Raw genomic sequence first — 44,862 nt, forward strand, 5'->3', positions numbered from 1 at the left:
TCTTGGCGCCAGATGACACTGCTCGCGGTGACATCCATTCTGGATAGTCCACCCGGCTCATCAAGATTGCGCTTAGTGCAAACAACGCGGCGTCAATCCAGATAGTCCACGCGATACCCACGGTTGCAATTAAAGCGCCTGCCGCGGCTAGCCCCGCCAGTTCAGCCAATCGAGTCGCTGAAGAGGTCATCGCGTTACCAGAAAGCAACATGGACTGAGGCAATAACCTGGGAACGCTGGACACCTCGGCAGGTGACGTGAAACATTCCAGCAAGGAGTTTAGAACCGTGAATACAAATAAATGCCACACCTCAAGTTGCCCCAGGGCGAATAAAAGTGCTGTGAGTCCAACCATCACTCCGCGTCCGGTATTCGTCATGACGATGACTTTTTTCGGAGATAATCGATCCACCAATGCCCCAGCGAATAGCCCAAACACAATATTCGGTAAAAAGTTAACGGCTAGAAGTGTGCCCATCAGTACCTTGGAGCCGGTTAAAATATACACCATCCAGCTATACGCAATCGAATCGATGGAATCCCCAAAGCGGGACACCATCTTACTCAACATAAATTGCATATATGGCCTGATTCGAATTAATTCTCCCAAACCTTGTTTCCCCGCCACAGCACCCTCGTTCATCACTGTTCCACTCCTTAACGTTAAAATATTTTTCATGTTAATATTATTTTAACGAAGTTTATGCAAAAATCAATACAAACGTGAAAATATTTTTAACGTCATTCCTTAAGGATGTTTTTAACGTTGAATATCTAAACAAATATTAAGCTTAACTCTCCATCCCGAATGGCCCTTGCATAACCACACAAAAAAAGACTCTCATCGTCATCGATGGAGTCCTGTATCATGCCTGATTTTAAAATTTCCAGCCTAAAGGTTAAAGTCCGGAGGTCATTGCACTACAGCTGTAGCAGTTGTTTAAATCGGACTACGATCCACCAGCACCCGCTGACGCTTGCGCGCAGATTCCAAACAGGCATCAATCACACGCATGTTCAAAATGGTGTTGTCCGGACCGAATGGCAACGCCTCTCCCTCAAGAGCTGCCATTGCAAATGTTTCGACCTGAAGCACATAGGAGTTGGATACCGAAACTCGTTCCTCCCGGCTGACGGAATCCGTATGAATGATGATCTGAGGCGGAATATCACTATTCTCCCAGCCGAACACTTTAGGCAGCTCAATACGTCCTTCCGTTCCGAGAATCTCCATCTCAGCCCGTCCTGACGCCCACATGCCGCAATCAAAGGTCAGAGCCACTGCGTTCGGAAACTCAATCAGCCCTGAAGCCATCATATCCACACCATCATGTTCCTCTGAGAATAAGGCATGAACCGTAACGGCTTCCGGCTCTTGTCTCAGATACATCCGAGCAGCAGAAATGGGATATACACCGAGGTCAAAAATAGAACCCCCACCCATGTGTTTTTTGAATCTCACATTGTCTTTGTCATCTGCGGTATTACATGTAAAATTACCATGAATCGCTCTGACCGTGCCGATCTCGCCACTCTCGATAATCTCCTGCACTCGTCTGTGCTTCGGATGATATCGATACATAATAGCTTCTGAGAACAATACCCCGTGACGTTCACATGCCTCAATCATCTCTATCGATTCCTTTGCATTCAGCGCGGCAGGTTTTTCACAAAGCACATGTTTTCCTGCCTCGGCAGCTTTAATCGTCCACTCTCGATGCAAATGGTTTGGCAACGGGATATAGACGGCCTGGATATCCGGATCAGCAATAAGTTCCTCATAACTGCCATAGGATCTGACAATGTCCATCTCTTCAGCCAGAGCTTCAGCCTTTTCCTTGGAACGGCTGGCAATCGCCAGTACTTCTCCCCGTTCGGACTGCTGAATTGCAGGAATAATAGCATTTTTGGCAATCGTTGAAGTACCCAGTACACCCCACTGCAGAGGTCTGTTCATGCTCATCTTCCTTTCGTACCGTAATTATCCGCTTCTGCCTTGTGCAAAATGCCAAGACAACGATCCAGATCGGCTTTCACCTGTTTCTTGTACAACTCTGCTTTGGCCGCCCCATCATCAGTGAAGTGATAAAGAACAATTTCCTGGAAATCAACTTTGGGGTCGTTTCCCTTTAATTTTTTGGTTCGATAAAAGATGCCCTGTTGCACCAGCTCATGTAATGCCCGATATACTTCACTTTGGGGTGGTACATATCCGTAATCTTTGAATTCCTGCTTCATCGCTTCCAGCATCTCGTAACCATAACCTCTATGTTGCTCCACCATCGTGATCAGATAAACTTTGATAAATGCCCGTTGTGCAATCATAAAAGCCATGCGCTTTCCCTCCTGTCAGAACTTGTCTATCTCTCATTATAAAACATATGTTCTGATCCTGCCATCTTGATCCTGATTCCACTCTTGTAACGTGTTGTTATGGTGAGTAAGCAGGATCAAGAGATTGGATATTGGAGGGCTGATGTAAGAAAGCACAGCTTTTATTATTGTGAATTTTTCATATGATGAAATAATCATTTTTGGACCGGAACAGGTGTTTTATTGGCTTGGGTGTGTTTCGGTACAACGCCTACGATCCATTTTCCCCATCTAAAACGCGAGATCACCCAAGTCAGCACACAAGATGCGGTCAGTGCTACAATCCAAGTGACAATCGTGCGTATCGCAGGATTCCAGCCCCACGCCACGTACAACCATTCGTCTGGAATGTAACTGTAACGCAGTACCAGCATGTGCATCAAATATCCTCCATACGACATACCGCCAATCCATCCTAGCCAGTAAAGAAAACGATGGTGATGAAGCTTACTGGCTAATTGGTACATGACCATGATGGAAGCAATCAGGAACAAAATCATATCCGGCCTGATCAGGCTGACGGTATAAAAACGGATTTGAATTCCTTCGGGTTTCTGAAACTCCAGCATTAATAGATACATAAACCGTAGACCCAAGATTATAAACACCAACCAGTAGACCCAGCGCAACCGATTAATCCATTCTTTCCAGCGCTGTACCGAAAGTCCTGCCGCAGCACCAAGTACAAAATAAAAAAAGAAATAGATGAAATTACGGTCTGCATAGGTTGTAAAAGCATCTGTCAGCACGGGGATTTGCATTCGCTCCATCCATCCGGCAATATTCCTTAATTGATCGGATAGAACCAGAAATAAGACGCCTGAACCCAGCAGTGCGAGCATTCGCCCCTTGGCTTGGTAACGATGAACCACGTACCGAATACCACGCAAAAATAACGGGAAAAACACGTAAAACTGAATGAGCATAATGATGTACCAGAAATGTGAAGCCGTCTTACCCGTCACGAGCTTCAGAGCGAGGTCCGGAATGTCCTGCCAGCCGAATGTTGCCCAGTTACGCGGGGCAAGTATAAAATAAATAAGAGACCAGACCACATAAGGCAAGATGACATCCATGACTCTTTTTCGCATAAACTGGCCGTAATGGAGCTTATCACCTGTGTTGTAGAACAGCACCATCCCGGTTATAAATATAAAAAGTGGCACAGCAAACTTCGCTAACATCAGTAGCAAGGCCAGCACGACGCCGTCCTGAAGTCCAGCCTGCGGAACCAACGAATAATGAGCAATTGAATGCTGTAGTACAACCGCTGCAAAGGCCAGGCCTCGTAATGTTTCGATTTCAGTAATTCGTTCTTTGCGAGGCAAATCACTCAACCTACCTTTCTTAATTCTTGCAATATCAAATAAAAAACGATAACCATCCATTGGAGGTATGTAAAACGAATGTCTGACAAATCATCCAGAATCCCTGAATCCAAAACGGTTCAACAACACTTGGCTAACGAACGTACATTTCTCGCCTGGGTGCGCACAGGCATTGCAATGGCCGGGATCGGCTTCCTTGCCGCCGGTTTCGGTTTTCATTCAACCACCTATGACCGCATTGCCCATCTTGCTGCCATCATCACGGGAATCACTTCTCTCTTTGGCGGCATTGCCGTCATTGGTTGTTCAGCCATTGCTTACCACCGTAAACGCACACAGATTAATGAGCAGACCTTCCAAGCCACTACCGGACTTATCACCTTTCTCAGTCTCCTGTTGCTTGTGATTGGCCTCGCGCTTGCGGTGTTGCTGTATGTATTGTTATTCCCTGCCTGACATAGCCGAATCCCCTATGAGGACAAAAACCGCTCTCCTCAGCGGAGACCGGCTTCAGTCTGTTTTATCGTTCACATGCATCATTGCTATTTCAAGTCTCTAACCCGAATGAGCCCGCATGTGTTCTGTGGCGTTCAGTCTTTACAAAAAGGTGTTGTTGCCGAAACGAGCAGCTTTGGTCTGCGCTTCCATCCGGCGTTCTTCCATATCAAGATCTGGACGGGCATCAGCAGTATTCACATCTTCACCATGCACAGGATCGATGTTGGAATGAGTCTGACGGTTAAGGTTAAACACATCGTATACCGCGCTATCCCGATCCGATGAGTCTACGAGCAACAAAATTTTACCATGCTGCACATACTCCTCATATTGTCTCGCATCCTCTTCTGGAATACCCAGTCCTACAAGTCCGCCAACCAATCCTCCGGCTCCTGCACCTACAGCTGCACCTGTAAATGCTGCGGCAATAGGTCCTGCAGCCAGAATCGGGCCGATCCCCGGAATAGCCAGTGCACCAATGCCAGCAAGCAAACCTGCTACACCTCCAAGCACACCACCTGTGGCTGCACCTGCTGCTACACCCTCTGGCGCTTTTGTGCCTGTCTCTTCCCGAATAGCCTTCAGCTCATCTCTGTCCTGCGTTACGACAGATATCTCATCCGATGTAAATCCTTCGGCTTTCAAACTTTCAATAGCATCGGATGCCTCACGCTCTGTATTAAACACACCTACGATTTTCTTCTTCATAGTGAATACCTCCTCATGGATTTGAGTGGTTCGCTATGTTATTACCCGTCATTCTCTCTTTCAAACGTCTCTGGGCTAATGATCATATGCATAAATACTAATTTGAGCCAAAAGACCGAATACCTTTGGAGACAAAAAATGACGAGATCATCCATAGAAAAAAACTGAAACAGCGATACTGCGTGGATGTTTCCGCTCAAAATGAAATTTGCGTCTGGTGCATATGCTTCGCGACGAGAGAAGCATACAAGACAAAGCGAAAATACAGCGTTCCTTAGGGTTATTCTGTCATCAGACTGTAGGTATAGACATGTTCAGTTTGACTTCTGTAGATTATGAACAACCTGATTATCAGGTTGTTCGCGGTTTCGCACGATTCGTTGCGATCGCTTCAAGCGGATTATCCGGCCAGTAATGTTTCGGATATCGCCCTTTTAAATCTTTCTTCACTTCAAAATAGGTCTCACGCCAGAAATTAGCCAAATCTCTTGTAACCTGCACAGGACGTTGCGCCGGAGATAATAGATGTAGCGTGACCGGAACGCGACCGCCCCCGATGTGAGGGGTCTCTTGCTGTCCAAACATCTCTTGTAATCGAACAGCCAGGATTGGATCTTCCGGATTGCTGTAATCCACAGGAATCCGAGAACCACTCGGAACCTGAATGTGGGTAGGCGCCTCTTCATCTAGCTGTTGCCGCTGCGCCCAGCTAAGTCCGCCTAAAAGTACATCATGCATGGACAGTTTCTTCAGATCAGCGGCCGAGCGCATTCCTGCCAGATAAGGTGCAAGCTGTTCCTGCAACTCATCCGTCAGATGATTCTCGATCAGATCAGGCCAGTCTGGCATGTGCAGATGCAGAAAACGCATGCGCTCCGCAAGTTGGCGCGATGTTTTACTCCACGGCAGGATGTCCAACCCTTCCAGTCGTATCCCTGACAATAGTGCTTCCAGCACCTGATCTTCCGGTGGCTGTGCAATCATGCTTTCCTTGATCATTATTGCTCCGATGCGCTGCCGCTTATGTGCCCGCACACTTCTAGTCGTGCGATCCCAAGCCACCAGCACCTCCTCGTGCAATAGATGCTGCGCGGCACGCAGCATCGCCTGCTCCTGCACTGGCGCAGCCAGCAGGATACGCGCATCTGCGCCCTGGTCGTCGGCCTCGGCTGCGACCAGATAGGCGGAACGGCTCAGCGACTCTGCCCCCGCGAGCCGTACCCCTCGGCCGCTGCTCAGCAGATAGCGGCCATCCTCGCGGCGTTGCCCGATCCGGTCCGGATACGCAAAGGACAGCAGCAACCCGCAGCTGTCCTCATCCGGCCGCACCGGATCGGCCGCCGCGTTGCCGAGCGCCGAGCATAGCTGGCGGCTCTCCTGCAACATGCGCCGCACGGCAGCACCGTCTGCGCCAGCCGCCGCCGCTGGCGGCCCCCCGCTGCTGCCTGCGGCCAGCAGCGCTTCTACGCGCGGGCGCAAGTCCGTGCCCGCGCCGCCAGCACTTGCGCTGCTGCTGCGGAGGCCTGCCGGCTCCTGCAGCAGCGCCGCCAGCGTGCTGGCGTAGCTGGCCAGCCCAAGCTCCGCCGCGCGGAGCAACATGCTGGCCAGCCGCGGATGAACGCCAAGCGTGTTCATCCGCCGCCCAAAGGGCGTGAGGCGGCCTGCGTCGTCCAGGCCGCCCAGCTGGCGCAGCAGCGCCTGTGCCTGAGCGTAAGCCGCATCAGGCGGGGTGTCCAGCCAGCTAAGCTCAGCTGGGGACTGGACACCCCACGCGGCAAGCTCCAGCGCCAGCGGCGCAAGATCCGCGGAGGTGATCTCCGGGCGTGTTGCTTCAGGCAACGCGCCATGAGCCTCCTCGCTCCATAGCCGGTAACACACCCCCGGGGCAATACGCCCCGCACGTCCTCGTCGCTGGTCGGCGGACGCCTTGGAGACCGGCTGTGTGACAAGCCGGCTCATACCCGTCCTTGGCGAGAAAGCCGACGCCCGGCTGAGTCCTGCATCCACGACCACTTTTACACCCGGAAGAGTCAGACTCGACTCCGCAATGGAAGTGGATAGCACAACCTTGCGCCAGCCACCCGCCGCAGGCCGGATTGCTTCATCCTGCTTCTCGGCAGACATACTGCCATACAGCGTATGTACAAGGACCTGCGGAGGAAGAGATGCTTGCAACAGTTCCCTTTCCGTACGATGAATCTCTCTCGCTCCGGGAAGAAAAACCAAAACGTCCCCTTGTTCTTCACTCAATGCCCGAATAATGGTACGAGCCGTCCAGCTCTCGATTTCAACTGCGGCAGGTTTCCCGGCATATTTCGTTTCCACCGGAAACGTACGGCCTTTACAATGCACAACTTGTGTATCTTCGCCCAGCATACGACAGACCGGTTCTGGGTCAAGCGTTGCCGACATGACCAGCAGCTTCAGATCCGGCCGCAACATGGCCCGCGATTCCAGCGCCAAAGCCAGTCCCAGATCCCCGTGCAGGTGCCTTTCATGAAACTCGTCAAAAATGATCATTGCCGTATCTTCAAGTCCCTGATCCTGCTGTAGCATACGTGTTAATACACCCTCAGTGACCACTTCGATTCGTGTAGCCGGGCTTACCCGGGTATCCATTCGTACGCGGTATCCGACCGTTTGTCCTGCCTTTTCACCCAGCGTTGCTGCCATTCTCGACGCGGCTGAACGAGCAGCGAGTCTCCGCGGCTCCAGCATAATGATTTTTTTGCCATCCAGCCAAGGCTGTTCAAGCATCGCCAGCGGCACAACCGTTGTTTTTCCGGCGCCCGGTTCAGCAATCAAAACACCTGTATCCTGGTCACGGAACAGCTGCTGTACCTGCGGAATAATCGCTTGTATTGGTAAATCAGTGTACATATCATCGCTCCTAATGCATATCTTACCGTTTCGATATCATTCTATAAGCTCACTATTCGAATGTTAGCATTATAACAAAAAAAGCCGTCCCGAAGGAACGACTATATGACATCCATAACTTATGGATATTACCCAAACTCATTCAATTATCTAACATTCAGCTTGTGGGCTAATCATCTACGAATAACGGTTACTGTCTTATCCGGTTACGTCCCCATCGTTTACCCGATCAGCTCAGCAGAGACTCCGCACCATCGATCACAATCTCGGCTCCAGTAATATGTTTGGATGCGCCCGAAGCGAGGAAGCTAACCAGATCCGCAACGTGCTCTGGCTGCCCTGGTCCATCCGCGAGTGGCTGCTGTCCTTCCGGGAATTCCATCGGGATGATAATGTCCTGAAGGTCATCTGTTTTGATCGTACTTTGATCAATATTGGTAGCAATCGCACCTGGACAGATTACGTTGACTCTGATCTTGAATTTCGCCAGCTCCAAAGCCGCCATCTTGGCAAAAGCAACCTGTCCTGCCTTTGACGTACTGTACGCCGACATACCGAAGCTGGAGAAACGCTGATTCCCATTGATCGAGCTCGTAATAATAATGCTACCGCCGCCGCGTTTTTTCAGATGTGGGAGAGCATATTTTACAGTAAAAAATGTACCGTTCAAGTTCGTCGTAATAATCTGTTGCCAGTCCTGTACCTGAATTTCCTCGATTGGAGCAGACACCCCGTTAATGCCCGCATTAGCAAAAACGATATCCAGTCCTCCAAACAATTCCACCGTTTCCAGTACAGCCTTTTCAACCCGTGCCGGATCGGAAATGTCCACATCGAATGCTCGTGCAGCCCCTTCATGGTTCGCATTAATCTCCGCTTCTGTCTTTGAAATCCGATCATTCACCAGATCGAACAACGCTACATGCGCCCCTTCATTCGCCAGCTTGAGTGCCGTGGCCTTGCCGATTCCCGAGCCAGCTCCTGTAATGATAGCCACCTTACCTTGAAATGGTGATCTGCTGCTGTGTTGTGTCATAGCCCAACCACTCCTTCGTCTTGGAAATTATGTAAAGATTTAATCTGATTTTATTTTCAATCAATTCTTCACAAGATTACCCAAAACCAGCAGCTTTTAAATCAACACTCGTAACTTTTTTCATTTTCAGGCAGTTACATACACTGACGATCTGCACCAGCCACACGCAGATCTATCTCAGAAAACGATCCTCGTTACAGGGCGTGTTCACCACTCCAGTTCGATGAAAGCGGCATCATCCTCAAGTCCGCCGGTATGGGCGGCATCCAGCAACACTTGAATATGTTCATCCGGGATGTATGTACCAATGGCATCGAGATCATTCAGTCCGTCTGTATACAGTTGAAGGCGAAATGATTCACTTCCTGAACCTTTCATTTCGAAAACATGGGGTCTCCCCCCTATGGAGCCTTCTCGTGTAGACCAACGCTCATTGGTCTTGCAATGTGTTTGGAATTGTTCCGACTGCTCCTGTCCATTACGCCAGAGCCGGATTCTGGAATCTCCTTGCCATGCCAACCATACTCGGCTCTTCCGTCTTCCAGATGTGAGTTCAATGCGTCCGCATACATACATGGCCTGACTTCCTTGGCTTCGCTTTTCCATCAATACCTCCCGTAGCAGAAGAGGCGAGGTATCCAAGGGCTGTAGTTGTTCTAACTGTTCAGATGCGGAACCCGTCAGACTTTGCAGAAACTGTTCGACCCCTTCAGCGGTTAATGATGACGTCGTTTCCAGCCATTCCAGTAGCGCACTACCGAGAAAACGCGCAGCAAAATCACCCAGATAACTCATGCCAACTCCATCACACAATACAAAATGACAGACATTACCTTGCATGCGAATCGCAACAAAGTCTTGCCCTGCGTCACCCTGGTTCACGGTTTCGGCTGCACGTCCATATCCGTATCTGCATTTCAGCTTGCCTTGGTAACGAGTTAACGGCTGTTCCCCAGTCTGAATGCTTACATAGCGAAAATTATCCTGTTGCTGCTTCGCATGTCCCCCTCGATCACTGGCAGACAATGTTGCCATACGCATTGCTCGCATGATTCCCCTCCTATCTTACAGGTGTTGCAGCAGACATCTGGAATCCAATGGATACCAGTTCTGCACAAGTACCAGGCAACATCATGAGTGCGCCTGGTGCTAGCAAATAATCTGCCTCCACCAACATTTCGCGATAGCTTTCAGGCAGCACGGATGACATATTACGCAACTTCTCCCCATGCTCGTCTTGCAGGTTTGTCTCTGGTGAGATCCCCTTCCAGCGTCTAGGCTCTGCAATCGGAGCTTCCAGCAGATGATCACTTATAAATATATTTTCAACCAAAACATTGCCATCCGGCACACTCATGCCCATAATGCGCTTGGCGATCGGCTCCGGGTCTTCTCCAGTCGCAACACCATCGGTCATATGACATACGAGTGGCGCAGGGCAGTCCTGCATGTTAGGTATTTCTGCTTGCAAAATTTTCTCTGCCTGCAAAAATGCTTTTGCGGAGTCTGAGAAACGTCGAGGTGTCAAATCAGGCAACGAACCTACAGCCGCAACCTCATCGATTCCTTTAATCCCGTTTAATACATCATATACATCGTCACTGTAGGCCAAAATAGCAATTCGGTAACGCGGCGTCAGCCGATTTCCTTTGGTTGAACGAAATACCATCTGCCGGATCGCCAAAGATAAAGCATCATAAACGATGTCAATCCGGCGACGATTGTCCAGAACCATATTCATGGAGGCGCTAATATCAATTAAATAAATAATAAGTGCAGGTGTACGTTGCGATGCTTGAATTGTGTAGTTCATCTAGAGTGTGTCACCTCTATTATTTAATATAAATTTATAAGTCTGGCAGTGAGTACTTGGAATTACTCAAAAATTTGTTGATCGCACTCATTCGTGCCGCCACTTTACCTACACCTTTAAAATACGAAGCGTCCGTATTATATAGGTTTTTGAAATCGCGAGCATACGAAAGAGCGCTGTCCGTTTTTCTTCCTATTTGTGCATTGTACGCCTTGTTATAGCTTGCAATCAGTGTCACGACATTTTGAGCCCGTCTTTTCTTAAGAGCTTCTTTCTGAGCCAACTCTTGCTTACGTTTGGCTTCGGCAGCAGCCTTCTCCTTTGCAATTCTGGCGTCATTTTCTTTTTTCCACGCTATATAAGCTTCATACTTCGCTTGCTGGTCGTATTTTGCTTGCAGTGCTTTACGTGCTGCTTCTTTTTTCTGTTGCTCCTGCTTCGCCAGATAAGCTTCATATTTAGCCTGCTTCTCGTATTTAGCCTGCAAGGCTTTACGTTCTTCCTCTTGTTTCTTCGTTTCTGCTTCCTTTTGTTTAGCCTCAGCAAGCTTTTTCTTTGCATCAGCTTCCTGCTTTGCCGCTTCTGCAGCCTTTTGCTTTTCGGCTTCTGCCTGTTTGAGCTTGGCGGCTTCCGCATCTTTTGCCGCTTTTGCTGCGGCTATACGAGCAGCCTCCTGCTGTTTAACCTCGGCCTGATCGGCAAGGATTTTAACTGTGGGTACACCCCCGGCAAGCAGTACAATGAGCACTGCCGAGGAGATCATGAATTTTCTGGAACGGTAGAATGGAATCACTGCCGGCTCAGTAGTCTCCGTGTTTGAGTTGATTTTGGCATCCAGTTCCTTGATTGCGGCCTCTACTTCCAGCTGCATCGCACTGTTATCCGGAATGAAGTGATACAGTGACCGATAAACCTCAAGGGCCGCTGCTGGTTTGTCTTCATCCTCCAGCGCTCTCGCTTGTAAAAACAGCCGGTTTACAACGGCCTCCTGGTCCGGAGATTGTTTTGAATTCGATGTATTTCCAGCTTTAGCATCTTGTTTCACACTCGTTGATGTTTCAGAGTCTTTTGGCGTGGCAACCACATCAGTTTCTGAAGATTCTGTTACATCCTCTTGCGGCGCTTCCAGAGCAGCCAGAAAGGCTTCAGCCTGCTGGGTGTCCACAGACGCAAGGGCAATGTACCATTCCCCAAACGTTGGACAACTGCTCAGATCATGACTTTCCCATGCCCGGATAAACAGATCTGATAATTTGGAGCCCCAGCGATTCTCAAGGGAACCGCGCATCGTGAAATAACGCTCGCTCGAAGTCTGCATCTCATGTTGATCAAAATAACTTTCTCCCCAAGCTTTCTCTACGATGGCGGGGTCGGACCAGCATAACATCTCGGCGATAATAACAGCTCCGGCAAATCGATCTGCATAAGAACTCCACAAGCCGCTGTGTACCGTTCGATGGGCTGCGTAACCAGGTGAACCAGCAAGTAATGCATCTGGTCGATCCATCTTGGAGCCGTACATCTGCTCCACATCAACCAGTTCAACTGCAGAAGTCAGGGCCGAGTTCTGCACTTCGGAAAAAAACGGAATCATTACATTCGGAGCAGACATATCACAATGTGCGAGTCCACGTTGCTCCATTGCAGAACCTGTACCTGCAAGTGCTCTAGCCAGCTGCAGACTTTCCTCCGCTGTCAGCTGCTTTTGATCACTGATCACATCGAACCAGGTCAGACCCTGTACCCATGGCATCAGTACTGCATATAACAGATCGGGATGTTCTCCAATAAGCGCTCCGTTTCTTTCCGGAGTGAGCACTTCACGCTTGCACACCCGCAAGCCTGGCAGTTCACTATATGGCTCCATATGCTCAGACTGATAGACCATTGCCGGGATACGGAATTTTGGAAAAAATACTTTTAGTGCTTTGGCCCCATGAATGGTACCCGTCCGGGGAATCAATTGATAAACTATACCTTGCCTTCCCGCTTGGGCATAAGCAAGCCCCGGCGCAGCCGGATGCTGACCAATCGTATAGGCAATATCATTAATCACCACTTCATCGCCGGGATTCGGTTGAAAAGACATGCTCATCCCTCTCTCTGTTTTTTGTGTCATAGTTGCGGCAAAAACCGGGTGTAATCCACCCGGTTTTTGCCGTAATCTTGCAATCTTTAACTTGATGCCCGCATATGGCCAGGACGATGAAAATTATCAAATCGTCTGGACCTATGTAAGAGCAGATTAACGAGATTGGTCTGCTGTGCGGAATTTAGTCGCGATTGCTGAAAGTTCTACACTAATGCTATTCAACGTTTGAACGAAGGATTGCATTTGTTTGCTAGCTTCCTGGAACTCTTGGAAGAAACGTTGCTTCGTCATACCTTCCCATTGTCCTTCCATGCTTGTGATGGATTGAGTCAATGAAGATACGATTTGTTGACTTTGTTCTCCACTTTGTTTGAATTGGTTTGAAACCTGATCCAGTTGTTCTGGGGTAACTAAAATACGTCCTGCCATTGTTAAATTCCTCCTTGATGTGTGCAATTAAATTTGTTTGTTCAAATTGTACTATACAAGGATCATTCGGACAAAAGCCGAAGGACCTAATCCTATTTACCCCATTTTTAGCATATGAAACTTCAACTAACAGACTATTTACAATTTATTTAACGTGCAGTTGTACTACATTTGGTAGGCCGCTATGAAACTACAGGTTCAGTTCCTCTTCTTTCTCGAAAAGAAGGGTCTCTGAATCTCCATGAAACAGGCTCAGGCTGTGTAGCCTGAACAAGGGTTGCCGGAGAACCATCAGGTGGAGCACTATCCTGTATCCGATACACAGCCGCCATAGCGGAAAGCGGGTCGGATACAACAGCTACATCAGCAGCATGCGCAGGCAGGATATCGCCATCGCGGCTACTCTGAAGAACATTCAGCATATTGACCGCATTGCCATAGGCCACATTGACATGACTCAGCACGGAACGATATTCCATGTCTGCTTGTTGGAATAACAATGCCTTGCGCCCGAGCTGTACACTTAAGTCCATCAAACGACGAAGGGCTTCCTCACCCAGCCGTTTACTACGATTCCATTCGCTCATCACCGCTGCACGGGACTCGATATCCCAATCCAGCGAATGTATCGCCTGATCCAACACTGTCATTTTTTGCTGTATTTGCTCCGCTGCATACTGAATCTGCCTGCTCAGTGCCCGAAGCACATCCGGTTCCACACGAATGCGCATTTACCATCACCTTTCCTCTTCCCCTGCAGGCTGTTTAAGCCAGTCCAGCAGCATTTCGTGAAACTGTTCTTTTGTTGTGAGCGCTGCAACGAGCCAGTCATCCGAAGCCGCCGTGCTCATTCGGAATAACCAGTTGGAGGCTGCACTCGCGGTAAATGCCGCCGATTGTGACTGCCAGCCCTCCTGTCCCCATACAAGCAATCTGAGCTCTCCGTCAGATTGCTTGCCTACCAGACAACGTGCTAATGCCAGTGAACCTTCAGGATCATTCGTTTCCTGTGAGAGCTCATCAGCCACGGTTTGTACTTCATACCCCTTCAATCCGTTCATGACATCATAAAACTTTTTCTTGGAACACATCAGTGCCGGTTTATCCACTGGAGAATGGCCGCTCCACCTCATCCGCTCAATCAGAACATCAATGGCTTCACGAACATTACCCAAGTCACTTAGACGGAACGAATCGGGGACATCCGTAGCGCGGGCTACTTCAACGACCCGTTCATCCGTGCAGTGTATATAACTTTCCTGCGACTTCCCGTCAATCGTATAACGGAGCCAGCACGCTCTGTCGGATAATCCGGCAATGGCTACTCTGGAAAAAACGGTTGGTGTCATGATCAGCTCATTGGTATCTTGATCCTGAATCAAGTAGCCTTTGTCTAGCAAAGAGGTTTTGACACGCTCCCATTCCATGGCAATATCTTCTGCCATATAACCTCGGAAAGGGTCTTCCACGCCGAGCAATCGATCTGAACCGAGAATACCAGCCAGGAAAAATAGTTCCTTAATCTGTAACGTGACTACCTTTTGCTTAGAATCATGAACCGTCAACATTATGAGCCACCTCCCCTCAAACTACAACATGCCATCGGTCACGAATTTCTGAAATCCAATTATTCATTTTCCAGCTGCTATCGCATGGAACTGCACCTTTAACCCTGGAATATTTGCGTTTTATATAATAACCTTGACCCGGTGGCAGTACCTTCAGCCCACCTGCGGTACCCCCGGATTCCGAATAAGGTATACGGAAGAACGAGAGATCATTAGGGTCCAAAGTCCCGAACAACAATCCGCTTTGGGATGCTTTTACATCACTTACCCAATCCGAACCGAACGTCGGAAAATCCGCCGGAACGCCTGAGAGAATCACATGAATGCCTCTGTCTCTGCCCTGACGAACAATAACACCGAGTTGATCTTTGATATTAAAATCGGTGAGCTGTTTGGACAAGGTGTCCGCATCATCCACGACAAGTACGATTTCGGGTCCTCCGGTAATCTCACCACGTTTTAGAACTTCATCGTACAACTCCTGAATGACAGGCGCAAGCAATTCTTCCCTCGATACGTGTCCACGGACATGGGGCAAACTGCTGATTTCACCTAATCCACCTGACCCATACCTCATATCTACCGTGTATATTTGCACATCCTCAGGTGAAGCATGGTAGGCCAGTGATAACATCCAGGTTTGCAAGAAAGTCGTTTTACCGCCTTCCATCGGACTGGTCACCATAAAGTGCGGCCCTTCACGCAGGTTAAGTTCAAACGGCTCCAAATCATCCGTTAGAAGACCTACAGGTACATTTACCGTTGAAGTTCCCCCTACGTTGCCGAAGGTACCTGTACGAACAAGCAAATCTTTAAGCTTGATTTCTTCCGGTAATGGCGCAATCTGTGGCGTTTCCTCACCCGTCCAGCCTTGACGAATCTCTGTAATTGCCCTCCGTAAAGCGGCAGATCGTTCACCCTCGTCCGCTCCTGAAGATGGCAGAGCAGCCTGAAACATCAGCGGAGGGACTTGTCCCTTCACTAGACCTCGGCCAGGAGGCAGCTGGCTTGGCGCCTTGGAAGGCCGCCCTACAGCATAATAATAATCACTTGGATCAGAGAGCTCAAATGAAACAGCATTTTGAATATTACTTCTGAATTTTTCGAAAATATCAGTGACCCGATTCGCGGTCAGCACAAAGGTAATACCTAAACTTCCGCCTTCTCGCAAAATGGTCTCGAGCGATTCATTCTCATCCGGGTAAGCATTACGGAAAGACATATATCCGTCAATAACCACAATAATCTGTGGAACTGTAGCATGAGCCGTACGACGATAAGCCGAAATCGTTTTAACCCCGGCCTCCGAGATCATATCTTTGCGCTGCGCCGAGATTTTCAGAATGTAACGGAACAAACGCTTGATCCGGTCTTCCTCCTCGGCCATCATCACGCCACCGATCTGCGGAAGCCCAGCGAAGTCTTTCATCATACGTCCCATATCAATAATGTATCCGTTCCACGGCTCTGTGCGCTCCGTACGGGCAAGAGACATCAATAACGTTTGAACAAAAGTCGTTTTGCCAAGTCCAGGCATTCCGTATACGACAAGGTGCCCTTGATCCACAGGCAATGCCAGCGGCAACTGACGCTGATTCGGAAGATCATCCAGCATACCCACCAAAGGTTTGAGACCACTCGCCCCATCATCAAGCAGAGATTCTCTTTTCTCCTTCTGCTTCCAGTCGTGAAGACCGTCCAGTTCGAGTATCTCTGGCAGCGGAGGCAACCAAGGTCCAGGCAAACGTTCTATGCCGGCTTCTGTAGCAGCCTTTGCCACATAATCAATGAACACTTGCAACTGTTTCGGCACATCCTCTCCCTTGAGAACAGCTCTTCGCTCTCCTGTCAGCAGTGGTTCACGTTTGCCGTTCAGACGTACTTCCATTACAGGCAGTACCGTTGTTGAATCCTCCTGCTGATTATAAGGTGCGCCGCTCCAGGCAAATTGCATTTCTTCAAAGACTTCGTCACTGCCGACCTGAAAATAACCTCGGCCAGGCTTCGTAATCCATGCAGCATTCGGAATTTTTATCATATCTCTGCTGTCTCCCTCGCTCTGAACACGAAGACAGATACGGAAACGAGAGTTACTCCAAATTTTATCATCCACGACTCCCGCAGGTTTTTGGGTTGCGAGAATTAAATGAACACCCAGTGTCCGGCCGATCGCCGCAATACTGATCAACTCATCCATAAATTCCGGCTGGTCACGTTTCAGTTGAGCAAACTCATCTATGATAATTACAAGATGCGGCAGTGGTTGTTCGTGTCTTGAACGCAAAATTTTGTAGTACTCATCAATATGTTGCAGGTTGCCCGCATCATTTAAAATCTTCTGTCTTCTCACCAGTTCAGCGCGAAGAGAAACATTGGCACGTTCAATAAGATTACCATCCAGATTCGTAATGGTACCTACAACATGCGGTAGATCGACAAAGGTATTAGACATACCTCCGCCCTTATAGTCGATCAGCATGAAAGCAAGATCATGTGGATGGAACTCGGCTGCCAGTGAAGCAACAATAGACTGAATAACCTCACTCTTACCTGAGCCTGTTGTACCCGCAATCAAACCATGGGGACCATGCCCTTGCCGCTCGATTTTATCGTGCAGATTAATAGCTATTTTTTTACCACCAGCTCTTACCCCCATAGGTACAGGCAGTGTGTCCGGATATCTGGTTTGCCCCCAGCGGGAGACAACATCCAGATCCTCCACACGTGAAGTGCTGAGCATATCGAATAGTGGCAACACTTGCGGGATCTCCGAAGCGGAGGAACGCTTCAGACGAATCGGTGACATATAACGGGATAACGCCTCTGCCATCTCCTTGGAGATCACATCCGGTTTATAGGTCTGCGAGACGACATCCGCATCTTCCGTCTTTTTGATGTACACTCCTTTGCCTTTGGAAGCCTCCATAATTAACTGGCAGTGCATAGGAAGGGATTGTTTGCGGTTCGCCAGCACAATCGTGCATACATCAATCTCTTGCGCAGCCTCCAGCAGTAGTGGAAGTAGAGGTTCTTCTTCGATCAGTTGCGTATCCGACAGAATAATAACATAACAAGGAGTTTGCACCGCTTTTTTGTAGCGATCTTCCTTGTTATTACGACGGCGGTTCAACACGGAAAACAAGCTGTCCGCCAATTGATGCGCACTGCTGTGCCTGTCGGCCATATATCGCTGTCCTTGATCCTCATCCCAAATATGAGGCAACCAGCGGAGCCATTCCCACTCCTTGGTATCCTTTTCTTCATAAAATGCAGCAAGTTTCAGTTCATCCGGTGAGTGCCTCACCGTAAGCTGTGAGACGATAACACGTAGCGAAGCCATCACTTCTTCCCGATCCCCGACCAGACCCATGACCTTGGATTCGAATAGAGGCAGGGTTATCGTGGCGTCGGGCACGGTCTGAAATTCCGCAGCGAGCCCATGTGCGGCCTCAATCAACTCATCCTTTTCATATCCATCAATACGCGGTACCTGAAGTTTGATGCGAAACGGAATCTCTCCTGTACCGATACGTACCTGTAAAAAATCGTCATCTTCCGGGGAACGCTCCCAAAGCGAGCTGTTTCGGTTCTTGACAATTTGCAGGCAAACGGATGGATCGCCATGGATTTCATGCAGGCTCTTCACTTGCTCCGCCTGTGCTTCCTTCAATTCTTCACGATGTTTATCCAGCTGTGCAAGATACATCGCTTTACGTTCCTCGATCTTTTTGCGATATGATTTTTTATTGCTGAGATATACAAAGAACGGAATGGTGTACGATGTAAGCATCATCATAACCGTCATCATCTGGAACATCATATAATTGCTGTTATTCATTTTGCCAGTCATATTAATGTACACGTAGAAACCGATGCTGACCATCGTCATCATCACGGGAACCACGATTGAAATCATGGAAAATGTAGGTTTGTTCGGTTCTGCAGGCGGCCTGAGAATTTCGAGGCTCTCTTCCTTCAAAACCGGTGTCATTCTCGGAGAACGCTGATATAACACATTCACGAAGAAAAGACCTCCTTTTAGTCGTTCAATTAATGAATGATACGCCACAGAGCGTCATTCGTTGCTCTCCTGCTGAAATAATGAGCGTCTCCCGTAGATGGGTGCCTCTTCAGAAGTCGTTGAAAAAGCCCGCTGTACACGCACACAGCTTCCCTGACGTAGCCCCGTCTCCATTAGCTGCTGGGCGTTCTGGGGGGTAAACCATAGTCCCTCAGGAAATTTAGCTTCCAAAATATACTGAATGCCATCCCCCGGCGCCTGTCCGAATATTCGTACACCGAGCAACGTCTTCAGGTGTTCAATGGTGCATTCATCCGGAACCTCAATGTCGAACCATTCGCCTTCCTCCCGGCCGGAATACACGGTTAGAATCATGTGAAGCCCTCCCAAGGTCTCATATGTAAATTGTCCTAATGTCAGATTAAATCAAAAAAATGCGAGTGAAACGGTATTCCATCCTATTTTCTTATATAAAACCCTTGTTTGCAACGTATTCGCTGTAATTTTGTTACATATGACCCACGTTTATATTAAAATATCGTCCATTTGACTCAGAACTTTTGTGTCATTGTTTGGTAAAAAAATTGCAATGATGCGAAACTATCGCTGTGATTTCCATTTAATAGAAAAAGAAAGAAGAGATTCGGGACTTTTATTCCTTCGTCCACAATTGAATTGTGAACACTTTTCAAACTTTATCCACCTTTATGTTTTCATAAGCTGATTTTAAGGTAATTTTAAGCATTGGTATTTAATATTACCTGTATGAAATAACTCTCGTGAGGTGATTTCAAGTGAGAACTCTAATAACTTTTCAAGACAAATCAATCCCTGTATATTTTAATCAAGAAAACAAACAACCTGTGCAAAAAACATTAAGATTGCTTAGCAGTGCTCTTGAGCATAAGATCAGTAATGGTAAACGCGCTTTGCAAAAATGTCTGCACTCTTTGATTAGTATTGAAATTGTTGGCGGCGAAGCTATTCTTCATAGCCGCAGCGAAAATGACTCTCTTGCTCTATCGTTATATTGAAGAAGAGTCCAGTAACCTTCGTTTATGCGTTACCATGAAAAAGGAAGCTTCCCTATAAAGGACAAGCTTCCTTTTTGACGTGGTTTTGGGCATATCCGCACCCTCTTATTTCAGCTTTTCCAACACGTAAGCCGCATCATGTTCTTCTGCAAACTCAGCTTTTCGTATTCGAATGACAAACAATCTAACCAAATTTTCTCGTGTATGTTCTTCCTGACAGGTATTTATTTTCCTTAAAATAAAGCGGTCAATGGACATAAGTTCCAAGCCCCTTTGCCATGATTTTTACGGAGTACTTCGTCCCGTGTATCCATAAATAACCAGATCAGAAGTTGCCCAAACAGCTTTTTCATTCGATTGAGAGTGTTATTTGCATCCGTTGTAAAATGATGCAAAAGCCCGTCCCAATATCGCTCAGACGGGCTTCATGCACCTCCTGTCGCTTCATCGCGAACCGACTCGGATAAACCACGGACTACATCTCTCTATTCATGCATATTCGACTTAGTTCACGCCCGGATACTCCCGAAATTGATGTTGTAGACTGATCCAGCGTGTACGTGTGAATTTATCAATCGCCCAGTCTCCGCCAAAACGACCTATGCCTGACGATTTCTCTCCGCCAAACATGACATGTGCTTCATCATTCACCGATTGATCGTTGACATGTACCATACCCGATTCAATCTGCCCTGCCACCCGGTACCCCCGCTCCAGATTGGCCGTAAATACAGAGCCACTCAGACCATAAGGAGTATCATTAGCCAGCCCAATAGCATCCTGCTCATCTGTAGCTTTCATAATGATAGCTACTGGTCCGAACAGCTCCTGCTGTACAATCTCCTGCTCGCGTTGGACATCCGCAAGCACGGTTGGCATAAGCACACTTTCCTGATGTGTTCCGCCAAGCACTAATTGCGCGCCTTCCTCTTTAGCCTGCTGTACGAGCTCTAGAAGCCGTTCCACTTCTTTCTTTCGGATTAGGGGACCTACCAGTGTTTTCTCGTCAGCCGGATCACCGGCATGTATGTTTTTCGTTTTGTTAACAAAGGATTGAACAAACCGATCGTAAATATCTTCGTGTACGATAATACGGTTTAGCGCCATGCAAATCTGACCCTGATGCAGGAACTTTCCGAATACAGCAGCCTGAGCCGCATGCTCAACATCCGCATCATCCAGAACGATCATCGCATTGTTGCCGCCGAGTTCCAGTGCAGTTTCTTTGAGATGCTCACCGGCGAGTTTACCAATGCCCCTACCCACTTCTGTAGAACCCGTAAATGAAATGACTTTAGGAATGGGATGTGTGACAAAATAATCCCCAATCTCGCTGCCACTTCCGGCGACTACATTTAATACCCCCTCTGGCAGACCCGCTTGTTCAAACAGATCCGCAATCAGCCATCCTGCTGTAATCGGTGTATCTGAAGCGGGTTTAATCACCACACCGTTGCCGAGTGCGATTGCGGGTGCGACGGAACGCAAACATAGATGTAGCGGAAAATTCCATGGTCCAATAACGCCGATAACCCCTTTGGGCTCACGGACTACCCGATTTTCTTTGCCCGGCGTATTGGACGGAAGCAGTTCGCCTTTCATTCGAAAAGGAAATGAAGCCGATTCATCCACAATACGTTTCGCTGCGGCAAATTCTGCTTCAGCTTTGATGCGTGTGCTACCGGATTCCGTAATGAGTAGCTGTATAATCTCATCTTTTCGTTCTTCCATTAAAGATGAGACCTTACGAAGCACCCCTTCCTTAACGGAAGGCAACGTTGCTTTCCATTCCACCGAACTCTTTTGCGCAGACTTATAAGCCTGATCTATATCCTCTGGACTGGAAGAACGCCAGGTCGCGATCACTTCACCCGTATACGGATTCATGTTTTCAATCGTTTTCTCGCCTGAGCCTTCCACCCATTTACCTGAAATGAACTGTTTAGTCCATGTCGCCGATTTATGTTGGTTATCTACTAAAGTCATTACACAAGCCTCCGATCTTCAGATTAGAATGTACATTAAAAAAACGATGTCTCATTCATTAACCTTGTTCGAAGTTAGGCAAACGGAGTTAGATCAGGCCAACCATACGCGACTTCCTCCAGATCTTCATCCCCGATACGAATCGACTGTGTATGAACAGGTATACCACCCATTTTTTCATAAAAACGACACGCCGGGTTTTGCTCCAAAGCCCAAATCATCATATTATCAATCTTGCATGTCTGGAGGTGCTGAACCACCTGCTTCACAAGTTGTCTGCCTATTCCAGAATTTTGATGAGACTGGAGCAGATAAATGGCGTACAACTCGCCATCATAGGGTAGTTGACCTTCGCGTTCCTTACCTCCACAGGCAAAACCGACAATTTCCCCCTCTTCATCCTCGGCGACGATCAAAATCTGATCATTTTCGCTAGCGCGTAACTGCTGCTCCCACTGAGCTAATCGTGATTCTGTAGTCAAAAGATGCAAAACGTGATCTGGCACAATTCCGCGGTATGTCGTTTTCCAGCTCTCTGTATGTACGTATGCGATCCCCCTCGCATCCCCTTCACGTGCTAACCTGATATGCATAGCTTCGCCCCCTTTTCAAAAAAGAATATCCGGCCTATGGCCGGATCGTAACTCGGGTTCCCACGGATACCTTTGAGGACAAATCCAGCACGTCTGAATTGTACATCCGAATGCAGCCATGTGATACGGACTTGCCAATCGACGATGGTTCGTTGGTTCCATGAATACCATAATGGGGTTTGGACAGGCCCATCCAGAGCACACCGAAAGGCCCTCCAGGATTCTCTTGTTTGTTGACAATGGTGAACTCTCCGCTTGGAGTGCTGGTCAGCATTTTACCTGTGGCTACCGGATAACCTTTCACAACTTGATCTCCATCTAGCAGATATAACATATGGTCGGACAAGTCCACGATGATTCTGTAATTCGGCATCACGACATCCCTCCTGCCTTATCCTATGCAAGACAAATACGGATGCCCCGCCTCATATCAGTCCTGTTCCCAATCTTTGGCCCGATGGGCATGCTTGGCTTTGCGTGTTTTTACCGGTTTGCTTGAAGCTGTCCTTTTGCGCGAAGCCACCTCCTCCTTGCGCCGCTGATACTGCATTTCTTTCTGCATCTTGAGGAAGTTATTCAGCCTCTTCTCATCCAGCTCACCGTTTGCAATGGCCTCTTTAACTGCACAGCCCTCTTCCTTCGTATGACTGCAATCCATAAATCTGCACGCGCCAGACAGCTCTTCAATCTCTCCAAATGCCTGTGAAAGACCTTCTTCTCCTTCGTCCCAAAGATGAAGTTCACGCATGCCCGGCGTATCGATCAAGACAGCTCCCTGTGGTAATACAAACATCTCCCGATGTGTCGTTGTATGTCTGCCACGGCTGTCCCCTTCACGCACGGATTGCGTAATCTGAACATCCTTGCCCATCATCCAGTTGACCAGTGTGGACTTACCACTTCCGGAGGAACCTGTGAGCGCTACAGTTGCACCTGGTTTCAGATAGGTTTCCAGCATTTCCTTCCCTTGTCCTTCGATTGCCGAAATTGCCAGTACCTCCACGCCTGGTGCAATACCCTCCACTTCACGGATTCGTCCCTGCACATCATCACACAGATCACTTTTACTCAGGACGATAACCGGTCTTACTCCCCCGTTCCAAGCCATTAACACATATCTTTCAAGTCTTCTGAGGTTAAAATCATGATTAAGCGCCGCAACGATCAGAAGGGTGTCTACGTTCGCTGCAATCAATTGTTCTTTCGTTACCGGGCCAGCGGCTTGCCTGGATACACGACTCTGACGTGGCAATACATGATGAATAATCACTTCCTCGCCCTGTTCTCCTGCCACAGCTACCCAATCGCCAACAGCAGGTGCAAGTCCTGTCTCCAAGTTGTCATGACGGAGTTTTCCTGACACTTTGCCCCAACATTCTCCATCCGCTGTGATCAGACGCTGCATATGTCCATGATCTGCAATAATTCGGGCAGGCCGTCTGGATTCCAAGCCCAACTGTTCCTCAGACCATCGTTTCTCCCATGCCGCAGACCAGCCATAATTCTCGATGCCCTTATTTTCCATACGTTGATTTAAAATAAAAATTCCTCCCAGATTGTTTATGATTCAGTTGAAGTGTGTTTAAATTCATTTTTTTCACGACACCATCCTGCATCTCCGATTACAGATCCAAACAAAAAAACCACGAGGTTGTTCACACCCGCGGCAATCCATAGTTATACGAATATGAGGTTGCCTCCACAGCATGTTGAATAACGGTCATCCTGTACTCCGTCCGTTATCCCAGCCCTGGAACTCCCCATATCAGCACACAAAAAAGCCACGGGTACGTCACCCGTGACTTTGTATGAAGGTCTTATCATCGCTCGCCAAAGTTGGATACTTCTATCCAGCTATAGCAAAATCGATGTACCTTGATCCGTTCCGGAGACGCTGTTCCTATTCAACTCCACGTATACTGCCGTTAGATTTGTCATGAACATCGCCTCCCTTGTAGAATATGCCATCATGTTACACAGTCTGTTGTGCATTTGTCAAGCCCATTGTTTTTTGTAGCTATTCTCTCTTTATTTCACTTGATCCCATCTCGTCCACATTTCTCGAGGGTTTAGTTCATACACTCCGTCTTCGCGGTACATGAACTGATGCATGATAAACTCCCGGCGAAGGGTTGCAAAATCCTCATGATATTCCTGAATAAACGTGTTGATTTCTTTCTCGCTGTACTTGCGTCCAGACTCTAATTGTTCAACCAGATATTCAAGCACAACCAGCTTTTTCTTGTACTGCGCAGGAATTTGGCGAAGCCGGCCATCCTTGGAAAAAAAGTTTCTCATGATAGACGCTTTCAGTGTTTCGTTCACATCTGTCATATCAGACTGCTCCTTTCTTTTGAAAATAAAATCAACTGAAGCCTGGGCATGTTCGCGAATGAACGAAGGGTTCAGGGTAAAATAAACCGTATTTTTCTCCCGTCGCTCTTGAATAAGCGCAGCTTCTCTCAGTTTGGCAGCATGATGAGTCACCGTCGGCTGAGACAAGTTAAGGCGCTCCGCCAGCGCTTGACCATGCAGTTCTCCTTCGGAAAGCAGCAAAAGCATCCGAAGGCGAGTAGGATCAGCCAAGGCTTTGTGATAGGCCACAATTTTCTCAAGCTGCATCAACATACACCTCACATTTAATTAGATGAATATCTAATTTGATACTAGTCTTTATTCATCTGGAAGTCAATTCAATTTATTTTTTGATTTTTCATCACATTGTGTTGCCTCGCAGAACTGGCATTGAAGTGTTATTTACGGTAGGATTATATTGCTTGTAATGAAGGAGGATTAAGAACATGGAAGATGTCATTATTATTGGCGGAGGCCCATGCGGTCTGTCCGCTGCCATTGAATGCGAGCGGGTAGGATTGTCCGCTGTCATTATTGAGAAACACAATATCGTACAATCCATCTATCTCTACCCAACTCACATGCAATTTTTCAGTACGGCGGAGTTGCTGGAGATCGGGAACGTGCCGTTCAGTTCGGCCAATGACAAGCCGTTTCGTTATGAAGCACTTGCCTATTATCGCAAAGTAGCCGAACATTTCGGCCTGCGTATTCATAATTATGAGGAAGCCCGTGAGATCCAGCGTAAGGAAGACGGCACCTTCGAAGTACATACGATTAATCGGCGTGGAGAAACCATCGTACATCAAGGGCGGCATGTCGTTGTGGCTACCGGCTATTTCGATCACCCGAATTACCTCGGCATTCCAGGTGAAGACAAGGATAAAGTCACGCATTACTTCCGCGAGGCACACCCATATACCAATACACGCGTGGCTATCATTGGTGGAAGTAACTCAGCGGTTGACGCCGCCATGGAGCTTGTCCGGGTTGGCGCTCATATTGATATGGTATACCGCGGTACAGGTCTGTCCGAGCATATTAAACCTTGGGTTCGCCCGTTATTTGAAAGTATGGTACAGAAAAACCGCATTACGCTTCATCTTGGTTCCCGTGTCAATGAAATCCTGGATGATTCCATTCGAATTGTGCATACAGATGGTTCGGAAAGCGAGCTTGAGAATGACTTCGTGCTCGCCATGACCGGCTTTCGACCTGACCGCCAATTGCTTGCTTCCATTGGAGCAGAGATGTCTGAGGATATGGATAAGCCACTGTACGATCCACAAACGATGGAAAGTAGTGTACCAGGCGTTTATGTGGGCGGTGTTATCGCTTCTGGGCGCAATGCCAATGAAGTATTCATTGAGTCAGGCCGCTGGCATGGACGGTACATTGCTGAACATATCATTAGCAAAACAGAACATACCATTGACAATTCAGAACATCGTGGCAGCAAAAATCATGCTCAGTCTGAGGAGCAATGAAATCCATGGATATGACCTCTCTCCTGTTGCTCGTGTTCGCAGCGCTTGGCATCATCAGCAGTAACACACCTGTAACTGTAGCGATGGTATTCCTGTTACTGCTTCGTGTACTTAATGTCAATCAAGCCTTTCCCTGGCTTGAAAAATACGGGCTCACACTGGGTATTATTATTCTGACAATCGGTGTCATGGCTCCTCTCGCCAGCGGTAAAATGAGCTTGCAGACCATAGGTGAATCGTTTCTGCACTGGAAGTCACTTCTCGCCATTGGCGTTGGTTTACTTGTGGCTTATCTGGGCGGTCGCGGCGCATCGCTGATGAGCACACAGCCAACAGTTGTGGCAGGCCTCTTGATCGGTACAGTTCTTGGCGTTGCCTTGTTCAAAGGTGTACCTGTCGGGCCTTTGATTGCAGCGGGCATCCTGTCCCTGCTTTTAGGTAAATCCTGAACCGTACGGTACGGTAATCGTGTATGCTTTTGCAAACTGGCTGTATTTCCCACCGCTCTGTGCTATACTTCTATTCATGCAAACCGATACATGAATTTTGCAACAGGGAATGGGCATCTTTCTCACCTTGTCAGATGAACTCATTCAGCACTTCACGACGTTTATCGTCCTCAGGAGGATTCAGGAACCATGTCACGTCCCTTTGTTACCGAAGCCGTGATGGTGGCTATTTACGGTCAATTGCTTGCGCCGCCGGCGCCTGTGGAATATATCGTTCCTTACACCACCATCCTTGAACTATATGAATTTCAGAGCAGTGCTGACCCCATGATGGATAATGCTACAGATGATCAGCATGTTAAAACCAAGATCAATGAATTAATCTCCTACTTTGAGGAGCCGTTAAATAAGAAAAAGATTGAGCGCGCCCTGGCGGTACCATGGGCAAAAAGCCCCGCCATTCTATTTGGTGATCAAGCCTCCATTACGATTGTTAACGCCATGGATACCGCCCAATATGGAGAATATTTTGATCCGATAGAGACGGAACTGATTCTCACTTCTCAGCGTCTGGGCATTCCAATCCTGACCGATCAAGTGGAGTTAATCGCCCGTATCATTGAGTCTGAATCACCTGTGCAGGTGTTCGATATTGATGATTTTGATTTTGCAATGGATGATGAGCCGCTGGATCAGGTATAATCCCGAGAACACATATACGAAAAAAATGCAAAAGACCTCAACTTTCACTGTATAGTGGCAGTCGAGGTCTTTTTCGAGTTCATGTACTTTTAGTGGCACGTATTACTTTAAGCCAGACTGTTCCAGTAGCGTTTGACTGATACTGTTCATCGGCGGCAGTGCATTCGGATCAAAAAACTTTAATCCCGCATCGCTGTTTACTCGCGCTTCCACAAGATGATCAAGAATAATTCGAGCCTTAAACAAGGCGATAACGTAATACTCCTCATCCCCGTTCGCATGCACTTGCCGCAATTCCGGTCCAGAGTATAATGATTCAAAGCTCATCGACTCCGTTGTCCAACCGGTTTCTTCCCAAAGTTCACGAAGTGCTGCTCCTTCAATCGTCTCTCCAGGGCGCATCTCTCCAACAGGTATTCGCCAATGCCCTTGTTCGGCATGCTGGATGAGCAGTAGCTCACCTTGATCATTCGCAGCCATTATGGCTGCTTTGACTACAATATTTGCACGTTTCGCAATATATTGCCCAATATCTCGTGTCGGCAGATCCACTCCTCATCCCTCCTTTTTAAAAAAAGACGGTGCTCGCGTTCCATTTATGGACTAATGTTTTATTACACTTCGGTATAACGATATTCAATATCCTGACCATCCTCTACAACATCTACATGCAACTGATGCCCTTTCAGATACCAGTAATCGCGATCTTCCATAAAAAATTGAATGCCGGAAACTTCCGTTTGATCCGCAGGATGTCTCGGTTTTTCAACGGCAATTCCCAAAGAAAATCCCGGATGAAGACCACCGCCAGAGCTGTAACGAGCAAAAAAGCGAATGCTGTCTCCTTCATTCAAGTTCAATTCTTCTTTGTACCAGCGGGCAGCTTGGTCGGATACATGTATGGTACTCATATGATGTCAGCTCCTTTTGTATATATATGTTACATCATATCGCTAGAGCGCCCTGAACACAAACCCTGCAAATCATACACAGGCATACGATCTTGTGAAAAATGTTTGACAGATTGTAAAAACGGGTGGTAAGATGCAAACATACGAGGTCTACATTGTATTTATTTCCATTAACAAGAAAGGGTGATTACGGTGTTTAACACACATAAGTTGGTTCACATTCACACACAATTAAATACCGGAGTATCCCCGAAATCACTTTTCCGTTCATAAGACAGCGCTTCAGGTGTCTCTTGTTTATCAGACCCCTGTCAAGCTCGCTCACAATACCTTATGTACGGCGGCGGCTCTGCTCTTGGAGTCATGCTGCCGTATGAAGATATAAGACATACCGCCTGCGTGCGGTGTGTCTTTTTTTGTGGGCTTTTTATTGGATTGAACTGCGCTTGAATGAGCCTTACCAAGCTTTAGCTGTCATTTTGAACGAAACTTTGCACTTCTTGCACATCGAAAGGAAGGGATAACACTTGTTCTCTGTACTTAAAAACCTGGCCTGGTTCTTCAGGCTGGAACGCAAAAGATACCTGGTTGGTGTCATTTTGCTCATTCTTGTGGGGATTGCTGAATTGCTGCCTCCGCGCCTTCTGGGGAACGCCATCGACGAGATCGTACGCGGCTCTATCACAAGCACCTCATTAACGTTTTACATCGCACTTATTCTTGGGACGGTCATTATTATCTATCTGATTACGTACATATGGATGCACAAATTATTCGGCGGAGCCAATCTCGTAGAACGGTTGCTACGCTCCCGCTTCATGGATCACTTGCTGCGAATGACACCACCCTTTTTCGAAAAAAACAGAACCGGAGATCTCATGGCTCGCGCCACCAATGACCTTCGTTCTATTGCTACAACCGCAGGTTTCGGTATGCTCACGTTAACAGACTCCACAGCATTTCTCTTAACTGTACTGTTCGCCATGGGTTTCCTCGTCAGCTGGAAGCTGACCTTGGCTGCAATTCTGCCCCTGCCTTTTATCGCCATCGCTATGATGATCTATGGTAAAGCAGTGCATCAACGTTATACGTTGGCACAGGATGCCTTTGGTGATATGAACGATCAGGTTTTAGAGTCCATTGCAGGCATCCGTGTTGTACGCGCGTACGTTCAGGAACGTCTGGACGAGAAACGATTTGCTGATGTCACGGAAGATGTATATCGCAAAAACTTAGCGGTTGCCCGGATGGATGCCTTATTTGAACCAACCATTCGACTATTCGTAGGTCTGAGTTACGTCATTGCACTGGCCTACGGCATTTATCTTGTATTCCACAATGAAATCACCCTGGGAGACCTCGTATCGTTCAACATGTATCTGGGGATGATGATCTGGCCGATGTTTGCCATCGGTGAATTAATTAACCTCATGCAACGGGGCAGTGCTTCTCTGGATCGGGTGAACGAAACATTATCCGTAGAGCCTGCTGTTCAGGACAAAGAACATCCTGTTCATATTACGCAACCGGATGAAATCGTCATGAATGATGTGACATTCCGTTATCCGACCTCTACCGTGGATAACCTGAGTCATATCAATGTTACCATTCAACGCGGACAGACACTTGGCGTGGTAGGACGCACGGGAAGTGGTAAATCCACCCTGCTCAAACAATTGCTGCACGAATACCCTGCTGGATCAGGTACGCTCAGCATTTCAGGACATTCCATCGAGGATATTGCGAAGGATGATCTGCACAGCTGGATCGGGTACGTACCACAGGAACAAGTATTGTTCTCCAAATCCGTTCGTCAGAACATTCAATTTGGTAAGCCAAACGCGTCTGATGATGTCATTATGGAAGCGATTCGTACCGCTGCTTTTGACGGCGATCTCGGAACGTTGTCTGACGGTCTCGATACACTTGTAGGTGAAAAAGGTATCGCTTTGTCTGGTGGACAGAAACAGCGGGTATCTCTGGCTCGGGCTTTTATCGCTGATCCGGATATCCTTATTCTTGACGATGCCCTGTCTGCTGTTGACGCTCGCACAGAAGCTAAAATCATTGAAAATATTCGCAACAAACGCGCTGGCAAAACAACACTGATCTCGACACATCGCTTGTCCGCTATCGAACACGCAGATCGGATCATCGTGCTGGAGCACGGTAAAATTACGGAAGAAGGCACTCATCAGGAACTACTCGCCAAGAATGGCTGGTACCGTGAACAATATGAACGGCAACAGGTCGAGTCCAATCTGTCCACGTAGGAGGTAACTCATTTGAAGTCCAATACAGGTAAAAGGTTGCTGGATTACGCCTTGAAAGCCAAAGGTACATTCATCGCTGCCTTGATCATGCTGACGATTGGGGTTGCGGCTGAGCTCGCCGGACCCTTTATCGCCAAATCCATGATTGATAATCATCTGCTCGCCATTGAGCAACCATTTTATGAGACGGCAGCTTCGGAAGAAGCCGCCGTTTATCAAGGGAAAAATTATAAACGCGAAGGTTTGTTTGCACCAGACGAAACCAAAGGAGCCGAGGTACGCGTACTGCAAGCCGGCAAAAGCTTTTATTTCGTCGGCGAGCCGGTCAATGCTCCTGACGGCGATCGTTCCTATGCGAACGGAACCTTAACCGTAACTCGCGCAGGTGAAGTTACTGGGCAATACGCGGCTGTGCCGCTGTCTGCCGGTGAACTGTTTGCCTTTTACAAACCCGAGATGCCAAGCATCTATCAATTAATTGTCTATTATCTGATCTTCCTTGTCATTTCGGTTATTATGGAGTTTGGTAAAACCTTCTGGCTACAATCCTCAGCCAACAAGGTCATTCAGCGGCTGCGTAACGATGTGTATGCGCACATTCAGCGGTTGCCCGTGAACTTTTTTGATAACCTGCCCGCAGGTAAGGTCGTTTCTCGGGTCACTAATGATACCGAGGCCGTCAAAGATCTGTTTGTGGCGGTTTTGTCCAACTTTTTCTCAGGCATTATTACGATAACAGGAGTTTATATCGCTCTCTTCCTGCTCGATGTACGTCTGGGTCTGATTTCACTATTCGTTGTACCGATGCTCATTGCATGGATTGTGCTCTATCGCAAATTCGCCACCCGATACAATACAATCATTCGCTCGCGACTGAGTGAGATTAATGCAATCATTAACGAGTCCATTCAGGGCATGTCCATCATTCGTGTGTTCCGTCGCCAGAAGCAAACTCGCCAGGAATTCGAAGAGCTGAATGAAGACTATATGAAACATCAGAACAAAATGCTCAATCTGAATGCCTTTACCTCTCATAACCTGGTGAATGTGTTGCGGAATATCGCCTTTGCCGTAGTTCTGTGGTACTTTGGAGCAGGTGCGATCACAGGCACAAGTATTATTTCACTGGGTGTACTGTATGCCTTTGTTGATGTTCTCGGTCGGTTGTTCCAGCCGATCATCGGTATGGTGAACCAGCTCGCGAACCTTGACTCCTCTCTTGTCTCTGCCGGCCGTGTATTTGAGCTGATGGATGAAAAAGGAGAACCCGTAACAGACGGCTCGATGCCGAGGTACAAAGGAAATGTCGTTTTTAAGGATGTATCGTTTGCTTATAAAAAAGATTATGTGCTGAACAATATCTCGTTCAAAGCTTCGCAAGGTCAGACCGTGGCACTCGTGGGTCACACCGGTTCCGGCAAAAGTTCGATCATTAACTTGCTGTTCCGGTTCTATGATCCGCAAAAAGGCAAAATCACGATCGACGGACAGAACGTTAAGGAATTGCCGAAGCAGTGGATTCGGGAACATATGGGGATCGTACTGCAAGACCCTTATCTCTTCACAGGCACGATTGCTTCCAATGTCAGTCTGGGTGATGAAAAGATCTCCCGGGCACGCATTGAACAGGCACTGCGTGATGTAGGTGCAGAACGTATTCTGGCGCATCTGCCGCAAGGCTTTGACGAGCCGGTAGTTGAGAAAGGGAGCACACTGTCTGCCGGACAGCGGCAGTTGATTTCTTTTGCACGCGCACTCGCCTTCGATCCCGCGATCCTGATTCTGGACGAAGCCACCGCCAACATTGATACAGAGACGGAAGCTTTGATCCAGAACGCGCTGGAAGTCCTCAAAAAAGGACGTACTACTTTCATCATCGCCCATCGTCTGTCAACCATTCGCTCTGCAGATCAGATTCTCGTGCTGCATCGCGGAAAAATTGTAGAGCAAGGGGCGCATGATGAGTTGATGGAGCTGAAAGGCCGGTACTATCAGATGTATCAATTGCAACAAGGGGCTCAAGGCGAAGCCATCGCCGATGGCTCGACTCGTTCAGCTGATGCTTTTAGTACATCTTCGCCATCACTCGCCGGAGGAAATGTGTAACTTTCTTCTCTTTCGCTATCATTTAGCAGAACATATTTCGTGAACAAGGACATTCGGCCAGCATTAAAACAACACATAAAACCCGTTCTATACAGTAGCCTTCAGGTTACTGACAGAACGGGTTTTATTATTGCTCTACGGCAATATCTTCACCTTAGAATATATGACCGTCTCTTCACTTTTAAGTTCGCCTTCTAAGTCCAACCTCTAACTGTATATCCCATATACATCATTATTTCTCGGACAAGGAACGGGATTTGCGTACTCCAGCTCTAATCTCATGATTCCTCATCTGGCCCACGTTCCTGAAATCTCGCCGCATGCATTCGTTCCAGAGCAACCCATGCTGCCGCAGACTCATCCTTTAGTCCCAATGCTGCCATCCAGACACCTATATATTGCTGGAGTACGAGCTCCAGTTCCTGTGCACGTTCTTTAAAATCTTGCAATTCCTTAATCATACGTGTCCGACCTTCCGGACTGAAGGTTTCATGAATGCGCTCTTTGAAATAATGATGCACAATCCGATTTCGTTGCTGCCATAATTCATTCAGACTGCTTATTTCTTCTTCGGAAAACGTAAAATGATGCCGTGCTTCATGAATAAGTTGCCCCAGTGAACTACTCATCTTCCGCTCGTACAGCTCCTCTAGTTCCTCCTCAGTTACCACCTTGCCTTGTGACATTTTAGTTAACAAAATAAGATTAACCAGTTGCTGTTCCAGCGCCTGTCCATAATATACGGCCAAGCCGTAATAGGCAAACAATTCCTTGGAGTGTTCGCTGTCCAGCATGAAATCATTCTGGAAATCCGTGTTATGCATATGCGAGCGCTCCTTTCTATCCGTGCACCTTGGCTGTTTATTATGTCTCTATCGTAACGAAACTGCAAACAACATTCAAGTTGCCGGAAAAGCCAGCGCATAACTTCGGATTCCCTCCTGTTTTCGTAATCTGAACTTAGATCACATCTGCTCGGGAGCGCGTACGCCCAATAAAGACAAGTTGTACGCCAGACGTTTCGCGGTGTGCTCGGCCAGTTTCACCCGAAAAGCCTTGACACCTGACGGTGCATCCGCAATCCGTTCAGCATGATAAAACCGATTAAAGGCTTGAGCAACGTCTATCGTGTATTTAGCAATCACGGATGGTTCGTTGCGAAGCACAGCTTTTTCCAGATAAGCCGGATAGTCACTCAGCAATTTCAACAACGCCCAAGAGGTATCGCCGACAATTACTACAGGAGGGTTATTCATCTGATCCGTGTCCGAATCCATTTCCTGTTCATCACGTGACACATTAGCGGCTTTGGCAAGCACACTTTGAATTCGTGCATGAGTATATTGCACATAAGGGCCGGTCTCTCCTTCAAAACTTACCGCATCCTCCAGCGAAAAATCAATGTTATTCATGCGATTGTTGCGCAGATCACCAAAGATAATCGCCCCTACACCAACGGCTTCGGCTACCTGCTCAGCCTGCTCCAGATTCGGATTTTTTTCCTGAATAATTTGCAAGGCACGAGCGACAGCTTCATCCAGTACTTCCTGTAAAAAAACAACCTTCCCCCGGCGTGTGGACATCTTCCGCCCCTCGAAACGCATCAGACCAAACGGAATATGCTCACAATGATCTGCCCAGTCATACTCCATCTTGGACAATACCGTAAATACTTGATGGAAGTGAAGGCTCTGCTCCCCACCAACAACGTACAACAACTTATCTGCGTGCATCACATCATGACGATAGATTGCTGTTGCCAAATCCCGGGTTGGGTAGATTGTCGTTCCATCTTTTTTAATGATCAGACATGGTGGCATATTCTCTTCATCCAGCCGAACAACGAGCGCACCGTCACTTTCCTCCAGCAGTCCTTTGCCTCGAAGTTCCTCCACAACTGCACCCATCTTGTCATTATAAAAGCTCTCACCGAGCGTATGGTCAAAATCCACATTCAAGCGTTCATACATCCGGTTAAACTCCTGCATACTCACGTTTACGAAGAAAGTCCATAGACGCTTCGCTTCTTCATCCCCCTGCTCCAGCTTACGAAACCATTCTCGTGCTTCGGTCTCCAGAGATGGATCTTTCTCTGCTTCATCATGAAAACGAACATATAGTTCAAGAGAATTACGAATTGGATCTGCTTGTAACATCTCTTCGTTTCCCCACCGCTTATATGCCGTGATTTGCTTACCAAACTGCGTCCCCCAGTCCCCTAGGTGATTCACACTTATCGAGGTATAACCCGCTTCGTTATATAAACGATACAACGCTGCACCAATAACCGTCGAACGCAAATGCCCAATGCCAAAAGGTTTCGCGATGTTAGGTGAGGACATATCAATGACAACACGCGCTCCTTGCCCGAGCTGCAGTTTACCAAATGTCTCGCTACCCACTTCTTCGAGCAATTGGGGCGCCAAGACATTCCGGTCAAAACGAATGTTCACATAAGGACCTGCTGCTGTAGCATCCATACCCTCGGTCTGTAATGCAACGGCAATTTCTCCAGCAATAACGACCGGTGCCTTTCTTAGCGACTTGGCTAACGTAAAACAGGGAAATGCAGCATCCCCCATCTCCTCCTGCGGCGGGACTTCCAATAATCTCAATACTTCTTCTGGTGCGAGCCCGGTTAACGGGGAAATCTGAGTTGCAGCCTGCTTCAATAACACATTTAACACTCCTTCTCTGCATGATATATGCCTTAAACTAAACGCAAAAAAGCTCTCGTCTCTTCAAATAAGAGACGAGAGCTGTGTTTACAGTTCCCGCGGTACCACTCTAAGTGAACGGTAACCTGTATTGCAGCATGCTGCAAGAAGGTGTAACCGATCCGCTCGGTGCAAATAACGGTTGCATGCCGGATTACCCTCAAATCCATATACAACGAACCCCAAATGGAGCTTATACATGGCTTCGGATAACCATCTCACGGGTGCGCTTCACACAGTTCATCACATACCGGCTTACACCTGTCCCGGCTCGCTGTCATGGTTGAAACTGAGCTACTCTCCCGATCACGGATATTGCTGTTTCGATCATTTCAGATCATTATACATATCCTGGTATGGATTAGCAACCCTGTTATTTTAAAATGATTACATAGATAGTTTAAGCAACCGCAGACATTAAACGGCAAGCTTCAGCACATCTACGGCAAGCTTCAGCGCAGGCCTGACAATGATCATGTGCATGTCTACCACATTCCGCTGCACAGGCTTCACATGCTTTGACACACAATTCACAGATTTCACCGATGAAATCACTTCCACGTGTCATGGCTTGCGCTGCAAATGCACAGATATCAGCACATTCCCGGTTCATACGGATACAGTCACGAAGCATCGCCAAATCATATTCTTTCAGACTCGATATGTAACATACGTTGCAAGCATTCATACACTCCAGGCAAGCATCGATACATTGTTGGTATTGTTGTTGTGTCATTTAAAGTTACCTCCCAGGCAAAGTTTGCTATGCTTCTTAATACCCACCAGGGAGGAACTTTGAACCATTATCCTAGTCTTGTTTTACCGCTTCCAATTCCAGTAATTGTTCACGGATGGCAGTTTGATCAAAATGCTCACCGATAAACACAGCTACATCCGGCACATCTCCTTGAGGTGTGATCTTCATATAATCCGATTCACGATAGGCATACTGAAACCAGAATCGGCTTGCGGTATCGCTAAACGAAAGGATTCCTTTTGCCCGATATACGTCACGCGGCAAGCTAGCCACAAACTGTTCGAATGCTTCGCTATTCACAGGTTGACTGAAATAATGTGTGTATACCATAACATGTTCATGTGATGTATGTGGCTTGACAGAATGCTCGCCATGGTCGCTTGAATGGTTGCTGTCACGTTGATCCGTGTGATCATGTCCATGATTGCATCCCTGAGTACGGCAAGCATCTGTATGCACATGAGTCTCTCCTGCATTTTTCCATGCATCGCCTGCTATATTGGATTGATGAATGTGAACGTCGGCACCACTATGAAGCAATTTCTCCATAGACACTTCACATTTGACCGTTGGAATCACGGGGGCAAAGCCATTCCATTTATGCAGAAGTCCTTCCAAGTCCTGCAGTTGCTGCTCTTGAACCCGGTCGGTTTTATTCAAAAGCAACACCGAAGCACAACGAATCTGTTCTTGCATCAATTTGAAGGTTTTTCCTTTTTGCTCCTGATACAGGCCTGACAGGTGAGCCGCATCCACTATGGTGATCAAACTTTTCAGCTCCAAACGCATATAAAGAGATGTTTCCGTCACCGCATCCAAAATTTCCATCGGATTCGCTGCACCCGTTGCCTCGATTACGATAACATCGGGTGACTCTTCTTGAACGAGGTCCGCCAGCTGCAGTCCAAGATCTCCTCGTACAGTACAGCAGATGCATCCGCCCAACATTTCCGTCATGGGCACTTCCTCATCTACGATCTGACCATCCAGATTCACTTCACCCAGTTCATTCATCACCACGGCTGGGCGCAGTTGTTGCTGTTTCCAGTGTTCTATGAGCTTTACAAGCAATGTCGTTTTACCACTGCCCAAAAAACCGGACAAAATATATACAGGAATACTTGGTTTTTTCTCATTGATGATACTCATCATTACACACCTCTCTGCCCATCTCTATCCTTAGTCTGACTCTATTAAGCGAGTGTACACTATCCTCCAATTGTTGTGCAATACGCCTGTTCTGTTGAAGAAAACTTCATTGCCTGATTAACATGAATAGTCTATGCTATGAGGACATGTTTATTTGAGGAGGATTTCAATGACCAATTCAGTTGAACAGCACCGTCAGGAAGCACCACAAACGGTGGCCTGTATGGTTGTTACCGTTTCGGACACACGTACCAAAGAAACCGATACGAGCGGTCAACTTATGCATGAGTTGTTGCACCAAGCTGGCTATCAGGTTGTGGAGTATATCATTACACCTGACGAGACAGAACGGATTCAGACGATTCTGCAAGACGCTGTTGTACGGGATGATATCGAAGCCGTACTGTTAAGCGGAGGTACCGGTATTGCTCCAAGGGATACTACATACGAGGCTGTATCTTCCCTTCTGGACAAAGAACTGCCCGGTTTTGGTGAAATCTTCCGTTACTTAAGTTATACCGAAGATATTGGTTCAGCAGCTATTCTCAGTCGGGCAGTTGCCGGAACTATCGGACGTACAGCTGTATTTTCAATGCCAGGCTCTCGCGGGGCCGTTAAACTTGCCATGGAACGCATTATTTTGCCTGAACTGCGCCATGTCATGCGCGAAATATATAAACCCGTCTGAATCATCAGACGGGTTTGTTTTTTCCACTTGGACAGTTTGTAAGTCACTACTCTTTTATTTGTTGAAGCACATCTTCAAATACTTGCAGGACGTCCTGTGCATACACATCCTTCTCTCCGCCGGAAGCCGTATAAACCAACGATACATGCCCTTTGCTACGAATCGTCGTTCTGCCCATTACATTCTCGAGAACGGCATTTTCTTTAGGTTCCCCATACATTTCTTCCATTCTTGCTGCACGGATTTTCGCATCACGATAAATGTGTACTTTCACGATATGTCTTGCACTACCATTCAATAAATACATATATGACATGCCACCATCAGCATCATCCTCGAACATATTGTTCATCAGCTTAATATGTTTGGCAGCAAAAGCGGTTGTCATTTCTCTTGCTAACGTACCGTTTAAGCCGTGACCTTGTTGCTTGGCTCTGAAATTCCCTTCCGTTGTTGCTTCACGTGTATAGAGCTTCCGTTCCTGCTCAATAGATGAAGATGTGCAAGCTGCGAGAGATACTAGGCTCAGGATTACCAAGCCACTTAACAGCAAAATTCGTTTTACATTCCGCCCCATCAGGTTCGGATTTTTCTCCTTTAACAGCATGTCTATCCTTCCTTTCCATGAGTCACGGTACCTGTGACTCTCTCAGGTAGGATTAGCATGTCTAGGAGATACACATTTTATTCCAAGTAAGCACATTATTCAGAGGAGACACGTACAACCGTACGCCCAACTGCACCGCCCTGTAGTATGTTCTCTAATGTATGCGGCAATTGATCTAGCGTAATCTCCTGAACCCCCAGCGCAAGTGCACGGTCTGGCTTCCATTCACTGCCCAGCTTGTTCCAGATGCGCTCTCGACGTTCCATGGGACAATACACTGAATCAATACCAATCAACTGGATGCCACGCAAAATAAATGGAAAAACAGTTGATTCAAATCCGTTGCCCCCCGTTAACCCGGATACAGCAACAGCTCCACCATACTGTACCTGTTTCAATCGCTCCGCCAGTGCTGGCCCTGCGGTTGGATCAACGACACCTGCCCATTGCTGTTTTCCCATGGCCCCCTTGATTGGGGCATCCGCTTCTTCACGTGAAATGACTTCGGAAGCCCCCAAATTGCGAAGCAGTTCCTCTTCTTGCTGCTTTTTACCTGTACTTGCCGTCACTTCAAAACCAAGCTTCGCAAGGATAGCTATCGCCATACTGCCAACGCCCCCCGTGGCGCCGGTAACTAGCACTTTCCCCATTTCAGGCGTTACCCCCGCTTGTAACAAGGCGTCTATCGAGAGTCCAGCAGTGAACCCTGCCGTTCCAATAGCCATCGCTTCTTTTTCACTCAGCCCTTGCGGGAGAGGCACTAACCACTCACTACGAAGACGAGCATATTCACTATATCCCCCGTAATGGGAGACCCCGGGTTCAAATCCCGTACTAATGACCCGATCCCCAGGTGCAAAACGTCCACTCACAGATTCATCTACCGTCCCGGCCATATCGATTCCAGGTACCATGGGATAATTCCGTATGACACCTCCTTTTTCAAGAGATGCTAATCCGTCCTTATAATTCACACTGGAATAGTGTACCTGTACGGTCACGTCCCCGTTAGGAAGGTCTTCTTTTTTCAACTGCTCAAGTTTGGCTGTAACCCCTTTCTGATCATCCTTACGTATCACATAAGCCTGAAATTGTTCTTTCATCGGTCTCATCTCCTTATTTTCGTTCCAAAAGCAGATATAATAATGGTCCTGCAAGCGGCAGTAATCCTGCCCACGCCCAGTTTGTTGTTCTTCCGTTCACTCTGGCATCGCGATAGATAGCATACGTAGACAGTAACGTCAGTACTATGAAATCAATCGTCATGATATGTACAAACGAGGATTGATAAAATGCGTCCACGAAGCGTTCGGAATTGCCTTCGATCAACGCATAAAGTGCCGACCCTAGTGTAAGCAACAACAGGAGCAGATGGGTCAGTTTATGCGAGGCCACTCGCGAGACACCTCGTTTCGACTGTTTAACAGTTGGTACTGGTTCATGTATGCCTATTCGGGATGGTGCAACCAGCGCGAAATAGGGCAATAACGCAAATGCTCCAAGCCCGAAAGAAAACAGGACAAACGGCCATGCCGGTATCCGCTGCCCCTTCGATGCTGTCACTGATTTTCGAAGTAGAATACATGCATACACAGCCGGAAAAATGCCCAACCATGAGAACACCGTCAATAGCCACGGCTCCCTGCTCTGCAATGTGAGTAGTTCTTTGAATATCGGATCATTCACGGGGGAGTTCCCCGGTGCCATAAACAGCGCATATGCTATAAATGCAACCCATAGTAGTCCAAACATATATCTCATCAGCCAGCCCTCCTTTACCTTTCATCCCCTGCTGACATCGGTTTGAAACAGTGTTGATTTTCATTCCTGGTCAACTGTTCTTCTAAGGCCCCCCTTATGACGAAGTAACTTTCGAAATGTGGCGGCATTTGGCGTTTCCTGCGCTTTCCCGAGAAATAATGATATGTTCTTACTTGGGATAAACCTTGGAATAGGTGATGCAATAGATGACAATAGGATGCTATGCAAAAGTCGCTTCACATATATGCTTATTAAAAGTGTACCTCTTCCTCCAACATACTTCTATGAAGCTGCACACATATTCATTGAAAATCATCATCGTATCATCACATCAAAAAGGCATAAGCCAGTAATCCCTACCGGTTATGCCTTCCTGATTTTCAAGTCCATCTTATGATATATTACTCTTCCGTTGATTTCACATGCTCAGCAATCAACTTTTGCTTCATATTCCATGCGGCCGGGCTGATGTTCACGCGGTAAATCTCCGGGTTCAGCTTCCGTTGGTACTCCGGCCAGAAAAGGTTCAACTGCTCCTTATGATACGCGCGTATTTCATCGAGCGTAGGCAGGTCATACACTTTACGTCCATTCACAAAAATCGGCTCCAGCATGTTAACTGCTTCATAACGGGTCACCGTCTTTTTCAAATAGGGATGTAGCGGGTTGAACAGCTTGAGCGGCCCTCCCTGAAGCGGCTGCTCCTCATCCGGATAGCAGATATAATCCGCAATAGCTTTGCCATGCTTCGGATCAATGATGCGGAAGACTTCTTTTTTACCCGGTGTAGACACCTTCTCGGGATTGGCCGATATTTTAAGCGTTGGCAACATTTCGCCGTTAACCTCACGCTCTACCAGCTTGTAGACTCCACCCAAAGAAGGCTGATCTGATGCTGTAATCAACTGTGTGCCGACACCCCATGTGTCGATCCGTGCACCTTGAGCTTTCAAGTTAAAGATCGTATTTTCATCGAGATCATTCGAAGCTACGATTTTCACATAGTCCAGTCCGGCTTCATCCAACATCTGACGGGCCTGAATCGAAAGATAGGCAAGGTCGCCGCTATCCAGACGAATAGCATTCATCTTTTTGCCTTGACTCTCCAGCCACTTGGCTGTTTTGATCGCATGAGGCACGCCGCTATTCAGCGTATCAAACGTATCCACGAGAAGCGTCACCTGATCCGGTAGCACTCTTGCATACGCATCAAATGCCTCCTGTTCCGTCATAAAGCTCTGCACCCAGGAATGTGCGTGTGTGCCTGCTGTCGGAATGCCAAACTGTTCACCAGCCAGCATATTTGATGTCGCATGGAAACCGGCTACATATGAAGCACGAGCCCCCCAAATTGCGGCATCTGCTTCTTGTGCACGGCGTGTTCCGAACTCAAGCAATGTATCTTGCTGTGCCACCTGCTTAATACGAGATGCTTTCGTTGCAATCAGTGTCTGATAATTCATGAAGTTAAGTATGGCCGTTTCCACCAACTGCGTTTCCAGAATACAGCCTTCAACCCGAATGAGCGGTTCGTCAGGAAAAACAATTGCACCCTCCTTCATGGAATGAATCGTTCCCTGGAAAGAGAACTGAAGCAATTCCTCCAGAAAGACCGGATCATAATTCTCTGGTTGTTTGGATAAAAACTTGATATCTTCCATGGTAAAACGTAGCTGGCTAATATAATTCACAATGCGCTCCAAACCGGCAAATACGGCATAACCGTTGCCAAAAGGAAGCTTACGGAAGTAGGCTTCAAATACCGCCTTCCGTTTGTGTGTACCATTCACCCAGTGCGCATACATCATGTTGATCTGATATTTATCCGTATGTAAAGCCAGGCTTGTTGTCTGCATTTGTCTCATCCTCTCTGACTTCCGCTCGTTTCTCAGATCATTCCTGAAAATACGAGCTTAAAGCTGATTACACCGCAATGTTCGGTGGCGAATCAGTCCAAAATCGTTTCACTTGCCTTAACCACCTGTGCCCCCATGCTGGAACGAAAGTGCCCAAGTGCCCATTCATGCCCTGCAGGGTTAAAACTGGCTACAGCGTCCTCATAGATCGTAATATGGAATCCTTTGTTATAGGCATCCACAGCGGTATGTAATACACATATATCTGTACATACCCCGATTAACGCAATATCTGTTATGCCTCGTTCGCGCAGCTTCAGTTCCAGGTCTGTTCCGCAGAACGCGCTATATCTCGTTTTATCCATCCACCGAATTTCATTCGCATGCTTCTCCATTACTTCGGCAAGACGACCATATAGCTGTCTTCCCTCAGTATCACGGATGTTATGAGGCGGGAAAAGTACGGTTTCCGGATGATAAGGGTCATTTTTTTCATGTAAATCTACTGCCATAATCACTTCATCTTTATTATCGAGATACGCCTTGGTAATCGCCGCTACCGTTTCCTGAATCTCTACGGCCGGCTGACCCACAGGCAATGCTCCCGTAACAAAATCTTGTGTAAAATCAATAACAATCAATGCTTTCATCGTCCACACTCCCTTGGTTTGAATATGGTTGAATGCATCACACGCTTTTTACGTATAGATCGATAAACGCGGCACTAGTTCAGTGAATCGATACAGCTGTGCCGGACGCTGGGAGTACTGATTGGAGCTGACCAGATTGCCCTCATCGTCACGCACTTCCTCGACAATCCCTTTACGGCTGCGTGTAGATGTTATTTTACGAATAAAATTAGGCTCTTCGAAATCGGGTACAACACTCTGGATGACCTGATATAATTCACTTAACGTAAAATCACGCGGCAGAAACTGTCTCGCAATCGTTGTCTCCAGCATCTGTTGCTGAATTCGTCTGTATGCATCTTCGATGATCGTTCTGTGATCAAAGGCGAGTTCCAGTTCTTCCAGTGCCTCCTGGATCGTAAACAACCCTACATCTTCCGCATCATCTGCTGCCTGCCTGTGTTCAAGCATCCATTCCTCTACAAGTGCAAAGAAGGCATGAGAGATAATCCAACCTCTGGGATCACGTCCAGGCTGACTATAAACGTTTAGATATTCGAGATGTCCGCCGTCTACACCGGTCTCCTCCATCAGTTCGCGCTTCGCCGCACCGTAAATGGACTCATTTTCTTGGCAAAATCCACCAGGCAATGCCCATCTTCCGGCAAAAGGCCAGCCCTTGCGTTTAATTAACATAACCTTCAACTCCCGAATCGGGAGGGTTTTCGTTACCGTTTTGCGCTCCCGCTTCGTCAAGGTGAACATGACGATATCTGCAGGAACCCCGTCGGGGGTACGATATTTTTTGGAACTATAATTACGTGCTTCCAGTTCATCGTTTGCTGATTCAGTGTTAACGTGTTTGTTGTTTTCGCTCATGGGCACCACCGACTATATTCATTTTGATAATTTCATTATGACATAATAATAATTTTTGTCAACTGTGCATTCCAGTTTCCGTCATCAGGCTCTCGATTTCGCCACACGGAACGTCGCTGTAGCCATACACCCCAGCGTTCCTGAGGAATCGCGAACCTCAGATTGGGTCGTGATGCTACGCCCAGCTTGATGCAACACGGTTGACGTTACAATTAATTCACCCTGACTCATCGGCGCCAGAAAATGTACATTAAGGTTAGTCGTGACACAACTATCCACCTCCATGGCAGCTGTCGCGACCATACCCATCGCCTGATCCATCAATGAGGTCAACACACCACCATGAATTATGCCCATCGAGTTGGTATGATTCTCTCCTGCGGTCAGCGCAATTTGGACTTCTTGTTTGTTGCCCTTGATGTACCGGCACCCGAGAAATCCCCAGAATCGGCCATCGCCGTCTTCCACCATTTTGTCCAAAATACTCATGTTTCATTTCTCCTTCTATTCCATACGTTGTTTAACTCACTCTAGATGTCTTTTTTGTTGCTTCATTCGGAGTTCATTGCTCTCTATGATGTCAAAAAAGGCGCGGACTGCGTCCGCACCCTTCCGTTCATTTAACCGCAGCTGGTCGGAGGTGAATCCGTTCCAGCTTCGACATTGACTTTCTCGGATACTGTATCCCGAATCACCGAGATGACTAGTTGAAGCAGATAATTGATGTCACTTTGACTCTGCTGGAATTCGGTTACTAGCGGAATGCTGTCCAGTTCGTTTTGCAAGTCATCAATTTCCTGTTCAATTTTGCTAACCATGGCACTGTTGTTGAAACTTTCGAAAGCAACGATTTCTTTTTGTTTTTTCTTAATCGTTGCAATCAATTGCTGAATGCGCTCATGATCTCGGATTTTGGCTTCTGCCTGTTGAAACTGCCTTACTTCTTCGCTCGTTCCGAGCATATCTGCCAGTTCTTTGGCCTTTCCCATAATGTCGTCGCGTATGATCAGATTGCGCGTATCGTAGGTTGGCATTCCGTAATGGTTGTACTGCACTTCTTCTTCCTGCGCCACTGTGATCGCTCCATTCGTATGAGATGATATAAGATGAGACTGTGGTTAAACATCAGTGTTTGTACTAAGGCTTGGGTGGCCGCTTCGGGTTCGGATCGTTCTTT

43 protein-coding genes and 1 other annotated feature (1 of these 44 running past the window's edge) are annotated in these 44,862 nt (G+C 47.4%); of the genes, 8 read left to right on the plus strand and 35 right to left on the minus strand.

The window, feature by feature from the left end; translation table 11 throughout:
• The 4 genes from BLQ13_RS14515 to BLQ13_RS14530 form a co-directional block, all read right to left on the minus strand.
• Positions 1-643, minus strand: the 5' portion of a protein-coding gene (locus tag BLQ13_RS14515) for an MFS transporter (RefSeq protein WP_208606793.1). It extends 614 nt beyond the left edge of the window; only the first 643 of its 1,257 coding nucleotides appear in the window; it begins with the start codon at positions 641-643; its stop codon lies beyond the left edge, outside the window.
• Between the two features lie 297 nt (positions 644-940).
• Positions 941-1,957: a Gfo/Idh/MocA family protein gene (locus tag BLQ13_RS14520; protein WP_090921034.1), complete on the minus strand. Its 1,017-nt coding sequence runs from the start codon at positions 1,955-1,957 to the stop codon at positions 941-943.
• Between the two features lie 2 nt (positions 1,958-1,959).
• A complete protein-coding gene (locus BLQ13_RS14525; protein ID WP_090921036.1) occupies positions 1,960-2,334 on the minus strand; it encodes a replication termination protein in 375 nt (124 codons plus the stop codon).
• A gap of 194 nt (positions 2,335-2,528) precedes the next feature.
• Positions 2,529-3,710 carry an acyltransferase gene (locus tag BLQ13_RS14530; protein WP_167375737.1) on the minus strand — a complete coding sequence of 394 codons (1,182 nt, stop codon included), beginning with the start codon at positions 3,708-3,710 and terminating at the stop codon, positions 2,529-2,531.
• Between the two features lie 69 nt (positions 3,711-3,779).
• On the opposite strand from BLQ13_RS14530, the gene BLQ13_RS14535 reads away from it, so the two are divergent.
• Positions 3,780-4,157: a YidH family protein gene (locus BLQ13_RS14535; RefSeq protein WP_090921040.1), complete on the plus strand. Its 378-nt coding sequence runs from the start codon at positions 3,780-3,782 to the stop codon at positions 4,155-4,157.
• A 141-nt stretch (positions 4,158-4,298) separates the two neighbouring features.
• Here BLQ13_RS14535 and BLQ13_RS14540 read toward each other — a convergent pair whose 3' ends face one another.
• The 11 genes from BLQ13_RS14540 to BLQ13_RS14590 all read right to left on the minus strand — a co-directional run bounded on the left by BLQ13_RS14540 (position 4,299) and on the right by BLQ13_RS14590 (position 19,121).
• Complete coding sequence (locus tag BLQ13_RS14540; protein WP_090921042.1) at positions 4,299-4,907, minus strand: general stress protein; 609 nt, start codon at positions 4,905-4,907, stop codon at positions 4,299-4,301.
• Between the two features lie 351 nt (positions 4,908-5,258).
• Positions 5,259-7,787: an ATP-dependent helicase HrpB gene (gene hrpB, locus BLQ13_RS14545; protein ID WP_090921044.1), complete on the minus strand. Its 2,529-nt coding sequence runs from the start codon at positions 7,785-7,787 to the stop codon at positions 5,259-5,261.
• A gap of 229 nt (positions 7,788-8,016) precedes the next feature.
• Positions 8,017-8,823, minus strand: coding sequence for an SDR family oxidoreductase (locus BLQ13_RS14550; protein ID WP_090921046.1), 807 nt, complete (start codon positions 8,821-8,823; stop codon positions 8,017-8,019).
• A 207-nt stretch (positions 8,824-9,030) separates the two neighbouring features.
• Positions 9,031-9,873, minus strand: a complete 843-nt coding sequence (locus tag BLQ13_RS14555; protein ID WP_090921048.1) for a protein phosphatase 2C domain-containing protein — start codon at positions 9,871-9,873, stop codon at positions 9,031-9,033.
• Positions 9,874-9,883: 10 nt separating this feature from the next.
• Positions 9,884-10,636: a vWA domain-containing protein gene (locus BLQ13_RS14560; protein WP_090921050.1), complete on the minus strand. Its 753-nt coding sequence runs from the start codon at positions 10,634-10,636 to the stop codon at positions 9,884-9,886.
• 34 nt (positions 10,637-10,670) lie between these two features.
• Positions 10,671-12,725, minus strand: a complete 2,055-nt coding sequence (locus BLQ13_RS14565) for a protein kinase family protein (RefSeq protein WP_090921052.1) — start codon at positions 12,723-12,725, stop codon at positions 10,671-10,673.
• Between the two features lie 156 nt (positions 12,726-12,881).
• Positions 12,882-13,157, minus strand: coding sequence for a WXG100 family type VII secretion target (locus BLQ13_RS14570; RefSeq protein ID WP_090921054.1), 276 nt, complete (start codon positions 13,155-13,157; stop codon positions 12,882-12,884).
• A gap of 182 nt (positions 13,158-13,339) precedes the next feature.
• Positions 13,340-13,888 carry a WXG100 family type VII secretion target gene (locus BLQ13_RS14575; RefSeq protein ID WP_090921056.1) on the minus strand — a complete coding sequence of 183 codons (549 nt, stop codon included), beginning with the start codon at positions 13,886-13,888 and terminating at the stop codon, positions 13,340-13,342.
• A 6-nt stretch (positions 13,889-13,894) separates the two neighbouring features.
• On the minus strand, positions 13,895-14,725 hold the full coding sequence (locus BLQ13_RS14580; RefSeq protein ID WP_090921057.1) for a hypothetical protein: 831 nt from the start codon (positions 14,723-14,725) through the stop codon (positions 13,895-13,897).
• Positions 14,726-14,741: 16 nt separating this feature from the next.
• Positions 14,742-18,746, minus strand: coding sequence for a type VII secretion protein EssC (essC, locus tag BLQ13_RS14585; RefSeq protein ID WP_090921059.1), 4,005 nt, complete (start codon positions 18,744-18,746; stop codon positions 14,742-14,744).
• 54 nt (positions 18,747-18,800) lie between these two features.
• Positions 18,801-19,121: a hypothetical protein gene (locus BLQ13_RS14590; RefSeq protein ID WP_090921061.1), complete on the minus strand. Its 321-nt coding sequence runs from the start codon at positions 19,119-19,121 to the stop codon at positions 18,801-18,803.
• 419 nt (positions 19,122-19,540) lie between these two features.
• Between BLQ13_RS14590 and BLQ13_RS14595 the strand changes: the two genes are divergently transcribed.
• Positions 19,541-19,780, plus strand: a complete 240-nt coding sequence (locus BLQ13_RS14595; protein ID WP_090921063.1) for a hypothetical protein — start codon at positions 19,541-19,543, stop codon at positions 19,778-19,780.
• Positions 19,781-19,885: 105 nt separating this feature from the next.
• On the opposite strand, the gene BLQ13_RS28545 is transcribed toward BLQ13_RS14595, so the two are convergent.
• The 6 genes from BLQ13_RS28545 to BLQ13_RS14620 all read right to left on the minus strand — a co-directional run bounded on the left by BLQ13_RS28545 (position 19,886) and on the right by BLQ13_RS14620 (position 24,981).
• Positions 19,886-20,038, minus strand: a complete 153-nt coding sequence (locus BLQ13_RS28545) for a hypothetical protein (RefSeq protein WP_167375738.1) — start codon at positions 20,036-20,038, stop codon at positions 19,886-19,888.
• 246 nt (positions 20,039-20,284) lie between these two features.
• Positions 20,285-21,766 carry an aldehyde dehydrogenase family protein gene (locus tag BLQ13_RS14600; RefSeq protein WP_090921065.1) on the minus strand — a complete coding sequence of 494 codons (1,482 nt, stop codon included), beginning with the start codon at positions 21,764-21,766 and terminating at the stop codon, positions 20,285-20,287.
• 74 nt (positions 21,767-21,840) lie between these two features.
• A complete protein-coding gene (locus tag BLQ13_RS14605) occupies positions 21,841-22,359 on the minus strand; it encodes a GNAT family N-acetyltransferase (protein WP_090921067.1) in 519 nt (172 codons plus the stop codon).
• A gap of 34 nt (positions 22,360-22,393) precedes the next feature.
• Complete coding sequence (locus BLQ13_RS14610) at positions 22,394-22,732, minus strand: L,D-transpeptidase (protein WP_090921069.1); 339 nt, start codon at positions 22,730-22,732, stop codon at positions 22,394-22,396.
• Between the two features lie 57 nt (positions 22,733-22,789).
• Positions 22,790-23,884, minus strand: coding sequence for a ribosome small subunit-dependent GTPase A (gene rsgA, locus BLQ13_RS14615; RefSeq protein ID WP_090921071.1), 1,095 nt, complete (start codon positions 23,882-23,884; stop codon positions 22,790-22,792).
• 503 nt (positions 23,885-24,387) lie between these two features.
• On the minus strand, positions 24,388-24,981 hold the full coding sequence (locus BLQ13_RS14620; protein ID WP_090921073.1) for a DUF2087 domain-containing protein: 594 nt from the start codon (positions 24,979-24,981) through the stop codon (positions 24,388-24,390).
• Between the two features lie 179 nt (positions 24,982-25,160).
• Here BLQ13_RS14620 and BLQ13_RS14625 point away from each other — a divergent pair, with 179 nt between their 5' ends.
• The 3 genes from BLQ13_RS14625 to BLQ13_RS14635 all read left to right on the plus strand — a co-directional run bounded on the left by BLQ13_RS14625 (position 25,161) and on the right by BLQ13_RS14635 (position 27,352).
• The gene (locus tag BLQ13_RS14625) at positions 25,161-26,201 is read left to right on the plus strand and encodes a YpdA family putative bacillithiol disulfide reductase (RefSeq protein WP_244159320.1); all 1,041 of its coding nucleotides are present in this window, start codon (positions 25,161-25,163) and stop codon (positions 26,199-26,201) included.
• A gap of 5 nt (positions 26,202-26,206) precedes the next feature.
• Complete coding sequence (locus BLQ13_RS14630) at positions 26,207-26,650, plus strand: DUF441 domain-containing protein (protein WP_090921075.1); 444 nt, start codon at positions 26,207-26,209, stop codon at positions 26,648-26,650.
• 189 nt (positions 26,651-26,839) lie between these two features.
• Positions 26,840-27,352, plus strand: coding sequence for an ADP-heptose synthase (locus BLQ13_RS14635; RefSeq protein ID WP_090921076.1), 513 nt, complete (start codon positions 26,840-26,842; stop codon positions 27,350-27,352).
• Between the two features lie 102 nt (positions 27,353-27,454).
• On the opposite strand, the gene BLQ13_RS14640 is transcribed toward BLQ13_RS14635, so the two are convergent.
• Together BLQ13_RS14640 and BLQ13_RS14645 are read right to left on the minus strand one after the other, a co-directional pair.
• Entirely contained in the window at positions 27,455-27,904 is a 450-nt protein-coding gene (locus tag BLQ13_RS14640; RefSeq protein ID WP_090921078.1) for an NUDIX domain-containing protein, read from the minus strand.
• A gap of 62 nt (positions 27,905-27,966) precedes the next feature.
• Positions 27,967-28,263, minus strand: coding sequence for a HesB/YadR/YfhF family protein (locus BLQ13_RS14645; RefSeq protein WP_090921080.1), 297 nt, complete (start codon positions 28,261-28,263; stop codon positions 27,967-27,969).
• Positions 28,264-28,790: 527 nt separating this feature from the next.
• On the opposite strand from BLQ13_RS14645, the gene BLQ13_RS14650 reads away from it, so the two are divergent.
• Positions 28,791-30,536 (plus strand): ABC transporter ATP-binding protein, encoded by a 1,746-nt coding sequence (locus BLQ13_RS14650; protein ID WP_090921082.1) that lies wholly within the window; start codon positions 28,791-28,793, stop codon positions 30,534-30,536.
• 12 nt (positions 30,537-30,548) lie between these two features.
• Entirely contained in the window at positions 30,549-32,642 is a 2,094-nt protein-coding gene (locus BLQ13_RS14655; protein WP_244159321.1) for an ABC transporter ATP-binding protein, read from the plus strand.
• A 278-nt stretch (positions 32,643-32,920) separates the two neighbouring features.
• Here BLQ13_RS14655 and BLQ13_RS14660 read toward each other — a convergent pair whose 3' ends face one another.
• The 4 genes from BLQ13_RS14660 to BLQ13_RS14675 all read right to left on the minus strand — a co-directional run bounded on the left by BLQ13_RS14660 (position 32,921) and on the right by BLQ13_RS14675 (position 37,268).
• Positions 32,921-33,466 carry a hypothetical protein gene (locus BLQ13_RS14660; RefSeq protein WP_090921084.1) on the minus strand — a complete coding sequence of 182 codons (546 nt, stop codon included), beginning with the start codon at positions 33,464-33,466 and terminating at the stop codon, positions 32,921-32,923.
• 141 nt (positions 33,467-33,607) lie between these two features.
• The gene (gene argS / locus BLQ13_RS14665; RefSeq protein ID WP_090921086.1) at positions 33,608-35,320 is read right to left on the minus strand and encodes an arginine--tRNA ligase; all 1,713 of its coding nucleotides are present in this window, start codon (positions 35,318-35,320) and stop codon (positions 33,608-33,610) included.
• A gap of 67 nt (positions 35,321-35,387) precedes the next feature.
• Positions 35,388-35,678, minus strand: a binding site (T-box leader).
• A gap of 81 nt (positions 35,679-35,759) precedes the next feature.
• Positions 35,760-36,095 carry a four-helix bundle copper-binding protein gene (locus BLQ13_RS14670; protein ID WP_090921088.1) on the minus strand — a complete coding sequence of 112 codons (336 nt, stop codon included), beginning with the start codon at positions 36,093-36,095 and terminating at the stop codon, positions 35,760-35,762.
• 72 nt (positions 36,096-36,167) lie between these two features.
• The gene (locus BLQ13_RS14675) at positions 36,168-37,268 is read right to left on the minus strand and encodes a CobW family GTP-binding protein (protein ID WP_244159322.1); all 1,101 of its coding nucleotides are present in this window, start codon (positions 37,266-37,268) and stop codon (positions 36,168-36,170) included.
• Positions 37,269-37,434: 166 nt separating this feature from the next.
• Here BLQ13_RS14675 and BLQ13_RS14680 point away from each other — a divergent pair, with 166 nt between their 5' ends.
• Positions 37,435-37,953 carry a MogA/MoaB family molybdenum cofactor biosynthesis protein gene (locus BLQ13_RS14680; protein ID WP_260511140.1) on the plus strand — a complete coding sequence of 173 codons (519 nt, stop codon included), beginning with the start codon at positions 37,435-37,437 and terminating at the stop codon, positions 37,951-37,953.
• 46 nt (positions 37,954-37,999) lie between these two features.
• Here BLQ13_RS14680 and BLQ13_RS14685 read toward each other — a convergent pair whose 3' ends face one another.
• From BLQ13_RS14685 to BLQ13_RS14720, 8 genes are all read right to left on the minus strand, one after another.
• Complete coding sequence (locus BLQ13_RS14685) at positions 38,000-38,560, minus strand: hypothetical protein (protein ID WP_090921092.1); 561 nt, start codon at positions 38,558-38,560, stop codon at positions 38,000-38,002.
• A gap of 95 nt (positions 38,561-38,655) precedes the next feature.
• Positions 38,656-39,663 (minus strand): oxidoreductase, encoded by a 1,008-nt coding sequence (locus BLQ13_RS14690; protein WP_090921094.1) that lies wholly within the window; start codon positions 39,661-39,663, stop codon positions 38,656-38,658.
• A gap of 13 nt (positions 39,664-39,676) precedes the next feature.
• Entirely contained in the window at positions 39,677-40,321 is a 645-nt protein-coding gene (locus BLQ13_RS14695) for a hypothetical protein (RefSeq protein WP_090921096.1), read from the minus strand.
• Positions 40,322-40,722: 401 nt separating this feature from the next.
• The gene (locus tag BLQ13_RS14700; protein ID WP_090921098.1) at positions 40,723-42,177 is read right to left on the minus strand and encodes a nicotinate phosphoribosyltransferase; all 1,455 of its coding nucleotides are present in this window, start codon (positions 42,175-42,177) and stop codon (positions 40,723-40,725) included.
• A 92-nt stretch (positions 42,178-42,269) separates the two neighbouring features.
• On the minus strand, positions 42,270-42,827 hold the full coding sequence (locus BLQ13_RS14705; protein WP_090921100.1) for a cysteine hydrolase family protein: 558 nt from the start codon (positions 42,825-42,827) through the stop codon (positions 42,270-42,272).
• A gap of 48 nt (positions 42,828-42,875) precedes the next feature.
• Complete coding sequence (locus tag BLQ13_RS14710; protein WP_090921102.1) at positions 42,876-43,685, minus strand: NUDIX hydrolase; 810 nt, start codon at positions 43,683-43,685, stop codon at positions 42,876-42,878.
• 84 nt (positions 43,686-43,769) lie between these two features.
• On the minus strand, positions 43,770-44,174 hold the full coding sequence (locus BLQ13_RS14715; RefSeq protein ID WP_090921104.1) for a PaaI family thioesterase: 405 nt from the start codon (positions 44,172-44,174) through the stop codon (positions 43,770-43,772).
• Positions 44,175-44,305: 131 nt separating this feature from the next.
• Positions 44,306-44,719 (minus strand): YlbF/YmcA family competence regulator, encoded by a 414-nt coding sequence (locus tag BLQ13_RS14720; protein WP_090921137.1) that lies wholly within the window; start codon positions 44,717-44,719, stop codon positions 44,306-44,308.
• Positions 44,720-44,862: the final 143 nt, after the last annotated feature.

It is taken from the genome of Paenibacillus polysaccharolyticus (assembly GCF_900102085.1).
GTDB classification, from domain to species: Bacteria; Bacillota; Bacilli; order Paenibacillales; family Paenibacillaceae; genus Paenibacillus; species Paenibacillus polysaccharolyticus.

What these genes read in the sequence shown, in the direction of transcription:
- BLQ13_RS14520 (WP_090921034.1), bottom strand. Translation starts at nt 1,957, where the DNA reads ATGAACAGACCTCTGCAGTGGGGTGTACTGGGTACTTCAACGATTGCC.
- BLQ13_RS14525 (WP_090921036.1), bottom strand. Translation starts at nt 2,334, where the DNA reads ATGGCTTTTATGATTGCACAACGGGCATTTATCAAAGTTTATCTGATC.
- BLQ13_RS14535 (WP_090921040.1), top strand. Translation starts at nt 3,780, where the DNA reads ATGTCTGACAAATCATCCAGAATCCCTGAATCCAAAACGGTTCAACAA.
- BLQ13_RS14540 (WP_090921042.1), bottom strand. Translation starts at nt 4,907, where the DNA reads ATGAAGAAGAAAATCGTAGGTGTGTTTAATACAGAGCGTGAGGCATCC.
- hrpB (WP_090921044.1), bottom strand. Translation starts at nt 7,787, where the DNA reads ATGTACACTGATTTACCAATACAAGCGATTATTCCGCAGGTACAGCAG.
- BLQ13_RS14550 (WP_090921046.1), bottom strand. Translation starts at nt 8,823, where the DNA reads ATGACACAACACAGCAGCAGATCACCATTTCAAGGTAAGGTGGCTATC.
- BLQ13_RS14555 (WP_090921048.1), bottom strand. Translation starts at nt 9,873, where the DNA reads ATGCGAGCAATGCGTATGGCAACATTGTCTGCCAGTGATCGAGGGGGA.
- BLQ13_RS14560 (WP_090921050.1), bottom strand. Translation starts at nt 10,636, where the DNA reads ATGAACTACACAATTCAAGCATCGCAACGTACACCTGCACTTATTATT.
- BLQ13_RS14565 (WP_090921052.1), bottom strand. Translation starts at nt 12,725, where the DNA reads ATGTCTTTTCAACCGAATCCCGGCGATGAAGTGGTGATTAATGATATT.
- BLQ13_RS14570 (WP_090921054.1), bottom strand. Translation starts at nt 13,157, where the DNA reads ATGGCAGGACGTATTTTAGTTACCCCAGAACAACTGGATCAGGTTTCA.
- BLQ13_RS14575 (WP_090921056.1), bottom strand. Translation starts at nt 13,888, where the DNA reads ATGCGCATTCGTGTGGAACCGGATGTGCTTCGGGCACTGAGCAGGCAG.
- BLQ13_RS14580 (WP_090921057.1), bottom strand. Translation starts at nt 14,725, where the DNA reads ATGTTGACGGTTCATGATTCTAAGCAAAAGGTAGTCACGTTACAGATT.
- BLQ13_RS14590 (WP_090921061.1), bottom strand. Translation starts at nt 19,121, where the DNA reads ATGATTCTAACCGTGTATTCCGGCCGGGAGGAAGGCGAATGGTTCGAC.
- BLQ13_RS28545 (WP_167375738.1), bottom strand. Translation starts at nt 20,038, where the DNA reads ATGTCCATTGACCGCTTTATTTTAAGGAAAATAAATACCTGTCAGGAA.
- BLQ13_RS14600 (WP_090921065.1), bottom strand. Translation starts at nt 21,766, where the DNA reads ATGACTTTAGTAGATAACCAACATAAATCGGCGACATGGACTAAACAG.
- BLQ13_RS14605 (WP_090921067.1), bottom strand. Translation starts at nt 22,359, where the DNA reads ATGCATATCAGGTTAGCACGTGAAGGGGATGCGAGGGGGATCGCATAC.
- BLQ13_RS14610 (WP_090921069.1), bottom strand. Translation starts at nt 22,732, where the DNA reads ATGCCGAATTACAGAATCATCGTGGACTTGTCCGACCATATGTTATAT.
- rsgA (WP_090921071.1), bottom strand. Translation starts at nt 23,884, where the DNA reads ATGGAAAATAAGGGCATCGAGAATTATGGCTGGTCTGCGGCATGGGAG.
- BLQ13_RS14620 (WP_090921073.1), bottom strand. Translation starts at nt 24,981, where the DNA reads ATGCAGCTTGAGAAAATTGTGGCCTATCACAAAGCCTTGGCTGATCCT.
- BLQ13_RS14625 (WP_244159320.1), top strand. Translation starts at nt 25,161, where the DNA reads ATGGAAGATGTCATTATTATTGGCGGAGGCCCATGCGGTCTGTCCGCT.
- BLQ13_RS14630 (WP_090921075.1), top strand. Translation starts at nt 26,207, where the DNA reads ATGGATATGACCTCTCTCCTGTTGCTCGTGTTCGCAGCGCTTGGCATC.
- BLQ13_RS14635 (WP_090921076.1), top strand. Translation starts at nt 26,840, where the DNA reads ATGTCACGTCCCTTTGTTACCGAAGCCGTGATGGTGGCTATTTACGGT.
- BLQ13_RS14645 (WP_090921080.1), bottom strand. Translation starts at nt 28,263, where the DNA reads ATGAGTACCATACATGTATCCGACCAAGCTGCCCGCTGGTACAAAGAA.
- BLQ13_RS14660 (WP_090921084.1), bottom strand. Translation starts at nt 33,466, where the DNA reads ATGCATAACACGGATTTCCAGAATGATTTCATGCTGGACAGCGAACAC.
- BLQ13_RS14670 (WP_090921088.1), bottom strand. Translation starts at nt 36,095, where the DNA reads ATGACACAACAACAATACCAACAATGTATCGATGCTTGCCTGGAGTGT.
- BLQ13_RS14675 (WP_244159322.1), bottom strand. Translation starts at nt 37,268, where the DNA reads ATGATGAGTATCATCAATGAGAAAAAACCAAGTATTCCTGTATATATT.
- BLQ13_RS14680 (WP_260511140.1), top strand. Translation starts at nt 37,435, where the DNA reads ATGACCAATTCAGTTGAACAGCACCGTCAGGAAGCACCACAAACGGTG.
- BLQ13_RS14685 (WP_090921092.1), bottom strand. Translation starts at nt 38,560, where the DNA reads ATGCTGTTAAAGGAGAAAAATCCGAACCTGATGGGGCGGAATGTAAAA.
- BLQ13_RS14690 (WP_090921094.1), bottom strand. Translation starts at nt 39,663, where the DNA reads ATGAAAGAACAATTTCAGGCTTATGTGATACGTAAGGATGATCAGAAA.
- BLQ13_RS14695 (WP_090921096.1), bottom strand. Translation starts at nt 40,321, where the DNA reads ATGAGATATATGTTTGGACTACTATGGGTTGCATTTATAGCATATGCG.
- BLQ13_RS14700 (WP_090921098.1), bottom strand. Translation starts at nt 42,177, where the DNA reads ATGCAGACAACAAGCCTGGCTTTACATACGGATAAATATCAGATCAAC.
- BLQ13_RS14705 (WP_090921100.1), bottom strand. Translation starts at nt 42,827, where the DNA reads ATGAAAGCATTGATTGTTATTGATTTTACACAAGATTTTGTTACGGGA.
- BLQ13_RS14710 (WP_090921102.1), bottom strand. Translation starts at nt 43,685, where the DNA reads ATGAGCGAAAACAACAAACACGTTAACACTGAATCAGCAAACGATGAA.
- BLQ13_RS14715 (WP_090921104.1), bottom strand. Translation starts at nt 44,174, where the DNA reads ATGAGTATTTTGGACAAAATGGTGGAAGACGGCGATGGCCGATTCTGG.
- BLQ13_RS14720 (WP_090921137.1), bottom strand. Translation starts at nt 44,719, where the DNA reads ATGCCAACCTACGATACGCGCAATCTGATCATACGCGACGACATTATG.